This is a genomic window from Helicobacter valdiviensis, from assembly GCF_003245365.1.
Taxonomy (GTDB): Bacteria; Campylobacterota; Campylobacteria; order Campylobacterales; family Helicobacteraceae; genus Helicobacter_D; species Helicobacter_D valdiviensis.
Genome location: NZ_NBIU01000015.1, coordinates 1 through 43632, shown reverse-complemented (window position 1 = coordinate 43632; position 43632 = coordinate 1). Strand labels below are relative to the sequence as shown.

Annotated in this window: 41 protein-coding genes and 2 pseudogenes; 22 read left to right on the top strand and 21 right to left on the bottom strand. The window is 32.3% G+C overall.

Annotated features, from left to right (window positions below):
- The 3 genes and pseudogenes from B6S12_RS11470 to B6S12_RS06165 all read left to right on the top strand — a co-directional run.
- Window positions 1-416 (top strand): annotated as a pseudogene (locus B6S12_RS11470) (hypothetical protein); the annotation flags it as partial.
- Between the two features lie 187 nt (window positions 417-603).
- Window positions 604-738 carry a hypothetical protein gene (locus tag B6S12_RS11670; protein WP_281267884.1) on the top strand — a complete coding sequence of 45 codons (135 nt, stop codon included), beginning with the start codon at window positions 604-606 and terminating at the stop codon, window positions 736-738.
- 100 nt (window positions 739-838) lie between these two features.
- Window positions 839-1222, top strand: a complete 384-nt coding sequence (locus B6S12_RS06165) for a hypothetical protein (protein WP_111229927.1) — start codon at window positions 839-841, stop codon at window positions 1220-1222.
- 146 nt (window positions 1223-1368) lie between these two features.
- On the opposite strand, the gene B6S12_RS06160 is transcribed toward B6S12_RS06165, so the two are convergent.
- From B6S12_RS06160 to B6S12_RS06090, 15 genes are all read right to left on the bottom strand, one after another.
- A complete protein-coding gene (locus B6S12_RS06160; RefSeq protein WP_111229926.1) occupies window positions 1369-2019 on the bottom strand; it encodes a LutC/YkgG family protein in 651 nt (216 codons plus the stop codon).
- A complete protein-coding gene (locus B6S12_RS06155) occupies window positions 2012-3427 on the bottom strand; it encodes a LutB/LldF family L-lactate oxidation iron-sulfur protein (RefSeq protein WP_111229925.1) in 1416 nt (471 codons plus the stop codon). The genes B6S12_RS06160 and B6S12_RS06155 overlap by 8 nt, the downstream gene beginning before the upstream one ends.
- A complete protein-coding gene (locus B6S12_RS06150) occupies window positions 3424-4164 on the bottom strand; it encodes a (Fe-S)-binding protein (protein WP_111229924.1) in 741 nt (246 codons plus the stop codon). The genes B6S12_RS06155 and B6S12_RS06150 overlap by 4 nt, the downstream gene beginning before the upstream one ends.
- Window positions 4165-4170: 6 nt before the next feature.
- On the bottom strand, window positions 4171-5841 hold the full coding sequence (locus tag B6S12_RS06145; protein WP_111229923.1) for an L-lactate permease: 1671 nt from the start codon (window positions 5839-5841) through the stop codon (window positions 4171-4173).
- Between the two features lie 539 nt (window positions 5842-6380).
- Window positions 6381-7649, bottom strand: a complete 1269-nt coding sequence (leuC, locus tag B6S12_RS06140; protein WP_111229922.1) for a 3-isopropylmalate dehydratase large subunit — start codon at window positions 7647-7649, stop codon at window positions 6381-6383.
- 3 nt (window positions 7650-7652) lie between these two features.
- Window positions 7653-8267, bottom strand: a complete 615-nt coding sequence (hisG, locus tag B6S12_RS06135) for an ATP phosphoribosyltransferase (protein WP_111229921.1) — start codon at window positions 8265-8267, stop codon at window positions 7653-7655.
- Entirely contained in the window at window positions 8264-8902 is a 639-nt protein-coding gene (locus B6S12_RS06130; protein WP_111229920.1) for a type III pantothenate kinase, read from the bottom strand. Before B6S12_RS06130 ends, hisG begins: the two co-directional genes overlap by 4 nt.
- A gap of 7 nt (window positions 8903-8909) precedes the next feature.
- Window positions 8910-9908, bottom strand: coding sequence for a hypothetical protein (locus tag B6S12_RS06125; RefSeq protein WP_111229919.1), 999 nt, complete (start codon window positions 9906-9908; stop codon window positions 8910-8912).
- Complete coding sequence (locus B6S12_RS06120; protein WP_111229918.1) at window positions 9905-10486, bottom strand: hypothetical protein; 582 nt, start codon at window positions 10484-10486, stop codon at window positions 9905-9907. Before B6S12_RS06120 ends, B6S12_RS06125 begins: the two co-directional genes overlap by 4 nt.
- Before the next feature lie 9 nt (window positions 10487-10495).
- Entirely contained in the window at window positions 10496-10927 is a 432-nt protein-coding gene (gene dut / locus B6S12_RS06115) for a dUTP diphosphatase (RefSeq protein WP_111229917.1), read from the bottom strand.
- A gap of 10 nt (window positions 10928-10937) precedes the next feature.
- Entirely contained in the window at window positions 10938-11411 is a 474-nt protein-coding gene (greA, locus tag B6S12_RS06110; RefSeq protein WP_111229931.1) for a transcription elongation factor GreA, read from the bottom strand.
- A gap of 74 nt (window positions 11412-11485) precedes the next feature.
- Complete coding sequence (gene lpxB, locus B6S12_RS06105) at window positions 11486-12607, bottom strand: lipid-A-disaccharide synthase (protein ID WP_111229916.1); 1122 nt, start codon at window positions 12605-12607, stop codon at window positions 11486-11488.
- Complete coding sequence (locus tag B6S12_RS06100; protein WP_111229915.1) at window positions 12600-13187, bottom strand: hypothetical protein; 588 nt, start codon at window positions 13185-13187, stop codon at window positions 12600-12602. The genes lpxB and B6S12_RS06100 overlap by 8 nt, the downstream gene beginning before the upstream one ends.
- A 2-nt stretch (window positions 13188-13189) precedes the next feature.
- Window positions 13190-13780 carry an NUDIX hydrolase gene (locus tag B6S12_RS06095; protein WP_111229914.1) on the bottom strand — a complete coding sequence of 197 codons (591 nt, stop codon included), beginning with the start codon at window positions 13778-13780 and terminating at the stop codon, window positions 13190-13192.
- A 2-nt stretch (window positions 13781-13782) separates the two neighbouring features.
- The gene (locus B6S12_RS06090) at window positions 13783-14997 is read right to left on the bottom strand and encodes a peptidoglycan DD-metalloendopeptidase family protein (RefSeq protein WP_111229913.1); all 1215 of its coding nucleotides are present in this window, start codon (window positions 14995-14997) and stop codon (window positions 13783-13785) included.
- A gap of 228 nt (window positions 14998-15225) precedes the next feature.
- Between B6S12_RS06090 and B6S12_RS06085 the strand changes: the two genes are divergently transcribed.
- Window positions 15226-16401, top strand: a complete 1176-nt coding sequence (locus B6S12_RS06085) for a Cj0814 family flagellar-dependent secreted protein (RefSeq protein ID WP_111229912.1) — start codon at window positions 15226-15228, stop codon at window positions 16399-16401.
- Between the two features lie 233 nt (window positions 16402-16634).
- Here B6S12_RS06085 and B6S12_RS06080 read toward each other — a convergent pair whose 3' ends face one another.
- Window positions 16635-17675, bottom strand: a complete 1041-nt coding sequence (locus tag B6S12_RS06080) for an agmatine deiminase family protein (RefSeq protein ID WP_111229911.1) — start codon at window positions 17673-17675, stop codon at window positions 16635-16637.
- Window positions 17676-17738: 63 nt separating this feature from the next.
- Between B6S12_RS06080 and B6S12_RS06075 the strand changes: the two genes are divergently transcribed.
- From B6S12_RS06075 to B6S12_RS06050, 6 genes are read left to right on the top strand one after another with little or no spacing between them, the layout of a single operon-like run.
- Window positions 17739-18341 carry a hydrogenase-4 component G gene (locus B6S12_RS06075; RefSeq protein ID WP_245892561.1) on the top strand — a complete coding sequence of 201 codons (603 nt, stop codon included), beginning with the start codon at window positions 17739-17741 and terminating at the stop codon, window positions 18339-18341.
- A gap of 9 nt (window positions 18342-18350) precedes the next feature.
- Window positions 18351-19412 carry a tRNA (adenosine(37)-N6)-threonylcarbamoyltransferase complex transferase subunit TsaD gene (gene tsaD, locus B6S12_RS06070; RefSeq protein ID WP_111229910.1) on the top strand — a complete coding sequence of 354 codons (1062 nt, stop codon included), beginning with the start codon at window positions 18351-18353 and terminating at the stop codon, window positions 19410-19412.
- 36 nt (window positions 19413-19448) lie between these two features.
- On the top strand, window positions 19449-19943 hold the full coding sequence (tpx, locus tag B6S12_RS06065) for a thiol peroxidase (protein ID WP_111229909.1): 495 nt from the start codon (window positions 19449-19451) through the stop codon (window positions 19941-19943).
- A 15-nt stretch (window positions 19944-19958) separates the two neighbouring features.
- Window positions 19959-20507 carry a YqiA/YcfP family alpha/beta fold hydrolase gene (locus tag B6S12_RS06060; protein WP_111229908.1) on the top strand — a complete coding sequence of 183 codons (549 nt, stop codon included), beginning with the start codon at window positions 19959-19961 and terminating at the stop codon, window positions 20505-20507.
- A gap of 59 nt (window positions 20508-20566) precedes the next feature.
- Complete coding sequence (locus B6S12_RS06055) at window positions 20567-22525, top strand: hypothetical protein (protein WP_111229907.1); 1959 nt, start codon at window positions 20567-20569, stop codon at window positions 22523-22525.
- A gap of 14 nt (window positions 22526-22539) precedes the next feature.
- Window positions 22540-23871 carry a sodium-dependent transporter gene (locus B6S12_RS06050; RefSeq protein ID WP_111229906.1) on the top strand — a complete coding sequence of 444 codons (1332 nt, stop codon included), beginning with the start codon at window positions 22540-22542 and terminating at the stop codon, window positions 23869-23871.
- A 746-nt stretch (window positions 23872-24617) separates the two neighbouring features.
- On the opposite strand, the gene kcuS is transcribed toward B6S12_RS06050, so the two are convergent.
- From kcuS to B6S12_RS06030, 4 genes are all read right to left on the bottom strand, one after another.
- Entirely contained in the window at window positions 24618-24827 is a 210-nt protein-coding gene (gene kcuS, locus B6S12_RS06045) for a KCU-star family selenoprotein (RefSeq protein ID WP_181450976.1), read from the bottom strand.
- Window positions 24811-26958 carry a carbon starvation CstA family protein gene (locus B6S12_RS06040; RefSeq protein ID WP_111229905.1) on the bottom strand — a complete coding sequence of 716 codons (2148 nt, stop codon included), beginning with the start codon at window positions 26956-26958 and terminating at the stop codon, window positions 24811-24813. Before B6S12_RS06040 ends, kcuS begins: the two co-directional genes overlap by 17 nt.
- A gap of 185 nt (window positions 26959-27143) precedes the next feature.
- On the bottom strand, window positions 27144-28166 hold the full coding sequence (gene hemE / locus B6S12_RS06035; protein WP_111229904.1) for a uroporphyrinogen decarboxylase: 1023 nt from the start codon (window positions 28164-28166) through the stop codon (window positions 27144-27146).
- An 11-nt stretch (window positions 28167-28177) separates the two neighbouring features.
- Window positions 28178-28660, bottom strand: coding sequence for a YqhA family protein (locus B6S12_RS06030; protein ID WP_111229928.1), 483 nt, complete (start codon window positions 28658-28660; stop codon window positions 28178-28180).
- Window positions 28661-29118: 458 nt separating this feature from the next.
- On the opposite strand from B6S12_RS06030, the gene yajC reads away from it, so the two are divergent.
- From yajC to B6S12_RS05970, 12 genes are read left to right on the top strand one after another with little or no spacing between them, the layout of a single operon-like run.
- Entirely contained in the window at window positions 29119-29391 is a 273-nt protein-coding gene (gene yajC, locus B6S12_RS06025) for a preprotein translocase subunit YajC (RefSeq protein WP_111229903.1), read from the top strand.
- A 4-nt stretch (window positions 29392-29395) separates the two neighbouring features.
- On the top strand, window positions 29396-31132 hold the full coding sequence (secD, locus tag B6S12_RS06020) for a protein translocase subunit SecD (protein WP_111229902.1): 1737 nt from the start codon (window positions 29396-29398) through the stop codon (window positions 31130-31132).
- Window positions 31132-32103: a protein translocase subunit SecF gene (secF, locus tag B6S12_RS06015; protein WP_111229901.1), complete on the top strand. Its 972-nt coding sequence runs from the start codon at window positions 31132-31134 to the stop codon at window positions 32101-32103. Before secD ends, secF begins: the two co-directional genes overlap by 1 nt.
- 9 nt (window positions 32104-32112) lie before the next feature.
- Window positions 32113-32454 (top strand): DUF6394 family protein, encoded by a 342-nt coding sequence (locus tag B6S12_RS06010; RefSeq protein WP_111229900.1) that lies wholly within the window; start codon window positions 32113-32115, stop codon window positions 32452-32454.
- A gap of 13 nt (window positions 32455-32467) precedes the next feature.
- Window positions 32468-34909: a leucine--tRNA ligase gene (leuS, locus tag B6S12_RS06005; RefSeq protein ID WP_111229899.1), complete on the top strand. Its 2442-nt coding sequence runs from the start codon at window positions 32468-32470 to the stop codon at window positions 34907-34909.
- A gap of 2 nt (window positions 34910-34911) precedes the next feature.
- On the top strand, window positions 34912-35400 hold the full coding sequence (gene lptE, locus B6S12_RS06000) for an LPS assembly lipoprotein LptE (RefSeq protein ID WP_245892559.1): 489 nt from the start codon (window positions 34912-34914) through the stop codon (window positions 35398-35400).
- Entirely contained in the window at window positions 35400-36623 is a 1224-nt protein-coding gene (locus B6S12_RS05995) for a GGDEF domain-containing protein (protein ID WP_111229897.1), read from the top strand. The genes lptE and B6S12_RS05995 overlap by 1 nt, the downstream gene beginning before the upstream one ends.
- Window positions 36624-37757 carry a Mur ligase family protein gene (locus B6S12_RS05990; RefSeq protein ID WP_111229896.1) on the top strand — a complete coding sequence of 378 codons (1134 nt, stop codon included), beginning with the start codon at window positions 36624-36626 and terminating at the stop codon, window positions 37755-37757.
- Window positions 37747-38679 carry a M23 family metallopeptidase gene (locus B6S12_RS05985; protein ID WP_111229895.1) on the top strand — a complete coding sequence of 311 codons (933 nt, stop codon included), beginning with the start codon at window positions 37747-37749 and terminating at the stop codon, window positions 38677-38679. The genes B6S12_RS05990 and B6S12_RS05985 overlap by 11 nt, the downstream gene beginning before the upstream one ends.
- Window positions 38598-39038 (top strand): bactofilin family protein, encoded by a 441-nt coding sequence (locus B6S12_RS05980; RefSeq protein WP_111229894.1) that lies wholly within the window; start codon window positions 38598-38600, stop codon window positions 39036-39038. The genes B6S12_RS05985 and B6S12_RS05980 overlap by 82 nt, the downstream gene beginning before the upstream one ends.
- Before the next feature lie 20 nt (window positions 39039-39058).
- Window positions 39059-42073, top strand: coding sequence for a transcription-repair coupling factor (gene mfd, locus B6S12_RS05975; protein WP_111229893.1), 3015 nt, complete (start codon window positions 39059-39061; stop codon window positions 42071-42073).
- The gene (locus tag B6S12_RS05970; protein ID WP_111229892.1) at window positions 42073-42888 is read left to right on the top strand and encodes a TIGR00282 family metallophosphoesterase; all 816 of its coding nucleotides are present in this window, start codon (window positions 42073-42075) and stop codon (window positions 42886-42888) included. The genes mfd and B6S12_RS05970 overlap by 1 nt, the downstream gene beginning before the upstream one ends.
- 114 nt (window positions 42889-43002) lie before the next feature.
- Here B6S12_RS05970 and B6S12_RS05965 read toward each other — a convergent pair.
- Window positions 43003-43632: pseudogene (locus tag B6S12_RS05965) on the bottom strand (phage late control D family protein); the annotation flags it as partial.

The window sequence follows — 43632 nt, the reverse complement described above, 5'->3', positions numbered from 1 at the left end:
AGAATTTAGGTGCTAATAAATTGGATAATGTTGCCTTGCTTAATAAAACTTTAAGTAAAAAATTTGAAACATTAGAGACAAATACACTCCATAATATTCTTATCCTCTATCCAAAACCCACATATAACAAAAATATCATCTTAAAGAAATTCCACTCTAACCCAAAATACAAGCAGAATTTTGCTCTATACTCTATCGCAGGGGCTTTTAATATCTTATATATACCAAGCCTTATACAAATCACGAGAGTTGCAAGATTCTATAATTACCATTCTTTATATGCTGCGTGCAAAAAGGTGCGTGCTTTTATCATTGATACTGTGAAACCTAATAATAATGATAGCAATCAGCCTATTGGGGTATGGGATTATGAGAATGTGGGATTTGATTTATTTTTTAAAATACAATGCCGATAATCACGCATACGAGGTAAATTTCCAGATATGCTGACAACTATATTTAGCGCAAATTCTACTTCTTTAGCGCCATTTCTATTTTTCTTGTATAATTATGAATTTTGCAAATAAAACAACATTTTATCTAAGTTTAGATTTCTTTTTTATAGCTTTGTATTTTTAGATATTGTGTTAGAGGAGTGGTTATATGTTTAACTCTGTTGGTGGTGAGGCAATCGGCATGTTTTTTATCTATCATGTAAATATTTTTGCTCTCTTTTTTGTTATGCTTTTTTATCGCCTAAATAAACTTCTAGTAGGACTTCCTTTGTTTTTTGGATAATGTATTAGTGTGGTAGCGTTATATTTTTTGAATCACTCTAAGACACAATCTTATGTAGAAATTTTTAATGTGTTATATTACTCGGGAGTGGGTTTAATCTTTGTTTTTATGTGTATTTTTGAGTATAAAAAGATTTAAAAGTGGATATAAGCTAATAGATACTCAAAATCTATTCTTTGGTTTTTGTTTGGGATTTTTTATTTTTATTGTTAGTGTGCTATTAAGCATAGCTTTGCTTTATGGAGAATCTTTACTTATCTATCATCATAGTAAATTTATGCATTTTTTAGTTTGGCAATCTCTGTTTTTAGGCCTTTATTTGCTTTGTTTTCTAGCGCAAAATGTTTATAAATTATGGGGTAAAACAAGAGGATATAGCCAAAAAAAAGTTTATGGTATGGTTTTTGTAATTGGTGCTATAGCATTAATGCTAAATTTCTTGCCTTATGTGGTAGAGTTTTTTAAAAGATTAGGAGTATTATGAATAATCACAACCATTAAAATACCTAAAAACACTTTAATCTAGGTTATTTTTTTTAAAGCAAGATAAATAATTTTGAATACCAAAGTTTATAAGAAAAGTTAATATTATTTTATGGGAGCTTAGAAGTTTTAGATTTAAGCTCCCCATTAATATAAAATAATATGCACTTGTTGGGAACCATGCACACCAAAAACCGTAATTAACTCAATATCGGCTGTTCTTGAAGGTCCAGCGATAAATAAAATATTACTAGGTAAAATCTCATGCTCTTTTTTCACTGTATTTAAAGCTTCACTAAGACTTTTTACTATATTTTCTTTTTTAAGTAAAACTATACAAAGCATAGGTGCTAAAGAAAGCATTCTAGGCTGTTCTTTAGAGGATAGAACTAAAGCTACTCCATGTGAGCTTACTCCAAGCCTTGCATTGATGATAGAAAATTCACTATGAAAAACTTCGCTTCTTAAATCTTCTATTTTTTGATTAAAACAGATTTTTTGTTCCGCGTGGATTTTTTCTAGATTGATGTCTAGATTGTTTGGATAAATCATTTTGCTATAGCCATAATTTGCAACGATTTGATTTATTTTATCTTCCAATTCATCTTTAGTGCTTTCTTCTACAATGTATTTATTTGCGCTCATTTTTTCTTTTAATTCTTGTAATTTATCTTGCGTGGTTTTTATGTGCTCGATAGGATCTATACTTGGAAGCTTGCTAGCTTCTAAATGAGCATTTTTGATTTTTTCTAGAATTTCTTTTTTGCTTTTGTTTGAGATTTCTTCTAGTCTATTCACAGCTTACTCCTTCTATTTTTTCAAGTTCTTTGTAGAGATTATATTTAGCATTAGGAAATTCTTTATAAGCACTCCATTTTTTAATAATAGGTAGAGAATTTTTTCCTGCTTGCAAGAGCGTGTTAAAATGGTGTAGGTTAGATGTGGCAATTCTCCATATTTTTGGACTAGTGGCAACTTTCTCAAACATTTTAAAAGCAAAAGTTTCGCTTTTATTAGTAGAGATGTTTTCAAAGCTACCTTGTCCTATTTTTGCAGCCCTTAATTTTCTAATTAAATCTGCAAGAGGAATCTTGACAGGACACACTTCAGAACAACGCCCGCAAAGCGAACAAAAACTTAGTATATCTCCATTGGTTTGCATTCCAAAAATATTGGGACTAATTACTTCTCCAATAGGTCCTGGATAGACGCTTTGATAAGTATGGCCACCTATTTTATCATACACAGGGCAAAAATTCATACAAGCACCACATCTTATGCAACGCAAGGCTTCATAATAGTCTTTGTCGTTTAGCATTTTGCTTCTATTGTGATCAAAAAGAACGATATGCACTTCTTTTGGGCCATCTAAATCACCATTTTTTCTTGGGCCAGTAATGATATTATTGTAAGTAGGTATAAATTGTCCAGTAGCAGAAGGAGTTAATAGGCTTACCATAGTAGCAGCATCTTCAAAACTCTCCATTACTTTCTCAATTCCGCAAAGTGCTACATGAATATCGCTTGCTGTGGTGCACATTCTACCATTTCCTTCATTTTCTATCAGCCAAAAAGCTCCTTCTTTAGACATAGCAAAATTTACCCCACTAAGACCCATTTGCAAGCCCTCAAATTGATCTCTTAAATGTTTTCTTGCAATATTATTTAGTTTTTCTGGCTCGCTTTCTAAATGAGAACCTAGCTTTTCTTGAAAAATTTTACCTATCTCATAGCGATTTTTATGAATAGCGGGCACAACAATATGCACAGGAGTTTCTTCATTTAATTGTAAAATCAGCTCGCCCAAATCTGTTTCTATTGCATTGAATCCTTTTTTTTCTAAATAATGGTTTAAGCCTATTTCTTCGCTAGCCATAGACTTGCCCTTTAAAATTTTAGAAATATTTTTTTCTTTCATAATTTCATAAATAATCTCACAAGCATCTTCATCACTGCTTGCCCAATGCACTTGTATACCATTTTTTGTGGCATTTTTTTCAAATTCTAAAAGTCTATCATATAGGCTTGATAGGGCATTGTTTTTGGCTTGTTTGGCTTTATCTCTTAAGCCTTGCCAGTCTTGAAATTTATCTTCAATAACTTTGAGGCGATTATTTTGCAAAGTATGCATAGCAGATCTTAGATTATCTCTCATTTGTAAATCGTTTAATTTGATGCTAACCAATTCTTCGTGTGGAATTTTCATATTGCTACTCCCTCAAGGCGTTTGTTTAAAAAATCATATAGATGTATAGCTTTAATATTAGAGCCTATTTTAGCTAGAGTTCCTGAAATATTAAGTAAGCATCCTCCATCTCCACTAATTACATAATTTGCACCAGTATTTTGAATATCTTTGATTTTTTCTAAAGCCATAGAGTTTGAAATTTGGGGTTCTTTTATTGAAAAGGTTCCACCAAAACCACAGCATTCTTCTTCGTATTGTAGATTGACAAGTTCAACATTTTTGAGCTTTTTAATGAGGTTTTTACTAGCTTCTATACTTTTTTGAATTCTTAAAGCATGGCAATTAGAATGCCAAGTAACCTTTATGGGTTCTCCTTTATCTTCATAATCCACTTTTAAGACTTCATCAAGATATTGTGAAAGCTCTATAATGCGTGAGCTAAATTCTTCTACTTTTTTGAAATTTTTATCTTCTTTAAAAAGTTCCAAATAATCATGACTCATCATTCCAGCACAAGAACCACTGGGGACAATTATGGGATAATCTTTATCAAAAAGTTCAATATTGTGTAAAGCTACATTTTTGCTTTCATGAAAATAACCAGAATTAAAAGAAGGTTGTGAACAGCAAGTTTGATTTTTTTTAAAGATTACTTCTATGCCTTCACGGCGTAGAAGTTTGATGGCACTTAAAACACTCTCTTGCATTAAGGCAGTGCCTAGACAAGTGGCAAATAAATACACTTTTTTCATAATATTTCCTTATTTTAATAAACTAATTTCAGGAATAATTCCTTGCATAAAAAATGCTATTATAAAAGTCCAAATTCCTATTAAAATAATAAAGGCTATAGAATATTTTAAAGTAAATCTAAAAAGTTCTGATTCTTTTCCTACAAATCCAACAGCTGCACAAGCAATAGCTATACTTTGAGGGCTTATCATTTTTCCTACTACGCCACCTACAGAGTTTGCAGCCAAAAATAAAGCTTCGCTAATTCCTAGTTTTTGCGCACTTGCATGTTGCAGTGTTCCAAATAGCAAATTGGCACTTGTATCAGAACCGGTTAAAAATACCCCAATCCAACCAATGATAGGTGAAAAGAATGCAAATGCATCTCCAGTATGTGCAAAAGCTAAACCTAGAGTAGCACTCATACCGCTGTTTTTAGAGATGAATGCAAAGGCAACTACTAAGCCTATGGTTAAACAAGGTATGGCCATTTCTTTTAGGGTAGCCCAAAAGCATTCTGCAGCATCTTCTGCTTTTATTTTTAGAATTGCTATGGTTAAAAAAGCTGCAAGTAAAATAGCAGTTCCAGCTTGTGCTACTGCTTTTCCATTTACTAAATCTACCCCTAGGGCTAAAGAAAGAGGTTTTGGATCTCCAATTCCAGTAATGGAGGGACTTAAGATTTGAGTTGTGATATTGCTAAATTGCAAAGTAATGCTTGTATAGCTTAAAATACCATCCTTATCAAAAATTGCTTTAAACCAAGGTTGTGTCCATATAACAATGCAAATAATAAGCAAAATAAAAGGCATCCAAGACTTCAATACGAGAGAAAAATTAAGGCGATTGTCTTGTTTAAAATCTGTTTGGTTGTCAAATCTAAAGATATTTTTGGGTTTCCAAAATTTTAAAAATATAGTCGTAACTGCTAAAGAAACAACAGCAGAGATAATATCGGGTAATTCTGCACCTAGATGATTAGAACTCCAAAATTGTGTTCCAGTAAAGCTTAAAGCAGCTACTAAAATCGCTGGAAAAGTTTCTTTGATACCTTTAAATCCATCCATTAAAAACACAATAAAAAATGGAATGCTAAGACTTAGTGGAACTAACATTCTTCCTACCATAGCAGAGATGGGATGTGCATCCACTCCTACTAGATTTGCCATAGCTATAATTGGGATTCCTACTGCACCAAAGGCAACAGGTGCAGTGTTTGCGATAAGACAAAGCCCAGCAGCTTGCAAAGGTTTTAAGCCAAGTCCTACTAAAAGTGCTGCTGTGATGGCAACAGGACCACCAAAACCAATCGCACCTTCTAAAAAAGAGCCAAAACAAAAGCCAATCAAAATAACTTGTATTCTATGATCAGGAGTAATACTTATCACGCTTTGTTTGATGATTTCAAAAGAGCCTGATTTGATAGAAAGTTTATAAAGAAAAATAGCCGCAATAATAATCCAAGCAATAGGCCACATACCATTTGTAAATCCTTGAATAAAACTAGCACCCACTAAATTCCAAGGCATACCATAAACAAATAGTGCAATAATGCTTGCTAAAATTACAGTTAAAAAGCCAGCTTGATAACCTTTTAATTTGAAAATTACTAAGCATAATAAAAAACAAAGTATAGGCAAAAAGGCTACAAAAGCACTTAAGAAAATATTGCCTAATGGATCATAAATTTGTTCCCACATGGTTTTCCTTTAAAATGTTTAATCTATTTTCTTAAAGCATATCAAATAAATGATTTGTTACTTCTTTATGTTAAAGAAAACTATTGGATAGTGTATAAAATAGTAACTATTTTATGGGGGGAGAATTGTAAAATTGCAAGGATTTAGTGCGGTAACTCTTTGCTTCAAATAGCGGGTAAGATTTTTTATCATTGCTTAGATAGGCTTAAATTTGGAATAATTTCTAGGTTTTAAGTTTTGCAGAATTTAACAAGTATGGATTATTTTTTGTATAAAGTTGGCTTTTACTCAAGATTGTTTATATTATTAGAATGGATTATATTTGTAAAATAAGAACAATCTATTGCCTATGAAAGTAAAGTTTAACATATTGTTGGAGAGATGGAGTTTTGAATTTTCGCACATTTTTTATTTTGTATGACTTTTTATAGCTAAAAGCTTACAATAAAATTAAATATTATAGTTTAAAATCTTGAAGTGCTTTGTTGAGATGAAATAAGCAAAATTTTAAAAGATAAGCTAAAAGGTGACAAAGGGAACTAAATTTCCCTTGGATCTGCAATTTTTCCTTGAATTGCACTATAAGCAGCGACTGCGGAATTTGCTAGATATACTTCAGAATTTCTAGCACCCATTCTACCTACAAAATTACGATTTGTGGTAGAAACACAGCGTTCATTATCTCCTAAAATCCCCATATATCCGCCAAGACAAGCCCCACATGTAGGATTTGAAATTAAAGCACCGCTTTCAAGTAAAATATCAATATAGCCTAATTTATGTGCGTCTTTGTAAATTTGTTGTGTTCCTGGAGTGATGATTAATCTCACATCCTTATGCACTTTTTTGTCTTTTAAAATTTCACTAGCGATTTTTAAATCACTCAAACGCCCATTGGTGCAACTTCCTATAAATACTTGATCTATTTTTAAATTATCTTTTGTAGCTTGTGTGATACTTTTGCCATTGCTTGGCAAGAAAGGATAGGCAACCATAGGTTCTAGCTTACTAATATCAATGTGTAAAGTTTTGTTATACTTAGCATCTTTATCAGAGAAAAATTCTTTAGGCTTAGCTCTTAGACTTTTTCTTGAATTTAAAAATTCTCTTGTAATATCATCAGGTGCAATGATTCCATTTTTTGCCCCTGCTTCAATTGCCATATTGCATAATGAAAATCTATCATCCATATTGAGATATTCTATTCCCTCTCCACAAAATTCTAGTGTTTGGTAGAGTGCGCCATCTACGCCAATTTGTCTAATAACTTCCAAAATTAAGTCTTTTCCATAAATATGTTTTGCAGGTTTTCCACTAAATTCTACTTTGATGGCACTAGGCACTTTAAACCAGTTTTTGCCACTAATCATAGCATAAGCTAAATCCGTGCTTCCCATACCGGTGCTAAAAGCTCCTAAAGCTCCATGCGTGCAAGTATGAGAATCTGCCCCTATAATTACATCTCCGCTTACTACTAAGCCTTTTTCGGGAAGCAAGGCATGTTCAATTCCCATATCTTTTTCATCAAAAAAGTATTTTAAATTGTGTTCTTTAGCAAAATCACGACTAATTTTTGCTTGATTGGCACTTGCTATATCTTTTGCAGGGATAAAATGATCCATAACAATGCAAAATCCATCAGGATTTGCTAGAGACTTTGCTCCACTTTCTTTGAAAGCCTTAATGGAAAGAGGTGTTGTAATATCATTGCCAATTACCATATCAATGGGGCAGTCTATAATTTCTCCTGCATAAACTTCTTTGCCTACATGGTTTGAAAAAATTTTTTCTGTGATTGTTTGACCCATATTTTACTCCTTAATGTGATTTTTAAAAAATTCATGCAGTTTTAAAATTTCTTCTTTTTTTTCGTAGAAACTATTGCGGTTAGCAACTAAATATGCACTAATCTCCATAATAATTGCATCAATTTTAAGATTGTTTTGTTTCATAGTATCACCTGTTTCTACTAAATCTACAATTGCATCTGCCATTCCCACAAGAGGGGCTAATTCAATAGATCCATAAAGCTTTATAATATCTACACTTAAAGCTTTTTTGTTAAAAAATTTTTTTGTGATATTTTCTAATTTTGTGGCAATTTTTAAATGAGGATTGGAAAAATCTAGCACATAATCTTTAGGAGAGCCAATGGCTATTTTGCATTTACCAAATTCTAAGTCCAAAAGTCTAACAAGCGGACTTTCTTTTTCTTCTAGGACATCTAATCCTACCACGCCAATATCAGCAGCACCTCTTTGGATATAGATGGGAACATCTTGATTTCTTACAAGCATAAAAGTAAAATTATCGTATGAGAGGATAAGCTTTCTATCTTCAAAAACAAGCTTTGTATTAAGATATTTTTCAAAGATTTCTAGGGTTTGTTGGGCTATTCTTCCTTTAGGAAGTGCGACTTTTATCATAGTTTGATACCTCTTGAAGTAATATGGGTGCTAATTGCATTTTGCATACCTTTAAAGATTAGCAAATCATCATAAATAGAATTTGGAAAATAGCGTGAGAGAAACTTTCCATCCCCACCTGTGAAGTAAATTTTTTTACCTTTTGAACTTTGGGCTATCATAGAAACAATGGATTTTAAAACACCATAGCTAATGGCATCTTGTGTATTTTGAGGGAATGCATCTAAATCTACACTAAGATTAAAATCGCAATCTAATACATCAATGGTGCTAAAGAGTTCTCTATATCTTTCAATTCCTGGCAAGATACAGCCTCCAAGGTGGATACCATTGTGCATTGTATCAATTGTAATGGCACTTCCAGCATCCACAATTGTTCCATTAGGAACTGCAAGGCATGAGGCTATTCTATCAATTCCAAGTCCTTTATAAGCAGTATCAAGGTATAAATAAGGAGTAAGATCAAAACACTTTGGATGAGAATAGAGCAAAGATTTTGTGGATTCTTCATTGACACTAATATAAATAATTACTTCGCTAGAATCTTTGGAGGAAAGTTGGTGGGGTTCTTCTTTCCATACTTTTCCATGGTTATAAAAATGTAAAAAAGTATTTCCAATATCACAAAGTATCATAATTAGCCTAATTTAAATCTAAATAAGAATCATCAACAAAGATTTTTTCCCCAGCACTAAAGGCAGGTTCTTTAATTTTGCTAGGAATTTCAAAAACTTCATAACCGCTTAAATCATCTTCTATGCTTAAAAAATACCCTTGTGTTTCTAGAACATTGATCTTGCGTCCGTGGTTTGGAGCACTAAAGTGTGCAAAAGGAAATTTTAAACGCTTGATTTCATTTAAATCCACATCTGTTAGGATAACTTCTCCTTCAGAGGAAAATAAGAAAATTCTATCTTCAAAAAAGAGAATATCTTTTAAATTCACTTCAAAAGTATTGATAACACTAGGGCTTACAGAAATTACACGCTTAGGAGTAGCAGCTACCATTCTATTGCCTATGGCATCTAAGAAAATGACATTATTGAAATGTTTTTCACCATTAACAACAATATTTCTAATCATACGCATACTAGGTTTATCAATAATAACTAATTTGCCATCTAAAGTTGGCATTACAATAATATCTCCTAAGAAATAAGGAGAAGCTATTAAGGTGTTGTTTGTGGGTGCAGAAGGATTTGATAATTTATAAAGAGTTTTTTTGGTATCAAAATCAAAAATTTGCAAGGAATTGTCATCAAAAATCATTGCAATTAGATTATTTTCCATACTTGCACTTATAGGATTTGCTTCAAAGTTTAGATAAATAGTATCTTTGGTTTGCTTATTGATTAAAATAAGTTCTTTTGTATTACTTGTAGCAAGGTAGTAAGATTCGCTTTCATTAAGATAGCGTGCATTTTTAGGGAGAGTAAAGTCAATTACTTCTCCATTTTTTGTGATGAAATTACCATTTTTAAGGGTAGCACCATCTCTTGAGATTGCGATAATGGAAGAAGGAATAGAATTTGTATAAGAAGTGCTTCCTTTTAAATCCTCTTCTTTGGGTTCATAATAGTATTTAGAACCACAACCACTTAAAAAGAGTATAAAAAATAAAATTCCTGCTATTTGTTTCATTTTTCACTTCCTGCTTTAAGATGTGTCAAGGCATTTGCAATTTCTTTTGTGGGTGAGTTGTCAGGAATTTTTAGAAGAATTGCATCGGCGGCTTTAAAATCTCCTTTTTGGATTTGCAAATAAGCAGCTTCTAGCAAGGCAAATTCCCCTAAAGAATTTTGTGATAGTGTAGATGTATCTTTGTTTAAACTTGCATTTTGAGCCTTTGCAAATCTTGCTATAATGGGATCTTTAGAGCTTTCTAAAGATTTTAGAGTTTTGCTATCATTATTTCCAATAGCATTTTTAAACAAATATAAATCATAAAGTTTGCTTTTGCTTTCTTTTAGAGAATTGAGTGCTTTTTCATCACCTTGCAATGCTTGTGAATAAAAATTGTAATTTTTTTCATTTTGCATATTTGTATAAATTCCATTTGCATAGTAGCCAATACCTAATAAAATTACAAAAACAGCTAGAGCAATAAGTGGAATTTTGTAGCGTTTAAACCAGCCTTCAAAGCGTATTAGCCCTTCTAGCATTTTCTCATCATTATTAATCTCTTCTTTGATGAAATTTAAATTTTGCTTCATACTCATAAAAACTCCTTATTTGTTTGTGCTACCAAATCCACCCTCTCCACGCATTGTTTCATCAAGGGTTTCTACTTCTTCTAAGATTGCTTTTTCTACTTTACAAAGCACAGCTTGTGCGATTCGTTCGCCTTTTTTAATAGGAAAATCACTCTCACCAAAATTAATCGCAATGATTTTAATCTCACCTCTGTAGTCGCTATCAACCGTTCCAGGTGTATTTAATACACTAATTCCATGCTTTAGTGCCAATCCGCTACGCGGACGCACTTGCACTTCAAATCCTTCTTCAATGCTGATTGCAAGCCCTGTAGGAATAAGTGTCCATTTTCCTTTTGGAATGACTAAATCCTCACAAGAGCACAAATCAAGCCCTGAAGCACCTTGCGTTTGGTATTGTGGGATAATGGCATTTTCATTTAGCTTTTTAATTTTGATTTTAGTCATATTCCTCCTTTTATTCAAAATTAATTTCTTTGTAAAATACTTTTAAAATTTCATAATCCGCTTTTCCTCTTGGCAATACAACATTAACTTCATCGCCTACACATTTTCCTAAAAGTTGTTTGGCTAAAGGAGAATGGAAAGAAATTAATCCAATATCAGGATTGCTCTCAGTTGCTCCTACAATAGTGTAGCAAAGTTCTTCTTCTGTATCCATATCTTCTAAAAGAATTGTAGATCCAAAACTTACTTTATCATGTGTGATTGTTTTTGGATCGATTACTCTAGCTTGTGCTAAAAGCTGGGTTAGCTCATTAATTCTTGCATCAATAAAAAGTTGTTTTTCTCTTGCTGCATGGTATTCTGCATTTTCTTTTAAATCTCCATGCTCTCTTGCTGTATCAATTTCTTTTATATTATTAGGTCTTTCTACTTCTTTTAAATTTTTTAATTCATTAACTAGTTTTTCATAACCATATTGTGTCATTGGTTCATTTTGCACGATATATCTCCATTTTGATTTTAATCGCTCATCATACACTAACTGCTTTTAAAATGCCCTTATTTTAAAAAGTTTTGTATTTTTTTTGCACAATTTGTGGCACTGCCATTTTTTAAATATTTTAAAAGCACTCTCCTTTCTTTGTAGAAATGCTCCATATTGTAGGTTTCCCAAGCTTTGAGGAGATTATTTAGGTTGGCATCTTTTTGCAAAAATTCTTCATGGATAGGGGCGATTTTGGGATTTGTGTTTAAAGAAGGATGTTTATAATAGTAAAATTCCAAAAAAATATTTGCAAGCCCAATAAAGTTTAGTTTAACTAGCATTTTAGCAAGAAGATAGTCTAAAAATTTTGCCTTATAAACAAGTAGTGTGGGAATGCCCATAAGAGTGCATTCTAAAGTAGCTGTTCCACTACATACAAAGGCAAATTCACTTAAATTTAGGGCTTCATAGGTGTCAAAATAAAGTGTAAAATCTTCCAAATTTCCATAAATTTTATCCAAATCATTATTTTTGAAATGTTTTGGGATAATTAAAAGTGCTTTTTTGTTCTTTTGCTTTAAGATTCTAGCAAGCGGAATAAAAAGTGGCATTAAAGATTTGATTTCTGCAATTCTAGAACCAGGCATAAAAGCAATATTGCCACTTTCAGGTGCAGTATCAAAAAAGTATGGGATTTCATCTAAGAGAGGATGTCCTACATAGGAGATTTTTTCTTTTTTGCTGTAAAATTGTTCCTCAAAGGGTAGAATTCCCCATAATTCATCGCAAATTTGTTCTAAGATTTTTGCTCTATAGGGTTTCCAAGCCCAGACTTGTGGAAGAATATAGTAAATAATTTTTGGAGAGTTTTTGTTTTTTTTAATACTTTTAATAAGGGGAATATTAAAAGAAGAAGAATCCATAAATAAAGCAATATCGCAATTTAGGGCAATTTTTGTAAGTTTTTTTTTGATTTTAAAATAAGTTTTAATAACTTTTAGTGCATCTATAAAGCCCATAATTCTGAAACTATTGGGAGAGAAATCACTTTTAAAATCTGCAATGAGAGAGTTATCAAAAATCCCATGCAAACTAAATTTAACTTGCATATTTTTTAATGCATTTAAAAGGTGGAGTAGATGGATATTTGAAGAGTATTCTAAAGAAGATATGAAGATTTTTAAGGGTTTATTCATATTCTTCTTCTTTGTTGAAATCCCTAATTTCTATTCCAAATTTTGAAAATTCTAAGTCAAATTCTAAAAGCCATTTTTCAAATTCTTTGATATATTCTTCTAAGGGTAGAGTGTTACTTGATGGAATATATTCTTTTGCAGGAACTGCTAGAAGTTTTTCGGTATTTTTATAAAGAATCTCTACTTTTTTTAAAGGTTCTAAAATAGGCTTTTTGAAGTTTTTTTGTTTGTCTTTGATTGTTTGCAAGGATTGTTTTAGGTTTTCAAATTGAGTTTGAAGAAAACTTGTGTCTTTAGGCTCTGTTTGAACGATTTTGTAAATGGGTTGGTTAGTTTTGTTTAAGTTTTGTTCTAAGATCTTGTTTCTTTCTTCCAAGTCTTTATTTTGTGCTAAAAGCATTGCATTTTTGGCTGAAATTTCATTAAAAGTTTCTATAAGCTTTTTTTTATCTTCTTCTAAAAGTGCAAATTCTTCATTAAATTTCTTTCTTTCTTCTTCAAAAATTTCATAAATTTGCCATGCATCTTTAATCTCATCTAATTTTTCAATGAGTTTTGCAAGTGCCTCAGTATTTGCCAAAGTTAAGCCTTATTTTTAAGATACCATAAAAATGCAAACATAATTCCAGAAGTTTTAGGGTAGTTTTCATCAAAGATAAAGGAGTAGGCTTCTTCTTTTGGAATGTAAATAACTTCTATATTTTCATCATCAACTCCACCCCCTTTTGTTTTTTGCATAGAGTTATCAATATTAGCAACAAAAAGAGTTTGTTTGCTACCAGCAAATCCCACAGAGCTATAAAATTCAGTGATTTTTTCTATTTTTTCTAAAGGAACATCATAGCCACATTCTTCTAAAATCTCTTCTTTAGCGATTTGTTTTAAGCTTTTGTTGGGTTTATCAGTGATACCAGCACATAATTCATAAGTATAGCCAAGCTCTTTAATTGTGGCATTTCTTTGTTGTTCTTTTAAATATACTGCAGGACGGAATTGTTTTACAATACAAAAGGAGTCTTTTTGTGTGTGATACAAAAGCACAGCGACACTATCATGGGCTTCTATAATATCCCAAGCTCTTTCTTTACCATTTTCGCAAAAGAGCATTCTTTTGGGTTTTACATATTTGGAATTTACACACTCACAAAAGCGAATATTACTAATTTGTTTCATTGTTAATTGAGCGCATTTTCTAGATTATTTTCGTTGAGATATACAATATAAGTATTGTTTTTCTTTTGCAAAGGTGTGCTATCTATATTGTTTGCAATAGCAGAATGCAAGTCATTTTTATAGGAATTTGCAAGATTTAAAAATTCCTCTTTTTGTTTGCCTTTTAATGCTGAAACTGCTATTCTTAAGTGTTTTAGAGGATTTAAGGCATTGCCGTTTTTATAAAGTCCAAAATGTAAGTGGGGACCTGTGCTAAGTCCTGTGCTTCCAACAGCTCCTATTACTTTACCTTGAGATACATAAGAACCCGCCCTTAAACCTTTTTCAAATTTTTGCATATGGGCATAAAGGGTTTTGTAGCCATTTTCATGTTGGATAATAACGGTTTTGCCATACCCCCCTTTTGTTCCCAAGAATACTATTTTACCTTTACCAGCAGCTTTAATAGGAGTGTATCTAGGTGCTGCATAATCCACACCTAAGTGAGGGCGTTTGTATCCTAATATAGGGTGTTTTCTACCCATAGAGAATTGAGAAGAAATTCTTTTATATTTTAAAGGAATGGTAAGGAGATATTTATTGAGATGATTGCCATTTAAATCATAAAAATTACCATCGCTATTTCTAAAAACATATTGGTTATGGTTGCCAACATTTAAGACAGAAGCTTTGATTTGTGGCACGCCAAAAGGTCTTCCAAGACGATATTTGCGTTCATAAATGATGGCAACTTTATCATCTTTTTTAATCTGTCTTCTAAAATCTACACTATTTTTATAACTTTGGATGAATTCATGTGCTAAAAAGCCATCTCCTGTATAGTTTGCAATATCGTTGTAGATAGAGTTTTGCACAGAAAGTGCGACTGTTTTTTCTTCTTTGAAATAGAGGGTTGGAATTGCTTTTAGTCCATATCCATTGCTATCTTTGTAAATATGGAGTTGAGAATCTTCGTTGATGGGAATAAGGGCTTGCAAAAGAGTGTCGCCCTCATATAAAGAATAAAAAGTATTTCCGCTAATGATTTCATCAGCAAGTTCTTTATCTTCAGCAGGGAGATCATAATAAACTTTAAGAGGTATTTTATTTTCTTCAAAGAAGTTCAAAATGGTTTTTCCTTGGGGCCACTTTGCTTCTTGAATTGTCGCTGCATAAAGCGAAGAAGAAAATAAAGCAAAAAATAAAAATAAAATACTCTTATATAATTTATTACTCATATATCCACTGCTCCTGATTTTAAAATTAAAATAAGCTTAATTATAGCAAAAACAAGCGAAATTTTAACTTAAATTTTGTTTAAATGTAGAAAAATCTAAAAAGCATAGTAAATATAAATTATTTTTAAAAATAGCCGATTCTAATTCTAAAATTTTATGAATTTAGAGTGTGTTTGAATATCAAAAATATTTAGAATATTTTTAAAGCTTCAAAAAGAGGTAAAAATAGTGAATCCTATAAAATCTTATTCAAATTATCATTATGCAAATAATTTTAAGAGTAATATATTTATTGCAGAAAGCAATAATTTATCAAACCTTGTAAGTGATAAATCACAAGCAGTAAATAAAGTTTTAGGTTATGGAGTAGATGAGAATGGCTTTTTTACAAGCGATTTTAATGAGAAAGCAGGTATTCCAAAAGATTATAAGATTTATGCTAAAGGTTTAGAAGAGATGAAAGAGCTTTATACACATATGGATTTTTTAACAATGTATGTAGATATTGATATAGCTAAAACTGTTGGGAACTCCTATAGAGTTTTTTCTAAAATTATAGAGGAGAAAGATTTGGGGGGAAATTTTACTCAAGAGGATTTGCAAAATATTGAAGATTATAGAAAGGATTTTTGGAGAGGATTGAAGAGTGGCGAAATATTTTTGCTTAATATGGGTTTTCTTAATAAGGCAGATTTTGGTGCAAAAGTCTATAAGATAGAAAATGAAGAAATTTCTAAAGGTGGAGCTTTGATGGCATTTTTAAGAGGGGGAGGGTTTGAAATTATAGAAGGAAAAACTACAGTATTGGGCAAGATGGCTGGAATAGATAAGAATATAGGTAAAGAAGAGCTTAAAGAATTTCAAGAGTTTATGAATGCTAATCGCACACAAAGTGCATTTATGGAAAATCCTTTTGGAGAGGTGTATGATTGGGATAGTATTGAAACTTTTTTATCTATGCAACTTTTTACAAAGAGAGCTTATCAAGTAGATATCAAATTAGGCAAACAGGCTGAAAACCTTTCTAAAGAGTTTCAAGAATTGATGAATAAAATGGATTTAAGTTTGGAGGGATTTAAGAAGGAATATCTTGATTTTAAAATAAGGCATGATGAGTTTGTAAAAAATTTAAAAGAAGTAGAAAAAGCAGAAGGAATTGATTATGATAAAAGTCCTGCAGAAGAATCTGCAAATAGTGAAGAAGGTGAAGAAAATGGTATGAAAAATAATAAAGAAAAAAAGACTTTTAAACCTATACAAGCAGAAAGCAAAAGTGAAACTTACAAAGAAGAGATAAATTCAAATTTCTGGGAGCAGTTTGTAAAGATACAGAGAGAAAAAGGGGTAGATGTTTTGGGGCTTTTAGAGAGGCTTTCTAATAAAGGTTTAGATATCAAAGCTTAAGTTATTTAGGCTGGTTTTTTTATGATAAATATAAAATGATAATTTTATCTTACTATGTAAAAATCTTAACAATATTTTCTAAGTAGGTTTGATTGTTACAAAGTATATTTATTAAGCTATAAGTGTTATGTTTTGCTTTAATAATAAAACAATTTTTTTAGATTATTTGTATTTTTTGCTTATCTTGTAATTTTTGAGTGCTAAAAATGATAAAAGTAAGGGAGAAGAGGAGGTTAGGAGAGATTTAAAAGAGTGTTTTTTGGAAACTGCATACTGATGCAATGTAAACTGCCATGTTGTCTTATTAGCACACTGCAATCAATAGGGATAATTTTATGATTTGGCAGTGCTTTGGATAAAATCTCTATAGCTAGAGCATCGTTTTTGTCGTTATAGGTAGGAAGCAAAACTGCACCATTGATAAAAAGAAAGTTTGCATAAGTTGCAGGCAATCTTTCATTGTCATAATATTTTGGCTCACAAAAAGGTAGGGCAACTAAATTAAAGGGCTTATCCTCAAGATCCCTTAGTTCTCTTAGCTCCTCTTCCATCTTTTTTAAGGCTTCATAGTGAATATCATTTTTGTCATCGCATTTTAAATAGGCTATTGTGTTGGGTGTAATAAAACGCGCTAAAGTATCAATATGGCTGTCTGTATCGTCTCCTTCTAAAAAGCCAGAATTGAGCCATAAAACTTTTTTAATCCCTAAAGTCTTTTTTAAAATCTTTTCTATTTTTTCTTTGGAATAGGAGGGGTTTCTATTCTTTTCTAGTAAGCATTGTGTGTTAGTAAGCAAAATTCCCTCCCCATTACTTTCAATGCTTCCACCTTCTAAAATAATTTTTTGTGTTTTGACTTTTTTAAAAATTCCTTTTTCTTGCATTTTGGAAGTGATTTGGTTGTCAAAATTAGAAGGAAATTTCAAACCCCATCCATTAAACCCAAAATCAAGAACAATATTTTTGCCATTTTTACAAATTGTAATTCCACCAAAATCCCTAGCCCAGGTATCATTGCTAGGTATTTGCATTAAATGTAAATTAGTAAAATTTAAGTCTAAATTATGGCTTTTTGCATAGTTTTTAATGTAGTTTTGTGTCTCTTTTTTGTCTTGCACTACCAAAATGCAAGATTGCACTTTAGTGATTTTAGAAATAATTTCACAATATACATCTCTAACTTCGCTAAGATATTCGCACCAATCAGAATCTTTGTGGGGAAAAGTTAGTAAAATTCCATCTTGGTTTTCCCATTCTGCATAAAATTTTTTCATAAGGACTCACTCTTTTTAAAAAAATGACGATATTATTACATATTTAACTTTAAGGAGTTTAAAATGGAAGTAAAAAAAAGCACAAGCGAATATGCAAGTAATTTGCAAAGCAATTTTAATCTGCCAACTCAAAATGAGAAAGGTTTAACACAAAAAGAGGAGAGTATTAAAGAGAGTGCCTCTAAAGTGGATGCAAAAGAACTTATGATGCAATATACAGTGCAGTTTCAAATGAGTGTGAGTGGAAATTTTTTAGCACAAAGTGGAGTAAATCAAAGTTTTGGGAATTTTAATGGAGGGGAAAATTATTCTAAAAATCTTCAAGATCTTTTTTCTAGTCTTGATTTGTCAGCTATTGGGTATGAGGGCAAGCCTCTTGGCGAGCTAAGTCAAAAAGAAGCACAAGAGCTAGTAGGTGAGAATGGATTTTTTGGAATTACGCAGACTTCAGACAGGATTGCTGATTTTGTGATTGCGGGTGCAGGAAATGATATAGAGAAACTAAAAGCAGGTAGAGAAGGAATTATTAGAGGCTATGAACAAGCACAAAAAGCTTGGGGAGAGGAATTGCCAGAAATTAGCAAAAAAACTCTAGATAGAGCATTAGAGAAGATTGATAAAACTCTAGCCGATCTTGGAGTAAATGTGTTAGAGCAAGACGCATAAAGGGTAATTTTGCAGGGTTTAATTTTAAGCATAGAAAGTAGTTGCGATGATAGCTCCATCGCACTCACGCAAATTATAGATAAAAAGTTAATTTTTCATCAAAAAATTTCGCAAGAAAAAGAGCATTCTAACTATGGTGGTGTTGTTCCTGAGCTTGCAAGCAGGTTACATGCAGAAGCTTTACCTTTAATTTTAGAAAAAACCAAACCTTTTTTAGAGAGAGTTCAAGCAGTTGCTATTACTACAGAGCCTGGTTTAAACATCACTCTATTAGAAGGACTTATGATGGCAAAAACTCTTGCATTTTGCCTTAATGTGCCTTTAATTGCTGTTAATCATTTAAAAGGACATTTGTATTCTTTATTTTTGGAAAAAGAAGCAATTTTTCCTCTTGGAGTTTTGTTGGTTTCAGGCGGACATACAATGTTGATAGAAGCAAAAAGCTTTCATGAAATTAAAATTGTAGCAAGAAGCATAGATGATAGCTTTGGAGAAAGTTTTGATAAAGTAGCAAAAATGTTGGATTTAGGTTATCCAGGTGGTCCAGTGGTAGAAAAATATGCTAAAAATGGAAATGCAGACTTTTTTAAACTTCCTTTGCCTTTAAATAGCAGGGCAAAATTTGCCTTTTCTTTTTCAGGACTTAAAAATGCAGTAAGGCTTGAAATTGAGAAGTTTAAAGCAAAAGGAGGTTTTGAAGATAGGGAAAAATTAGAAATTTTTAGAGCAAATTTATGTGCAAGTTTTCAAAAAGTAGCCTGCACACATCTTTTACAAAAATGCAAGATTTTTTTTGAAGAAAATAAAAGCCAGAGGGATTCTTGGGAGCATTTTGCTATAGTTGGTGGAGCAAGTGCAAATTTGTTTTTACGCGAAGAATTGCAAAAAATGTGTGAAAGTTATACAAAAAATTTACTTTTAGCACCTTTAGAATTTTGCTCTGATAATGCTGCAATGATAGGTAGAGTAGGCATAGAATCGTATCTAAGGGAAGAATTTAGCTCGCCCTTTAGCGTTAAAACTAAGCCAAAAGTTGATGATTTTAATGCAAATTTTAGTGAAGATATTTAAAAATTTGGTTTTAAATTTAATAAAAAAGGAATAAATATGGTAACTTTTAAAGGTAGTGAAGTAACACTTAAAGGAAAAGAAATTAATGTAGGGGATAATGCTCCTGAAGTAGATTTGGTTGCAGGTGATTTGAGCGTAAAAAGTGTAGGTGGAGCGAGTGGTAAATTTCAAGTAATCAATGTAGTTCCTTCGCTAGATACAGGTGTTTGTGCTATGCAAACAAGAAAATTCAATGAAAAGGCAGCAACTTTACCCAATACAGAAGTTTTTGTAGTGTCTTTGGATTTACCTTTTGCCCAAGGAAGATTTTGTACAACAGAGGGAATTAAAAATGTGGTAGCACTTAGTGATTTTAAAGAAAAAGCATTTGGTGAGGCTTATGGTGTATTGTTAGGTTCCTCTCCTCTTGCAGGATTGCTTAGTAGAGCCGTATTTGTAGTAAATCCTGAAGGTAAAGTTGTGTATAAAGAGCTTGTTGCAGAAATTACAACAGAGCCAAATTATGAAGCGGCATTGGCAAGCTTAAAATAGTTTTAGGTTAAGCGATTGTTATTATATATACATGGTTTTCGCAGTGTTGGGCTATGCTATAAGGGAAGTTTAATTAAAGAATTTAGCGAGGATTCTCTAACTCCTAATCTCCCTTATGCTCCCAAGCTTGCTATTAAGCTTTTAGAAGAAATCATCCTAAAAAATTTAGAGCAATCTTGCAAAATCTCTCTTATTGGTAGTTCTCTTGGTGGGTATTATGCAATTTATCTAGCACATAAATTTAATTTAAAAGCAGTGCTTGTAAATCCTGCAGTTTATGCTTATAGAAATCTTTCGTTGGCTATTGGGAAAGTAAATGTTCCTTATAGTGGAGAAACTTTTTTATGGACACAAGATTTAGTAGAAGATTTAAAAGAATTGGAAGTTAAAAATATTGACTATAAATTATTTATGGTGCTTTTACAAAAAGGCGATGAGGTGCTAGATTATAGAGAAGCTGCATTGAAATTTAAAGATTCCAAACTTTTAATTTATGAGGGAGGTTCTCATAGATTTGATAATTTTGAGATGCAAAAAGAAAATATTCTTCAATGGTGTTCTTAATTTTTGAAAAATAGATTAAAATTTTTTGTTATAATTTGCAAAATACAAGGAGGCAAACTATGGAATCTTCAATGATTAATCTTTTAAATAATTATATGCCGCTTATAAAAAGCTACCGTTCTCAATTCACTTCTTTAAACGCATTGCTTGGAAAGACTACTCTTACAGGGAAGATAAGTTCTTTAGATATTGCAGAAAATCTTTTTGAATATATGGAACAAACACAAGAGAAGTTTGAAAATCTGCAAGAAAAACTTATTGATACAATTATGGAGCAAAGTTTTTTAAATAAATATGAAGAGGCTTATACTTCAGTTTGTGTAATTTTAGAGCAAATAAAAAGTAGAATTAAAAAATGCACAGAAGAAGTTACAATGTTTGGGGCAAGTAGATATATTTTAAAAAGTTGCCAAAATAAAGAATATGAAGAGCTAAAAAAATATCTTAATACATTCTTAGAAAATCGTAATTCTTATAAAGATGTTTTGCTTTATGATGTGCATGGAAATATTGGTTTTTCTACTAAGTTTGAAGCAAAGAATACTAAAAATATTGAAATTGTAGGTTATAACCAAAAGATTAAAGATTGCTTTGGGAGAATTGATTTTTATGGTAATAGTGATGAAGAAGCATTTTACTTTGTAGCACCTATTAAGCTAGAAGAAAATTCCTTTACTTTGCTTATTTTTATTGTGGATTTGGAAAAAATTTTTATGGATTCTCTTAAGAGATATCCTTATAGAATTTCACAAGCAGAACTTATTTTAACTAATCAAAAAAATCAAATTATTTATTCTAGCAATGCTAGAGATTTTCCTTTTGGGAGTAATTTAGCTTTAAACCATCATAAAGAATATAGTTTTGTTGAAAGTCATAAAAGGCTTTATTTGAATGCTTCTAGAAGTTTTGAAAATGTAAAGGGCATTATGGAGGGATGGAAAATCTATCGTGTAGTGCCTTTACTAGTTGCATTTGATCAAAAAAGAGGACAAGAATTTAAAATTGAAAAGAAATTTTTAGAAGATTCTCTATTAATTACTGAGGATTTAGATAGTGTGATTACAGAGGCGGAAAATATTAATGAAGATTTAGGTGATGTTGTGATTAATGGTGAGATTATCGCTTCAAAAAGCCATTCTTACGCGCTTAATCCTATTTTGAATAATATTAGAATTTTAAGTGAAGAGATGAATACACTTTGTGTGCAATCTACCGAAGAGTTGCAAAAAGGGATTTATGAAGCACTTTTTAATGTTGTGGGCTATTATTCTAAATATTCTGCCTATAGTGTTTTTGATTTATTTTTGATGGTTTATGGTGATGTGCAATGGATTAGACAAAATGATGCTTTTAAAAATTTCACAGAAGAATGTATTAAAGAAGATAGCCGTGTTTTAACTTGTATTAAAAGAGTTAAACAAGAAAGCAGTATTTATCATAATATTTTAGCATATGATGCAAATGGAGTAATTGTTGCTAATGGAAGTGATATACATGCTATTAATGGTGAAAAAGTAGCTATTTATGATAGGGTATCTCAAAGTGTAATCTATAAAAATAACCTTTTTGTATCTAATTATGAAAAAAGTCCTTTTTATAATGGTAAAAAAACATTTATATTTTATACGCCTATTGTAAATTCTAATCGCATTGTTGGAGGACTTGCATTTGTTTTAGAAGGAGATATATTTACAAATATTCTCCATAAAACTCTCTCAAAAGAATCTTCCATTCTTTCAGGAGATAGTGAAATTTTTAGTGTTTTATTTGACGCAAATAGAAATCTTTATGCAACTACAAAAGAGGATTTTTCTTTTGAAAAATACGATCTTTTAGAGCTGGATTTAACCACACTAAAAGATAAAAAGCAAATTCTTAAGATTAATGAACGCTATTATTTAGTAAGCGCACAAATGGTGGTAAGTGATAGTGAAGATTTTAAGATGCAAGATATTTTTAGAACACCTATTTATAATGTGGTTTTTGTTGCCATTAAAGATGAAAAACAAGAATTTTAATTTTTAGGAGAGATATGAAAAGATTTTCAAATGTTGGATTTGTCTTAGCTACTGCTGGAAGTGCAATAGGGCTTGGTGGAATTTGGAAATTTCCTTATTTGGTAGGACAATATGGAGGAGCTGCTTTTGTGCTTGTTTTTATTGTCGCTTTTGTGCTTTTTGGCGTGAGTGTATTTATTGCAGAAATGCTTTTTGGTAGGCATACAGGACAAAATGCTGTGAGTGCTTTTGAAACTCTAGCACCTAAAGATGCTAAATTCCTAAAATATGGTGGATTTATGTTTATTTCAGGAATTTTGATTTTCTCTTTTTATGCGGTGGTTTTGGGTTGGCTTGTGCATTATCTGCTTTTAAGTATAATTGGTATGCCAACAACCTTGCAAGAAGCACAAAGCGTTTGGGGTAATTTTGCCTCCAAAGAAGCTTCTTGGCAAATTTTGTGGCATTTTATCATTGTTGCACTGTGTGCGTATGTGTTAAATAAGGGTGTAAAAGCAGGGATTGAGAAGTTAAATTTAATTTTAATGCCACTTTTATTGTTTATTTTTATAGGTTTGCTAGTGTATGCAATGATGCAAGATGCTTTTTGGAAGTCTTTTACTTATCTTTTTGCTTTTGATGCGAGCAAATTAACCCCGCAAGTTATTGCAGAGGCAGTAGGGCAAGCATTTTTTGCACTCTCTTTAGGGGTAGGTGTGATTTTGACTTATTCTAATTCTTTACCAAAGCATGGAAATTTTGTAAAATATGCTGTTTATGTCGCATTGATGAATTTTTTATTTTGTCTAGTGGCTGGGCTTGTGATTTTTACTTTTATTTTCGGATATGGAAGTGAGCCAAGTCAAGAAGTGGGATTAGTTTTTATCTCTTTGCCACTGATTTTTGCTAAAATGGGAATAACAGGACAGATTATTGCATTTTTATTCTTTGTGGCATTGATTTTTGCTGGGATTACTTCAGCAGTTTCTATGCTTGAGCCTTTTAATTCTTATTTGATTGAACGCCATAATATGAGTAGAAAAAAGGCAAATTTTATTGGCATTTCTATTGCGTATCTTTTAGGGTTGGTTGTATTATTTAGTGGACTTGATGTATTTAGTGCAGATCTTAGCTTTTTTGGTAAAAGTCTTTTTGGTTGGTTTGCTTACCTTACTAGCACATTTATGTTACCGCTTGCAGGTGTGTTTATGTGTATATATATGGGTTGGATTTTGCCTAAAGAGAAAGTTTATGCAATGTGTGAGGGGCATTTGACATCTTTTTGGTTTGTAGGGTGGTATTGGACAATTAGAGTGATTGCTCCTATTGGAATATTGATTGTAATGTTTAGTTTAATCTTTAAGTGATTGAGGATAGTTTTATATAAGGGAGTGCAACTTGTGAGTAAATGTGTTAAACATTGATGAGGTAGTTTATGAATTACCATATTGTCATCACAAGCAAAGCTTCCTTGCAATGCCACATCCATCTGTCATCATCAGCAAAGACCCTTTTTTGTAATAAATACCCCTATACCTGTCATCATGAGTAAAGCAAAGCTTTATGTGGTAATCTAAATAAGATTGCTTCAGCCCTAAAGGGCTTTATAATGACAAAATAACCTTACAGGGTAAAAAGATTGCTTCATATCACTAAAGCTCCTCGCAATGACAGAAATAATGATAAAAAAGGACTTAAAATGGCAGAAACAAGCTTGTAAGGCAAAAATGGATTGTTTCATTAGTAAAGCCTCTTTGCAATAACATTCCCATCTGTCATCACGAGCAAAGCAAAGCTTTGCGTGGTAATCTTAAATAGATTGCTTTTTAGTTCTAAAAGGCTTTATAATGAAACACTGGGTGTAAATGAATGAATGTGTAAGCAAGTGTAGCAGTCTAAAAGCTACATCTTAGAGGTATTTTTAATTTGTGCTTTAGTTTTTATGGATAATGCTATGCTTGTGTATTTTACTTAATAATGGTTTAATAAACTTTGATGAGAACTTTATGGTAGAGAAGAAATTTTTGCATCTTTGAATATGGGATAGCAAGGAAGATTGTATTTGTTAGGAAATTTGGCTTTTGTATTCTATAAACTTATAGCATTTGTCTTATCAGCACTTATTTCTTCCCGCTCCATATTTTTTTTCCATAGCTTCTTTGAAGAACTCCCTTTGTGATTTTGGGATTTTATCAGGGTGGTGCTTTTGCATATGTTCTAAATATTTATCATAGCTTGGCATTCCAACAAGCAAGTGAAAAAATCTATCAGATTTTTGATAGATTTTTATGCAAAATAAAAGAAATTTAGACTTTATTTGCATAATCACTTGCTTTAAGATAAGGGCTTTCTGCTAATGGAATTGTATTTTCTCCTCTTAGGCTTTGGAGGCAAATTCTAATCGTTTGCATTAAAACAAGAAGAGTAATAAACATAAAGAAAGCACAAAGAATTGCATTTAAGAGGTTGTTGCTTGCTAGAGTTTCAAATTTTTCCATTTCTGAAGTGAGTTGATTAATCTCTTGAGCATTGGTGGTTTGTTGGATTTTAGCCAATAAATCTTGTGCCTTTGCTTTATTGTTTTGATAGAGTGCAACATGGCTTACTGCATCATGAATCTTCTCTCCATTTGCAGGAAGAAGCTTTTCAACTCCTGCATAAAGTGTGCTAACAAGCACCCAAATAGTTGGCAAAATAACAACCCATGAAAATCTTGCTTTGCCCATTTTAAAGAGTATAGCAATGACTGCTAAAAGTGCCATACCTGCTAACATTTGATTAGAAACCCCAAAGAGTGTCCAAAGCGATTTAATACCGCCTTGCGGATCGGTTACTCCTTGATAAAGAATATATCCCCAACCTGCAACACAAATAATTGTTGCCAAAATTCCATAAAACATAGAATGGATATTTCCAAAAGGCTTATAAACATTTCCCAAAACATCTTGAACCATAAATCTGCCCGCTCTTGTTCCAGCATCTACTGCTGTTAAAATAAACAAAGCTTCAAATAAAATAGCAAAATGATACCAAAAAGCCATAGAACCAGCATTAAATACAGGAACTTGAGAAATGATAGTGGCAAGCCCAATAGCAAATGTGGGTGCCCCTCCAGTTTTGCTTAAGATGCTTGGTTCCCCAATTTCTTTTGCGGTGCCTAAAATATCTTCAGGTGTGATTACAAATCCCCATGAACTAATAGTTTGTGCGGCTATTGTTGCTGCTTCTGTTACATCTTTAATACCAACTGTTCCAAGAGCTGCAGGGGCAACATTGATAGAGAAGTAAAGTCCAGGAGTTAAGATAACAGCAGCAATTAATGCCATGATAGCTACTGCAGATTCCATAATCATAGAGCCATAACCTACCATTTTAGCATGGGATTCTTTTTCAAGCATTTTAGGTGTAGTTCCACTTGAAATAAGTGCATGGAAACCGCTAATTGCACCACAAGCAATGGTGATAAATAAAAATGGAAAAAGTTGTCCGCTAAATACAGGACCACTTCCATCAATAAATTTAGTCATACTCTCAAATCTTACTTCAGGAGCTGCTACTAAAATACCAAAAGCCATAATTACAATCACGCCAATTTTTAAGAATGTGCTTAAATAGTCTCTAGGAGCCAGTAAAAACCATACAGGTAAGATTGCTGCGATAAAGCCATAGCCAATCATAATGTAAGTTAAAGTAACAGGGCTTAAAGTAAAGTAAGCAGCCAAAGTAGGATTAGCTGCTACATCACGGCCATAATAGAGTGCTAAAAGGAGCAGAATAAAGCCTATAATACTTGCTTCTCCAATTTTTCCAGGGCGTAAGAAACGCATATGGATACCCATATAAATTGCAATAGGAATTGTCATAGCAATGGTAAATAATCCCCAAGGCGATTCAGCTAAAGCATTGACAACAACCAAGGCTAAAATTGCAATGATTAACATCATAATGCCTAAAATCCCTATCATTGTAATGCTACCTACACCTTTTCCAAGTTCTAGCTTGATAATCTCTCCTATGGATTTCCCATTTCTACGCATTGAAATAAAAAGCACAGTAAAGTCATGCACAGCACCTGCTAAAACAACTCCAACTACAATCCAAATCATACTAGGCAAATATCCCATTTGAGCTGCCAAAATCGGTCCTACAAGCGGTCCAGCACCAGCAATTGCGGCAAAATGATGTCCAAAAAGTATGGCTTTGTTTGTGGGAACAAAATCTCTTCCATCATTTTGCACTACTGCAGGAGTAGCACGATTGTCATCAAGTTCTAAAACTTTTTCTGCAATATATTTTGCATAAAAGCGATATCCAATCACATAGAAACAAACAGCTGCTACAATAATCCAAACTGCTGAAATACTTTCTCCTTGATGTAGTGCTAATACACCAAAGCAGTATGCACCAACTAGACAAATAGCAGACCATAATAGAATGCTAAGAAGTTTTTTCATTATCTTTTCCTTAAAGATTAAGTTTGTTTTGAAATTTAACAAAATAAATTATTAATGTTTAGAAATTATACATATCAAAAATGAGATTTTTTTTAATCAAGGAAAAGTTTAAAAATTTTAAGTTACTTTTTGTGAATGTAATGGGTATTGTGTTTAATTTTTACTCACAAAAACGCTAAAAGATTTTAGTGTTTTTGTTTATAATTGTGGATAAATTCTACAAGTTTGATTGCATTTTCTCGTGGTAAATCTGGTAACATTCCATGTCCTAAATTAAAAATATGCCTTTCTCCATTCATAAGATCTAAAATTTCTTTAGCACCCTTTAGCATAGATTTTTCATCATAAAGACGGCATGGCTCTAGGTTTCCTTGAAGCACATAATTTTTGCCTAAGATATTTTTGGCTTCCTCTAAAGGTGTGCTCCAATCTACCCCAAATACATCAAAATTTCCATCAATTTTATTTAAATATCCACTAATTCCTTTTGGAAAAAGAATAGTGGGAATATGCGGGAATTGTTCTTTAATAAAGTTAGCAATTTTTTTATTGTATTCCCAGCCAAACTCTAAATAAGCTTCTTCTTCTAAAGCACTAGCCCACGAGTCAAATACCATAACTGCATTCACACCTGCCTTAATTTGTTCTTTAAGGTAAAGGCAAAGATTGTTAGTGATTTTTTCTAAGAGGGTATGGAGGAGTTTAGGATTAGAATAAAGAAGTTTTTTGGATTTTGCATAAGTCTTGCTTCCTTCTCCTTCTATCATATAGGTAGCAAGAGTCCAAGGAGCTCCACAAAATCCAATTAATGCTTTATCATTAGCAAGTTTTTCTCTTGTAAGAGAAATCGTATCATAGACATAATTTAATCTTAGGTGTGAGTCTTCTTTAAGATTTGCAATATCTTGTGAGGTTTGAATAGGATTTGCAAATTTGGGTCCCTCACCTTTAAAGAATCCAAGTTCTAGTCCCATTTCCATGGGAACTACTAAAATATCACTAAATAAAATTGCTGCATCTACATTTAAAATATCTATAGGTTGCAAAGTTACTGCACTTGCTAAAGTAGGGTTTTTACATAGAGAAAGAAAATCTCCTGCCTTTTGTCTAACTTCTTTGTATTCGCTTAGATAGCGTCCTGCTTGTCGCATAAACCATACAGGTGTATAAGGGGTAGATTTTCCAAAGCATGCATCAATAAAAATCATTTTTATCCTTTTTAATGTTTTTGATCTTTGTGTAAGAAATACAGTCCAACTGATAAGGCTAGGATAGAGATAGCAAAAAAGAGCATATCTTGAGTGCTTTTCATACCCATATTAAGCACCTTAGAGAAAAATGCTACAATGAGTGCCATTACAATTACTTTAGCAAGTTTGTCTTTTAGTTGATCTAATGTGTGGATTTCTAACACTTTAGAGGAGTTTTCATCTTTGATTTGGATTTTACAAATAAAAAGCTCATAAAGCCCAAAAGCAAAGATTAAGAGCACTACAGCGATTAGATATAAATCAATCGCCATAATGATTGTATTTAGAAGAATATTGTGAATATCTGCTCCTGCTTCTAGGGCGTGTGTGTAATAAAGATAAGTTTGTTTTCCTGCTTTAATAATATCTACACTAGCAACAATAAAAAGTAAAATTGCACCTACTAAAGATAAAATAACTGCTAAGATAATAAACAATCTTGCATTCCACATTAAAGATTCAAAAATTTTTCGCAAAAAAGCCAATTTCTTTCCTTATAAAGTCAAAATTTCTTATTAAGTATAGCAAATTTCTCCTAAAGGCTTGTTGATTTAAAGGGTAAACAAGTTACTTTTAAATTACAAGAGGATTATCAGTAAAATTTGTGTTGGAATTTCATTAAAATTGCAAAAATCTGGAAAATGAGGGCAAGTTTAATTTTTGAAGTTAAAATTGTTTGTGAAGGTTGTAAGTATTTTAAGGTATGAAGGTGAAGTGTAAAGTTTAGAAGTTAAAAAGATTTGTAAGATTATTTTTGCTAATAAGCTATAAGCTAATAGAATGTTATTTTAAAGTGTGTGGGAGTTTTGAAGTTAAAGAGAATAAAAAGTTTTTAGATTAAAACTTTCTATTAGAAAAAAAATGCTAAAATCAGCCCTTAAAATTTTAATTTAAAAGGGGAATGTCTCTTATGGAAAATCTTGGTGGCACTTTAACACAACTTTTGCCTTTGGTGGTTTTGATTGCAATTTTTTACTTTTTAATCATACGCCCACAGCAAAAACAAGCTAAAAATCATCGCGATATGATAGCTTCCTTAGATAAAGGAGATAAAATCGTAACAAGTGGTGGCTTTATTGTAGAGGTTGTTAAAAAAGAAGAAGAGTATTTTATGGTGAGATTAAACGATGACACAATAGTAAAACTTGCTAAAGATTATGTTGCTAAAAAGGTAGAAAAATAAAAAAATGAAAAAGCCATTTAACACAAAGTTGCTTTTTTTTATCATTGCAACATTATTTGGGGTGATACTTTCTGTTCCCTCTATTTTTCAAACTCAAGGACCTAAAATTACCTTGGGTTTGGATTTACAAGGCGGATTAAATTTGCTTTTAGGAGTAAAAACACAAGAAGCCATTAAAACGCGTTATTCCACTCTTGCTTCAGAAATTAATTATTATACATTGGATAATCAAATTTTAATAGATGCATTAAATGCGGATGAAAATAGCATTACATTTGAGCTATTGGATTCTAATGAAAAAGTCAAAATGGATACATTTTTTTCTAAAATGCCAGAGTTAAATATTAAGGAAAACAATCTTATTTATCATATTTCTCTAAAAGAGGAAGAGGTATTAAATGTAGAGCGTTTTGCGATTGAGCAAGCTATTGGAAATATTAGAAATAGGCTTGATCAGTTTGGACTATCAGAGCCTAGTGTAACCAAGCAAGGTGCAGATGCGATTTTGGTGCAGTTACCTGGTATCAAAACAAATGAGCAAGAACAAAGAGCACTTGATTTAATCTCTAAAGGCGGACATTTGCAAATGATGGCAGTAGATGAAGCTAGAAATGCAAGAGTGTCTAGTATGAGCGAGGAAGAAGCTAGGAATTTAGGGGATGTTATTTTGCCTTTAGTAAATTCTCAAAGCCAAAAAGTCCGCGATGAAATCAAAACTCTTAAAGATGAAGTAGAAGTTTTACGCCAAAAAGAAGAACTTGATTCACAAGAGCAAAATGCACTAATGCAAAAAGAGCTTGAAATCACCCAAAAAGAAGAAGAATTAATTAAAATAAGAGCATTGCCTAATCAGGAAATTTTATTAAAAGCTATTCCGATTTTAGATGGTGCAATGCTAACAGACGCTAAGGTAGCTTATGATCAAAATGGGCAACCTGTGATTAATTTTACGCTTAATTCTCAAGGTGCAAAAATTTTTGGAGATTTCTCGGGGAAAAATATTGGAAACCGTATGGCAGTTGTGTTAGATGGTAAAGTATATTCAGCACCTGTAATTAGAGAAAGAATTGGAGGTGGTAGCGGACAAATTAGTGGTGGATTTAGTGTCCAAGAAGCAAGTGATATTGCTATTGCCCTTAGGAGTGGGGCACTTCCTGCACCTATTACACTTTTAGAGAAGAGAAGCGTGGGGCCAAGTTTGGGTGCAGATAGCATTCAAGCTTCCATGATAGCCTTAGTAAGTGGTGCTGCTCTTGTGATTGTTTTTATGGTGTTTTATTATGGCATTGCAGGGGTAATTGCAAATATTGCAATGGTTGTAAATATTTTCTTGGTTATTGCAGTAATGGCACTTTTTGGGGCTACGCTTACGCTTCCTGGTATGGCAGGGATTATTTTAACTGTAGGTATGGCAGTGGATGCAAATGTAATTATTAATGAGCGGATTAGAGAAGGTTTTAGAGCAAGAGAAGGCTTTATAAAGGCTATGGAAAATGGATATGCTAATGCTTCAAGAGCTATTTTTGATTCTAACCTCACTACGCTAATTGCAGCAATTTTACTTTATGCGTTTGGAACAGGAGCTATTAAGGGCTTTGCCATTACTATGGGAATAGGAATTTTAGCTTCTATTATTACAGCAATTATTGGAACACATGGTATTTTTAGGCTTTTGCAAGATAGGATTGTAAAATCAAAAAATTATGCACTTTGGTTTGGTTATAGAGAAGGGAAGAGATAATGGAATTTTTTAAACACAATAAAGTCTATGATTTTATGAAAATTGCAAATTATGGGATTGTGCTTTCAGGAATTTTACTCATTGTTTCTTTGGTGCTTTTTTTTAAGCCTGGTTTTACCTATGGTGTAGATTTTGCAGGTGGAACTATCATACAACTAAAATACACAAAAGAAGCTCCTATAGCAGAGATTAGAGAAAAATTAAATTCTGTGCCAGAGTTTGAAGGAGCACAAGTAAGTGAGTTTGGTTCTAAAGAGGAAGTATTGATTAAGCTCTCTGTAACGACAAGTTCTGTGCAAAACAGTATAAAAGAGCAAATTGAAGAACTTTTAGCACCTACTGGAGAGTTTCAAGTTAGGCGTGATGATGTTGTAGGACCCAAAGTAGGAAATGAGCTTAAAGAAAAAGGTATGATGGCTTTGGTTTTAGCATTATTAGCGATTTTAGCTTATGTAGGTTATCGCTATGAATGGAGATTTGCAATTGCTAGCGTATTGGCATTGGTGCATGATGTTGTGATAGCAGCAGGAGCAATTATACTTTTTGATATTGATTTAAATTTAGAAGTTGTCGCTGCACTTTTAACACTTATTGGATATTCTATTAATGATACGATTATTGTTTTTGATAGGATTAGAGAAACTATAGGTGCAAGAAGTGGGCAAAGTTTGAAATTTATTATCAATGAAGCACTTTCAGCAACTCTTTCAAGAACAGTTTTGACATCAGTTACTGTATTTTTTGTAGTTTTAACACTTTATTTATTTGGTGGAGAAATTATTGTAGGATTTAGTTTGCCTATGCTTGTTGGTTCTATTGTGGGGAGTTATAGCTCCATTTTTATAGCAAGCAAGCTTGTAATGTTTTTTGGATTTGATATTAAAAAATATAATGAAAAAATACAAATGGCAGAAAAAAAGAAATTAGAGAAAAAAAGATTAAGAGAAATGTATGAAAAAGGCAGGGTATAAGGAGTAAAAATGGACTGGGGCAAGGTTATTTTTATATTTTTTATTTTGATGAGCTTAACTTCAACTTTGGGCTTTTTGTATGAACAAAATATTGTTATGCTCTTTATAGCAGGTGGAGTAAATATTATCTCTACCATTTTAAAATTGGGTGTTAGGAGTTATATGTCAGCGGAGCTTATGGCGAGTTCTCTTGTTGCGGATTTACATTTAATTCCTGCTTTTATTTATATGCAAGTTTTAAATAATGTAGGAATTGCAGTAGCACTTGCTATTGGGGCACTTGCTGCTAATGTTGTATCTATTTTGTTTGTTGCGATTGAAAGTATTAAAAGCTATAATGAATACCGTTAGTTAAAGGAAAGAAATGGAATATAATGCTAAAGAAATTGAGAGAAAATGGCAAGATATTTGGGAAGAAAATGGTGAATACGAGCCAAAAGAAGATAAAAGTAAGCCCAAAAAATATATTTTAAGTATGTTTCCTTATCCTAGCGGAAATATCCATATGGGACATGTGAGAAATTATTGTATTAGTGATGCAATTGCTAGAAGATTTCGCAAAGATGGCTTTAATGTATTGCATCCTATTGGATGGGATGCTTTTGGAATGCCTGCAGAAAATGCGGCTATTAAGCATAAAACACACCCAAAAAATTGGACTTATGCAAATATTGATAATATGCGAAAAGAGCTTTATTCTTTGGGATTTTCTTTCTCTCGCACGAGAGAACTTGCAACTTGTGATGAAGAGTATTCTAAGTGGGAACAGTCTTTATTTATTGATATGTGGAATAAGGGGCTAATTTATCGTAAAAAAGGTTATTTAAATTGGTGTCCTAATGATAAAACGGTATTGGCAAATGAACAAGTAGTTGAAGGAAAATGTTGGCGTTGTGATACTCCTGTAGTGCAAAAGGAGATGTATCAATATTATGTAAAAATTACTGATTATGCCCAAGAACTATTAGAAGACTTAGATAAATTAGAGGGCAAGTGGCCTAATCAAGTTTTAACAATGCAAAGAAATTGGATAGGCAAATCACAAGGTTTGCAATTTGCTTTTAAGTTAGAAAAGCCTTTAGAAACTAAAGAGGGTGTGATTAATTCTTTAGAAGTTTTTACTACAAGGGCGGATACGATTTTTGGTGTAAGCTACTGTGCTTTAGCTCCTGAACATCCTTTAGTCAAAGCTTTGATTGCTGAAGGAAAGATGGATAAGGAATTAAGAGAAAAAATCTTAAAAATGCAAAATACTCCCGAAAAAGAAAGGGCACAGCAGGAAAAAGAAGGTTTTAGTCTACACTTGAATGTTATCCATCCTTTTAGTGGGGAGAGAATACCTTTATGGGTTGCAAATTTTGTCTTAATGGGCTATGGCAGTGGTGCTGTAATGAGTGTTCCAGCACATGATGAGAGGGATTATGATTTTGCGAGTAAATATAATCTTCCTATTAAGCAGGTTATTGATAGTAATAACGAACCTCTGCCTTATACACAAGAGGGTATTTTAATAAATTCTCAAAATTACAATGGAATGCAATCTGCCAATGCAAAAGAGGAAATTATAAAATATTTTGAAAAAAATTCTTTAGGGCAAGCAGTTACAAATTATAAGCTTAGAGATTGGGGTATTTCAAGACAGCGTTATTGGGGGACGCCTATCCCATTAATCCATTGTGAAAATTGTGGGATTTTACCAGAGAAAAAAGAGAATTTACCTATTAGGTTACCTTTAGATGTTGTGATTGATGGAGAGGGAAATCCACTTGAGAAGCACCCAACTTTTAAACAATGTAAATGTCCAAAATGTGGTAAAGAAGCTTTAAGAGAGAGTGATACGCTAGATACTTTTATGGAATCTAGTTGGTATTTTTTGCGTTATACTACTCCACCTAGTCTAAGAGAAAATGAAATTTTTAGTAAAGAAGATCAAGAATATTGGATGGATGTAGATGAGTATATTGGTGGAATAGAGCATGCTATTTTGCATTTATTATATTCACGCTTTTTTACAAAGGTATTAAGAGATCTTGGCTATACTAGAAGCAGTGAGCCTTTTTCACATCTTTTAACACAAGGTATGGTTACTAAAGAAGGTGCTAAGATGTCAAAATCTAAAGGCAATGTAGTAGAGCCAAAAGAGATTATCCAAAAATTTGGAGCAGATACTGCAAGATTGTTTATTCTTTTTGCAGCGCCTCCAGTTAGGGAACTAGAATGGAATGATTCAGCACTAGAGGGTTCTTACCGTTTTATTAAAAGACTTTGTGCTAAGGTAGAAAATATCATTAAAACTCAAGAATTGCCAAAAGTAGATACAGCAAATCTTAGTAAAAATGAAAAATTAGCAAGAAAAAAAGTCTATGAAGCATTAAAAAAATCCAATGAAACCTTTTCTTATGAAGGAGGATATAGCTTTAATACGATGATTGCAGCTTGTATGGAAGCACTTAATGCACTAAATGATCAAGATAATAAGCAAATATGGAGTGAGGGTTATTTTATTTTGTTAAATATTTTAGAGCCGATTATTCCTCATATTTGCTGGGAATTAAGCAAAGAATATTTTAATCTTAAAAATTTTACCCAAGTTAAAGTGGATGAAGAAAGTTTAAAAGAAGATGAGATTAAAATAGCACTTACAGTCAATGGTAAGCTTAGAGGAGAAATCAATGTAGCTCCTAATTCTTCTAATGATTTTATTTTGGGACTTGCAAAAGAGCAGTTAAAAAAATGGATTGAAGATAAAACGATTGTAAAAGAAATTGTGGTTCCAAATAAGCTAGTAAATTTGGTTGTTAAATGATAGTGCGTTTTTTAATTTTTGCTTTCTTGTTTGTGGGCTGTGGGTATAAGCCTATTTCTCATTACACTAAGGAGGCTTTAGGAGAAAAGATTTTTGTGGAGCTAAAAGTAGATGCACGCGATTCACAAAATAGTGTAGAGTTAAAAGATGAGCTTTCTCGTGCAGTTTTTTCGCGTCTTCAATCTCAAATCACAGATAAAGAGCGTGCAGATTCTATAGTGAAAGTTAAGCTAGATTCTGTTTCTTTTAGTGCATTGGCTGAAAATACTACGGGTTTTGCGACTTTTTATCGTTGTAATGTTGTAGTGGAGTTTGAATACTTTAATAAAGCTACACAAAAAACAAGAACATTTTTAAAGAAAGGTTATTATAACTTTTCTTTAAATGATAGTTCTGTAATTACCGATTCTGCAAGGTTAGATGCTATCAATAAGGCACTTTTGCAAGCTATTGATGGATTTGTTTCGCAAGTTGGGGTTGATACACAATAATGCTATCTAGCAAGATTGCAAGAGAGGCTTTAAGGGAGCTTATTAAAGAAGGAAAGGATCCTACTCCAGAGGCTTATGCAGATGCTTATTATAAAGCATCTTTGCGTCTTGGTATTGTAGTCAATGAAGAATCTTATTATGATCTTAAAAAACTTTTTTCGCTTTTAGATAAAGATATTCAAGAAAGCTTGCAAGGCAAAAACTACAAAACACAAAATGAACTTACTCTCTCGTTAATCCAAATGGTAAATCACCAGCAATTTTATTACAAAGCTTTTTTAACACAAAAAGAAATTATGCGTTATTGTTTGCGTCTTTTATCTACTCATTCTAATAAATCCATAAGAACTTTGGCTAAAGAACAATTGCTAGAATGGGATAAATTAAACCAAAATCTAGCACTTAGATGGAAAGAAAATTGGGGAGAACTAATAAGAAATCTTAATAAAGAGGAATTAGAGAGTAAAAATGAAGATTTTAGTATTTTGGAAGTTTTTTTGCAAATTAAAGGAGATGAGGATTTTAATAAGTGGCAAGAAGAGTTTAGAAATATTTTAAATTCTAAAAGTAATTTTGGAGAACATCATCTTTTAGAACTCAAAAAGCATCTTTTAAAATTAGAAAATTTTTTAAAAACCAAAGAACAAAATAAAGAAAACCATCTTTTAGAAGAAGTAAAAGAAGGAAAAACTAAAGAAGTAAAAAAAACACTCAAAGCAAATGAATGCGAATTTAAAGATTTGCAGTCTTTACCTATAGATTTAAGCACATCGTTAATTAATTATGAGGGAATGGAAAGTGTTTTAGGATTTGCAGAGAATGCCTACCAGCAAGAAGGGATACATTATTGTGTGATTAGCTTTGGGATTGCAAATTGTGGAAAATTGCTAGAGGTGTATAAAGAAGAGGCAACTAGACGCGTTGTAGCCACACTTGGGCGTTTATTAAAACAATATTCTAACACAAAAGATTTGATTGCTTATTATGGTAAATGTGAATTTTTAGCTTGTCTTTTAAATAGGGATAAAGAAGAAGCAATTGCTTTCATTAAGCAGCTAGATGAAGCGGTTAAAAAGAGTATTTTTATGTTTCAAGAGAGCAGAATTTCTATTTCTTTATGTGCACAAGTTTCTTTTAGAGAAGATGAAGAAAGTTTGGACAAAATGCTAGAAAAGTCACAAAGAGAGTTGCAAGCCCATAAAAAAGAATCAGGAATTTTTTAGATGGAATTAGAAGCGTTTTTAGAAAAAAAGGGTGCAGAATATGCTCCTTTTGATAAAACAAGAGCAGGAAGAATTTTTAAAAATTTAAATTTAAAATTTAAATTTAAACCCATTCATATCATCGGCACAAATGGCAAAGGAAGCACAGGGAGATTTTTAGCACTTATGCTAAAAGAGCTTGGATATAATGTAGGGCATTTTACTTCTCCACATCTTTTGGAGCTTGGAGAGAGATTTTGGTTGAATGGTAAGATAGCTACAAAGCAATCCTTGCAAACTGCTTTTAGAGAGCTTTATAAGCCTATTTTGGAAGAGGCTAGCTATTTTGAAACTTTGACTTTTTTGGCCTTGATTTACTTTAAAGATTGTGATTATTTGGTTTTAGAAGCAGGGCTTGGAGGGGAGTTTGACTCTACGACTGCTTGCATAGATGAAGCTTTAAGTCTTTTTACATCTATTGGAAAAGACCATGAAGAGCTTTTAGGCAAAAGCATAGAAGAAATTGCTACAACAAAATTAAAAGCAATGAAACAAAATGCGATTTTAGGCATTCAAAATGAAAAGATTGTGGGAGAAATAGCACAAAAAATCGCAAAGGAAAAAGGGGTAAATTTACAAATACTTCTTAAAGAAAAAATAGAAAAAAATGTATGGGATTATATAAAAATTATGGATTATCCAGCCTATCAAGCAGAGAATTTATATCTTGCTTATATCGCATTAAAAACACTTGGTTTGGAATTTAATCTTGAAAATTTACCCTCTCTTGATTTACAAGGCAGAATGCAAAAAATACAGTCTAATATTTATTTAGATGTATTGCATAATCCCTTGGGAGCTAAAAAAAGCTTAGAATATTTCAGTAAAGAAAAATTAATTATAGTTTATAATTCCTATTTAGATAAAAATCCTAAAGAGATTTTAGGGATTTTAAAGCCCATAATTAAACGCGTAGAGATTTTAGAAGTTTCTAATTTACGCATTATTGATAAAAAAAGATTAGAAGATATTTTAAGAGAGCTTGATATTTCTTATAAATACTTTAAAGAAATTAGCAAAGAAGAAAAATATCTTGTTTGTGGTTCTTTTAGTGTGGTGGGCGAGTTTTTAAAAAGGTATGTGATTGAAAAATAGATTTGTGGTTACTATAACCGATGTAAATGGTTCTAAGCAATACAATATCCATCAATATATGAAGCAAATTTTGCTTTATGGGGTTTTATTGGTTGTTGTGATTGTATTTTTTAGTTTTATTTCTATTCAACTTCTCTTAAAAGAAGTAGAGCAAATTGAAAATAAACGCGATTTAATGCAGCAAGAATATGTTAAAATCAACCAAACTAATGAAAAATTGCAAGCCCTTATAGATGAGAAAACAGAAGAGCTTGTTAAGGTTTCTGATAGAATTGAAGACTTAGAAGGAATTGTTGGACTAAGCGATCAAACTATTGAAAAGCCAGATTTAAGCCTTATGGAAAGAGTGGATTTGGCAAGTATTACAGGTGCACAAAAGACTTTTGTTATGCAGTTAATTCCTAATGGAAAACCTTTTAGGGGAGAATATAGAACAACTGCACAATGGGGAACTAGAGTGCATCCAATTTTACGCAGAACCCATTCACATACAGGAATGGATTTTGGTATGCCAATAGGAACGCCAATTTACGCTCCTGCAGATGGTGTAGCAGATTTTACAGGAAATGGATATAATGGTGGCTATGGAATTATGGTAAAATTAGAACATTCCTTTGGTTTTAAAACATTCTATGCACATTTAAGTAAGATTATAGTGCAAAAAGGGGAATTTGTAAGACGCGGACAGCTTATTGCATATTCAGGAAACTCAGGAAGAAGCACAGGTCCTCACTTGCATTATGAGGTGCGTTATTTAAATAGGGATTTAAATCCTAAGCCTTTTGTAGAATGGACAATGAGGGATTATACTAAAATTTTTGAGAAGGAGACAAGTATAAAATGGCAATCTTTACTAACAATGATAAACAGGCTAGCGGAAATTCAGGGAACACAAGTATTATCTCGCAGGGAACAAAAATAAAAGGTGATATTATTAGTGAATGTTCTTTACATATTGATGGTGCATTTGAAGGGAATATTATTGCAAAAAATAGTGTAACTATTGGTAAAAATGGAAGCGTTAAAGGGAGTATTAATGCAGAACATTTAATGGTAAGTGGTAAGCTTATGGGGAATTGTGATTGTAATATGGTAGAAATCTTGCCTCAAGGTCGTATTGATGGAGAAGTAGCTGCAAGAGAAATTGTTATTGAAAAAACAGCAGAATTTGTAGGGCAGAGTATCGTGCATAAAGATAGACAACATCAAGATGCTTTTTCCAATAAAGACAAAAAGCCTCTTGGAGTAAGCACACCTAGCACAGAAGCTAAAAACAGCTAAAAGGTTAAGCTACAAATACAATGCAAGCTAGCTTTTATGAATTTTTAAAGACAAAAGAAAAAGAACTTCTTTTAAATAAAGAGGGTTTTGTTGTTTTAACACAGGACAAAGAGCAAGCACAAAGTTTAAGTGATGTTGCCAAATATCTTGGTTATGAAACTTTTATTATGCCAGATTTTAGAGCAATTTTTGGCGATGATTTAAGGAGCTATCAAGAAGAACTTAAAGAACTCTTAGGAGAGCTTTTAAGATTTTATCAATCTAAAAATCTTAAAAAAATTCTTCTTTCTCCTTTGCAAACACTGCTTCATAAACTTCCCAAGAGAGAAAAATTAGAAGGCATTAGATTAGAATATGGGCAAACAATTCAGTTAGAAGAACTTAAAAACACTCTGCTTTATTTTGGATATGAATTTGTAGATTTAGTGGAAGTGGGTGGAGAAGTTTCTTTTAGGGGAGATATTATTGATATTTTCTTGCCCCATTGTGAAGAACCTTATAGAATTTCGCTCTTTGGTGATGAGATTGAGAGCATTAGAGAGTTTGATAGAGAAAGTCAGCTTAGTAAAAAAGAAGAAATAGAGTTTTTAGAGATTGCACCTGCACTTTTTAATCTTGACAGTCAAGAATATGAAGAAATTTTAGAAAATATTCAAGAAAATCAAGAGGAGTTAGAAGTAGGCAATTTTAACCTTAATGCTTATGGTTTTTGGTATTTAAAGGATAGTTGTTTTTTGCCTAAAATTTATAAAAGTTTTTTAGCTCCGAAGGTTAGTGAAGAGATTAAAGAGCTTTTAGAATTTAAAGAAATAGATGCTGAAATTTTGCAAACTTGTTTAGAACTGGAGGAAATTAAAGAAGCCAAAGAATATGAAGATTTTGAATTTTCTTTTAAAAATATTTTAAGCTTTTTGGAATTCCATAGGGATAAAAAAATTATTCTTATCTCAAAAAGTGAAGCACAAATTAGACAAGCAGGAATTAATCTAGTAGAACACAGGGAATATGAGGTTTTATTGGATAAAGATTATGCAATTTTTATTATTGGTAAGAATGAATTAATCCTTTCTTTAAACACTAAACTTAAGCAAAATAGAAAAAGAAATACCAAAATTTTATTAGATGAACTTCAAGTGGGCGATTATGTAGTGCATATAGATTATGGGGTTGCACTCTTTAGCGGAATTATCCAAGCTAATATTTTTGGGGCAAAGAGGGATTTTATAGAATTAAAATATTTAGGTGAAGATAAACTACTCTTGCCAGTTGAAAATCTAGATAGAATTGATAGATATATTGCAGATGGGGGGATACCGCTTCTTGATAGATTAGGCAAAGGTTCTTTTGTTAAGCTTAAAGAAAAAGTAAAAGAAAAACTTTTTATTATTGCAAGTGAGATTGTAGCAATGGCTGCAAAAAGGGAGTTAATAGAGGGTGTTAAAATTAATGTAGAAAAAGAAGAAATTGCTATTTTTCAAGCACAAAGTGGGTTTGCTTATACAGAAGATCAGCAAAGAAGTGTGGAAGAGATTTTTAAAGATATCTCTCAAGGCAGAGTTATGGATAGGCTACTTAGTGGTGATGTGGGTTTTGGCAAAACAGAAGTGGCCATGAATGCACTTTTTGCAATCTATTTAAGTGGGTATCAGGGTGCTTTGATTGCTCCTACTACACTTTTGGTATATCAGCATTACAATACCCTAAAAGAACGCCTAGAGGCTTTCGGGGTAAAAACTGCTAGATTAGATCGCTATATTAGTGCAAAAGAGAAGAGGGCGATTTTAGAGGGATTAAAGAGTGGAAAAATTGATGTGGTGGTAGGCACTCATGCGATTTTTAATGTAGAATTTCAAAAACTTGCCCTAATTGTCGTGGATGAGGAGCATAAGTTTGGAGTAAAACAAAAGGAAAAGATTAAAGAACTTAGTGAGAATATCCATCTTCTTTCAATGTCTGCCACTCCTATTCCAAGAACACTAAATATGGCACTCTCGCATATTAAAGGAATGAGCGAGTTAAAAACTCCTCCTAAAGAACGCTTAGCGGTAAGAACTTTTGTGAAAGTGGCAAGTGAAGCACTTGTTAAAGAGGTGATTTTAAGGGAGCTTAGGAGAGGAGGGCAGATTTTTTATATCCATAATAATATTTCCTCAATTGAACGCAAAAAAGAAGAGCTTTTAGAGATTTTGCCAGCTTTAAAAATTGCGATTTTGCATTCTAAAATCCAAGCACAAATGAGTGAGGATATTTTGCTAGAGTTTGCAAAAGGGAATTTTAATCTTTTGCTTTGCACCTCTATTGTGGAATCGGGTATCCATCTGCCTAATGCCAATACGATTTTAGTAGATAGGAGTGATTGCTTTGGGATTGCAGATTTGCATCAGTTGCGAGGCAGGGTGGGAAGAGGATCTAAAGAGGGTTTTTGCTATTTTCTTATAGAAGATAAAGAAAAGATTACACAAGAGGCTACTAAGCGTTTGTTGGCTTTAGAAAAAAATTCGTATTTAGGTAGTGGAGGGGCTTTAGCCTATCATGATTTAGAGATAAGAGGTGGGGGGAATTTGTTAGGAGAAGCACAAAGCGGACACATTAAAAATGTAGGCTATTCTCTTTATCTTAGAATGCTTGAAGAAGCAATTTATAAGCTTAGTGGAAATTTAAAAGAAGAGCAAAAAAATGTAGATGTAAAGCTTAGTGTTACAGCTTTTTTAAGTCCGGAGCTTATTAGTTCAGAGCGATTAAGATTGGAATTGTATAGACGGCTTTCGCGTGCTTGTGAGATTAATGAAGTGTATGGGATTGAGCATGAGATTGAAGAGCGTTTTGGCAGGCTAGATATTTATACAAAGCAGTTTTTAGAGCTTATTTGTATTAAAATCAAAGCTAAAATGGCTAAGATTTCAAGTATTAGTAACTATGGGCAAAATATTTCTTTTGTGGATGAAGAGGGCAAAAGAAGTGTGATAAATGCAGTGAGTAAAGATGAAGAAGATATTTTAAAAGCAGTTAATGAAGAATTAGAGAGGCGAAAATAATGCGTTTTGGATTTATCGGAGATATTGTAGGGAGGATTGGTAGAGAGCTAGTAAGGGATTTTTTACCTAAAATTAAGAATGAATATAAGCTAGATTGCGTAATTGCAAATGGAGAGAATGCTTCGCATGGATTTGGGCTAGGCGTTAGTGCAGCAAATGAGCTTAGAAGCTATGGGGTGGATATTTTTACAAGTGGAAATCATATTTGGGATAAAAAGGATATTTATCCTTTTTTAGAACAAGAAGAAAGTGCGATTTTGCGTCCGCATAATTACCCTAAAGGAGTAATGGGAAAAGGAATTTATAAAGGGGTGATAAAAGGAGAGAAATTTGCAGTTTTAAATTTAATGGGATATTTTGGTATGCCACAATGTGAAAATGCTTTTATTTGTGCAAAAGAGAGTGTGGAGGAGCTTAAAAAAGAAGGATTTAAAAATATTTTGCTAGATTTTCATGCAGAAGCTACAAGCGAAAAAAGAGCAATGTTTATGATGTTAAAGGGTGAAGTGTCTGCTATTTTTGGCACACATACGCATGTTGGCACAGATGATTTGGAGATTTTTAATGGGACTTTTGGGGTAAGTGATGTGGGAATGAGTGGCGCTAGAGAAAGTGTGATTGGAATGGAAGCAAAAGAGCCTATAGAAAAATTTTTAAAAGGGATGGGCGGGAGATTTAATGTCCCAGAAAAAAAGGGTATCCCAAGTATTTTTCAAATGATTGTTGTAGAGCTAGAAGAAGGAAGATGTAAAGAGGCTTATAAAATCAAAGTAGTAGATAGAGGAGAGATAAAAATAACTCTTAGGGCAGACTGATGTGTAAAAATCAAGGCAATTAATCTGCGGTGATTATTACTCTCTACCATCATTGCAAGAGTTCGTAGAACTCATAGCAATTTAAGTATTTACCTTTATATAGATTATTCTTTTTTAGACTGCCACACTTTGCTTTAATTTGTTTGCAGTGAAAGAACAGAATGTCATTGCGAGCAAATATGAAATATTTATACTATACCCACTCTCATTTAGGCTGTGGCTTACGCTTTTAATACTAAACTCATAATTATCATAGCCTATATTTTTAATTTTTAGTTTTCCTCCTGCTCTTATTTCTCTTCCCTTTAGCTCACATCTTCCATTTACACCACCTTTTTGAAGTTCATTTAGCTTACTTTCACCCTTTTTATAAGCTTCATTATCGCTTTTTGGTTCTGCAATTTGCATTTTATAGATATTTTCCCCACTTCCTACTTTTATGCTTTTTATCTTTGCTTCACTCACACTTTGCCACTCTAGTATTACTGCTGTGTATTCATTTCTGGAGCTTTCAGAGATTTCTAGAGAATAAAGCTCACTAAGTTCTATGTTATAGCTAGGCAGTGCGGTGCTTTTTTGTGTAATGTTTGCTGCATTATCTCCTATCTTACCATCTTTTGGCAGAATTATTAGCGTATTTTCTTTTATAGTGCAGATAAACCCTAACTCAAAGCACCAAGAATAAAGAAACTCTAAATCACTCTTATTGTTTTGCAAAACTGAAACCACTCTAATATCTTCTCC

Coding starts and splice junctions, on each gene's coding strand:
- B6S12_RS11670 (WP_281267884.1), top strand. CDS start 604: ATGTTTAACTCTGTTGGTGGTGAGGCAATCGGCATGTTTTTTATCTAT.
- B6S12_RS06155 (WP_111229925.1), bottom strand. CDS start 3,427: ATGAAAATTCCACACGAAGAATTGGTTAGCATCAAATTAAACGATTTA.
- B6S12_RS06145 (WP_111229923.1), bottom strand. CDS start 5,841: ATGTGGGAACAAATTTATGATCCATTAGGCAATATTTTCTTAAGTGCT.
- leuC (WP_111229922.1), bottom strand. CDS start 7,649: ATGGGTCAAACAATCACAGAAAAAATTTTTTCAAACCATGTAGGCAAA.
- hisG (WP_111229921.1), bottom strand. CDS start 8,267: ATGATAAAAGTCGCACTTCCTAAAGGAAGAATAGCCCAACAAACCCTA.
- B6S12_RS06130 (WP_111229920.1), bottom strand. CDS start 8,902: ATGATACTTTGTGATATTGGAAATACTTTTTTACATTTTTATAACCAT.
- B6S12_RS06125 (WP_111229919.1), bottom strand. CDS start 9,908: ATGAAACAAATAGCAGGAATTTTATTTTTTATACTCTTTTTAAGTGGT.
- B6S12_RS06120 (WP_111229918.1), bottom strand. CDS start 10,486: ATGAGTATGAAGCAAAATTTAAATTTCATCAAAGAAGAGATTAATAAT.
- dut (WP_111229917.1), bottom strand. CDS start 10,927: ATGACTAAAATCAAAATTAAAAAGCTAAATGAAAATGCCATTATCCCA.
- greA (WP_111229931.1), bottom strand. CDS start 11,411: ATGACACAATATGGTTATGAAAAACTAGTTAATGAATTAAAAAATTTA.
- lpxB (WP_111229916.1), bottom strand. CDS start 12,607: ATGAATAAACCCTTAAAAATCTTCATATCTTCTTTAGAATACTCTTCA.
- B6S12_RS06095 (WP_111229914.1), bottom strand. CDS start 13,780: ATGAAACAAATTAGTAATATTCGCTTTTGTGAGTGTGTAAATTCCAAA.
- B6S12_RS06090 (WP_111229913.1), bottom strand. CDS start 14,997: ATGAGTAATAAATTATATAAGAGTATTTTATTTTTATTTTTTGCTTTA.
- B6S12_RS06080 (WP_111229911.1), bottom strand. CDS start 17,675: ATGAAAAAATTTTATGCAGAATGGGAAAACCAAGATGGAATTTTACTA.
- B6S12_RS06075 (WP_245892561.1), top strand. CDS start 17,739: ATGGAAGTAAAAAAAAGCACAAGCGAATATGCAAGTAATTTGCAAAGC.
- tpx (WP_111229909.1), top strand. CDS start 19,449: ATGGTAACTTTTAAAGGTAGTGAAGTAACACTTAAAGGAAAAGAAATT.
- B6S12_RS06055 (WP_111229907.1), top strand. CDS start 20,567: ATGGAATCTTCAATGATTAATCTTTTAAATAATTATATGCCGCTTATA.
- B6S12_RS06050 (WP_111229906.1), top strand. CDS start 22,540: ATGAAAAGATTTTCAAATGTTGGATTTGTCTTAGCTACTGCTGGAAGT.
- kcuS (WP_181450976.1), bottom strand. CDS start 24,827: ATGCAAATAAAGTCTAAATTTCTTTTATTTTGCATAAAAATCTATCAA.
- B6S12_RS06040 (WP_111229905.1), bottom strand. CDS start 26,958: ATGAAAAAACTTCTTAGCATTCTATTATGGTCTGCTATTTGTCTAGTT.
- hemE (WP_111229904.1), bottom strand. CDS start 28,166: ATGATTTTTATTGATGCATGCTTTGGAAAATCTACCCCTTATACACCT.
- B6S12_RS06030 (WP_111229928.1), bottom strand. CDS start 28,660: ATGTGGAATGCAAGATTGTTTATTATCTTAGCAGTTATTTTATCTTTA.
- yajC (WP_111229903.1), top strand. CDS start 29,119: ATGGAAAATCTTGGTGGCACTTTAACACAACTTTTGCCTTTGGTGGTT.
- secD (WP_111229902.1), top strand. CDS start 29,396: ATGAAAAAGCCATTTAACACAAAGTTGCTTTTTTTTATCATTGCAACA.
- secF (WP_111229901.1), top strand. CDS start 31,132: ATGGAATTTTTTAAACACAATAAAGTCTATGATTTTATGAAAATTGCA.
- B6S12_RS06010 (WP_111229900.1), top strand. CDS start 32,113: ATGGACTGGGGCAAGGTTATTTTTATATTTTTTATTTTGATGAGCTTA.
- leuS (WP_111229899.1), top strand. CDS start 32,468: ATGGAATATAATGCTAAAGAAATTGAGAGAAAATGGCAAGATATTTGG.
- B6S12_RS05995 (WP_111229897.1), top strand. CDS start 35,400: ATGCTATCTAGCAAGATTGCAAGAGAGGCTTTAAGGGAGCTTATTAAA.
- B6S12_RS05990 (WP_111229896.1), top strand. CDS start 36,624: ATGGAATTAGAAGCGTTTTTAGAAAAAAAGGGTGCAGAATATGCTCCT.
- B6S12_RS05980 (WP_111229894.1), top strand. CDS start 38,598: ATGGCAATCTTTACTAACAATGATAAACAGGCTAGCGGAAATTCAGGG.
- mfd (WP_111229893.1), top strand. CDS start 39,059: ATGCAAGCTAGCTTTTATGAATTTTTAAAGACAAAAGAAAAAGAACTT.
- B6S12_RS05970 (WP_111229892.1), top strand. CDS start 42,073: ATGCGTTTTGGATTTATCGGAGATATTGTAGGGAGGATTGGTAGAGAG.